The 56,196-nt window shown below is 73.1% G+C and carries 50 protein-coding genes (2 of these 50 cut by a window edge); 12 read left to right on the top strand and 38 right to left on the bottom strand.

Annotation, left to right across the window (positions count from 1 at the left end; all coding sequences use genetic code 11):
- From ACWXWW_RS05855 to ykgO, 9 genes are all read right to left on the bottom strand, one after another.
- Positions 1-545 carry the 5' portion of a DNA-3-methyladenine glycosylase gene (locus tag ACWXWW_RS05855; protein ID WP_455969283.1) on the bottom strand. Its footprint begins 127 nt before the window's first position, so 545 of the gene's 672 nt are visible here — the first part of the coding sequence; the start codon lies at positions 543-545; its stop codon lies off the left edge, out of view.
- Positions 542-2,125 carry a hypothetical protein gene (locus ACWXWW_RS05850; RefSeq protein WP_455969282.1) on the bottom strand — a complete coding sequence of 528 codons (1,584 nt, stop codon included), beginning with the start codon at positions 2,123-2,125 and terminating at the stop codon, positions 542-544. The genes ACWXWW_RS05855 and ACWXWW_RS05850 overlap by 4 nt, the downstream gene beginning before the upstream one ends.
- The gene (locus ACWXWW_RS05845; protein WP_455969281.1) at positions 2,115-3,059 is read right to left on the bottom strand and encodes a TIGR03943 family putative permease subunit; all 945 of its coding nucleotides are present in this window, start codon (positions 3,057-3,059) and stop codon (positions 2,115-2,117) included. Before ACWXWW_RS05845 ends, ACWXWW_RS05850 begins: the two co-directional genes overlap by 11 nt.
- A 7-nt stretch (positions 3,060-3,066) precedes the next feature.
- A complete protein-coding gene (locus tag ACWXWW_RS05840; RefSeq protein ID WP_455969280.1) occupies positions 3,067-4,095 on the bottom strand; it encodes a permease in 1,029 nt (342 codons plus the stop codon).
- Positions 4,092-4,496, bottom strand: a complete 405-nt coding sequence (locus tag ACWXWW_RS05835) for a Fur family transcriptional regulator (protein WP_271172639.1) — start codon at positions 4,494-4,496, stop codon at positions 4,092-4,094. The genes ACWXWW_RS05840 and ACWXWW_RS05835 overlap by 4 nt, the downstream gene beginning before the upstream one ends.
- 23 nt (positions 4,497-4,519) lie before the next feature.
- On the bottom strand, positions 4,520-5,428 hold the full coding sequence (locus tag ACWXWW_RS05830; RefSeq protein WP_455969279.1) for a metal ABC transporter permease: 909 nt from the start codon (positions 5,426-5,428) through the stop codon (positions 4,520-4,522).
- Entirely contained in the window at positions 5,425-6,255 is an 831-nt protein-coding gene (locus tag ACWXWW_RS05825) for a metal ABC transporter ATP-binding protein (RefSeq protein WP_271172637.1), read from the bottom strand. Before ACWXWW_RS05825 ends, ACWXWW_RS05830 begins: the two co-directional genes overlap by 4 nt.
- A gap of 65 nt (positions 6,256-6,320) precedes the next feature.
- Positions 6,321-7,343, bottom strand: coding sequence for a metal ABC transporter solute-binding protein, Zn/Mn family (locus ACWXWW_RS05820; RefSeq protein ID WP_455969278.1), 1,023 nt, complete (start codon positions 7,341-7,343; stop codon positions 6,321-6,323).
- A 41-nt stretch (positions 7,344-7,384) separates the two neighbouring features.
- Entirely contained in the window at positions 7,385-7,507 is a 123-nt protein-coding gene (gene ykgO, locus ACWXWW_RS05815) for a type B 50S ribosomal protein L36 (RefSeq protein WP_455969277.1), read from the bottom strand.
- Between the two features lie 76 nt (positions 7,508-7,583).
- On the opposite strand from ykgO, the gene ACWXWW_RS05810 reads away from it, so the two are divergent.
- Positions 7,584-8,603, top strand: a complete 1,020-nt coding sequence (locus tag ACWXWW_RS05810) for a GTP-binding protein (RefSeq protein WP_455969276.1) — start codon at positions 7,584-7,586, stop codon at positions 8,601-8,603.
- 98 nt (positions 8,604-8,701) lie between these two features.
- Here the strand turns inward: ACWXWW_RS05810 and ACWXWW_RS05805 are convergent, their stop codons facing one another.
- From ACWXWW_RS05805 to ACWXWW_RS05790, 4 genes are all read right to left on the bottom strand, one after another.
- Entirely contained in the window at positions 8,702-10,027 is a 1,326-nt protein-coding gene (locus ACWXWW_RS05805; RefSeq protein ID WP_324013171.1) for a dihydrolipoamide acetyltransferase family protein, read from the bottom strand.
- 12 nt (positions 10,028-10,039) lie between these two features.
- The gene (locus ACWXWW_RS05800; protein ID WP_271172633.1) at positions 10,040-11,020 is read right to left on the bottom strand and encodes an alpha-ketoacid dehydrogenase subunit beta; all 981 of its coding nucleotides are present in this window, start codon (positions 11,018-11,020) and stop codon (positions 10,040-10,042) included.
- Positions 11,017-12,156, bottom strand: a complete 1,140-nt coding sequence (locus tag ACWXWW_RS05795; RefSeq protein WP_282978471.1) for a thiamine pyrophosphate-dependent enzyme — start codon at positions 12,154-12,156, stop codon at positions 11,017-11,019. Before ACWXWW_RS05795 ends, ACWXWW_RS05800 begins: the two co-directional genes overlap by 4 nt.
- A gap of 115 nt (positions 12,157-12,271) precedes the next feature.
- Complete coding sequence (locus ACWXWW_RS05790) at positions 12,272-13,345, bottom strand: histidinol-phosphate transaminase (RefSeq protein ID WP_455969275.1); 1,074 nt, start codon at positions 13,343-13,345, stop codon at positions 12,272-12,274.
- Positions 13,346-13,411: 66 nt separating this feature from the next.
- On the opposite strand from ACWXWW_RS05790, the gene ACWXWW_RS05785 reads away from it, so the two are divergent.
- Positions 13,412-13,810 (top strand): phage holin family protein, encoded by a 399-nt coding sequence (locus ACWXWW_RS05785; RefSeq protein ID WP_271172630.1) that lies wholly within the window; start codon positions 13,412-13,414, stop codon positions 13,808-13,810.
- 6 nt (positions 13,811-13,816) lie between these two features.
- Here the strand turns inward: ACWXWW_RS05785 and ACWXWW_RS05780 are convergent, their stop codons facing one another.
- Both ACWXWW_RS05780 and ACWXWW_RS05775 read right to left on the bottom strand, forming a co-directional pair.
- On the bottom strand, positions 13,817-15,142 hold the full coding sequence (locus ACWXWW_RS05780) for a hypothetical protein (RefSeq protein WP_455969274.1): 1,326 nt from the start codon (positions 15,140-15,142) through the stop codon (positions 13,817-13,819).
- On the bottom strand, positions 15,139-15,399 hold the full coding sequence (locus tag ACWXWW_RS05775; protein WP_455969273.1) for a hypothetical protein: 261 nt from the start codon (positions 15,397-15,399) through the stop codon (positions 15,139-15,141). The genes ACWXWW_RS05780 and ACWXWW_RS05775 overlap by 4 nt, the downstream gene beginning before the upstream one ends.
- A gap of 207 nt (positions 15,400-15,606) precedes the next feature.
- On the opposite strand from ACWXWW_RS05775, the gene purB reads away from it, so the two are divergent.
- On the top strand, positions 15,607-16,989 hold the full coding sequence (purB, locus tag ACWXWW_RS05770; RefSeq protein WP_455969272.1) for an adenylosuccinate lyase: 1,383 nt from the start codon (positions 15,607-15,609) through the stop codon (positions 16,987-16,989).
- A gap of 51 nt (positions 16,990-17,040) precedes the next feature.
- Here purB and ACWXWW_RS05765 read toward each other — a convergent pair whose 3' ends face one another.
- A complete protein-coding gene (locus tag ACWXWW_RS05765) occupies positions 17,041-17,532 on the bottom strand; it encodes a MerR family transcriptional regulator (RefSeq protein ID WP_455969271.1) in 492 nt (163 codons plus the stop codon).
- A 62-nt stretch (positions 17,533-17,594) separates the two neighbouring features.
- Between ACWXWW_RS05765 and ACWXWW_RS05760 the strand changes: the two genes are divergently transcribed.
- Entirely contained in the window at positions 17,595-18,506 is a 912-nt protein-coding gene (locus ACWXWW_RS05760) for an NAD(P)/FAD-dependent oxidoreductase (RefSeq protein WP_455969270.1), read from the top strand.
- An 8-nt stretch (positions 18,507-18,514) separates the two neighbouring features.
- On the opposite strand, the gene ACWXWW_RS05755 is transcribed toward ACWXWW_RS05760, so the two are convergent.
- From ACWXWW_RS05755 to ACWXWW_RS05735, 5 genes are read right to left on the bottom strand one after another with little or no spacing between them, the layout of a single operon-like run.
- Complete coding sequence (locus ACWXWW_RS05755) at positions 18,515-19,372, bottom strand: carbohydrate kinase family protein (RefSeq protein ID WP_455969269.1); 858 nt, start codon at positions 19,370-19,372, stop codon at positions 18,515-18,517.
- A gap of 24 nt (positions 19,373-19,396) precedes the next feature.
- Entirely contained in the window at positions 19,397-20,158 is a 762-nt protein-coding gene (locus ACWXWW_RS05750) for an FHA domain-containing protein (RefSeq protein ID WP_271172683.1), read from the bottom strand.
- A gap of 7 nt (positions 20,159-20,165) precedes the next feature.
- Complete coding sequence (locus tag ACWXWW_RS05745; RefSeq protein ID WP_455969267.1) at positions 20,166-21,224, bottom strand: RDD family protein; 1,059 nt, start codon at positions 21,222-21,224, stop codon at positions 20,166-20,168.
- A gap of 1 nt (position 21,225) precedes the next feature.
- Entirely contained in the window at positions 21,226-21,816 is a 591-nt protein-coding gene (locus ACWXWW_RS05740) for a hypothetical protein (RefSeq protein ID WP_455969265.1), read from the bottom strand.
- A 2-nt stretch (positions 21,817-21,818) separates the two neighbouring features.
- On the bottom strand, positions 21,819-22,157 hold the full coding sequence (locus ACWXWW_RS05735; RefSeq protein WP_271172621.1) for a hypothetical protein: 339 nt from the start codon (positions 22,155-22,157) through the stop codon (positions 21,819-21,821).
- 216 nt (positions 22,158-22,373) lie between these two features.
- Here ACWXWW_RS05735 and ACWXWW_RS05730 point away from each other — a divergent pair, with 216 nt between their 5' ends.
- Positions 22,374-23,003, top strand: coding sequence for a TNT domain-containing protein (locus ACWXWW_RS05730; RefSeq protein ID WP_455969263.1), 630 nt, complete (start codon positions 22,374-22,376; stop codon positions 23,001-23,003).
- Between the two features lie 7 nt (positions 23,004-23,010).
- Here ACWXWW_RS05730 and ACWXWW_RS05725 read toward each other — a convergent pair whose 3' ends face one another.
- The 7 genes from ACWXWW_RS05725 to ACWXWW_RS05695 are packed head-to-tail and all read right to left on the bottom strand — an operon-like array spanning position 23,011 to position 30,880.
- Complete coding sequence (locus ACWXWW_RS05725) at positions 23,011-23,634, bottom strand: hypothetical protein (RefSeq protein WP_455969261.1); 624 nt, start codon at positions 23,632-23,634, stop codon at positions 23,011-23,013.
- Positions 23,631-23,921: a hypothetical protein gene (locus tag ACWXWW_RS05720; RefSeq protein WP_282978456.1), complete on the bottom strand. Its 291-nt coding sequence runs from the start codon at positions 23,919-23,921 to the stop codon at positions 23,631-23,633. The genes ACWXWW_RS05725 and ACWXWW_RS05720 overlap by 4 nt, the downstream gene beginning before the upstream one ends.
- The gene (locus ACWXWW_RS05715; protein ID WP_455969259.1) at positions 23,918-24,370 is read right to left on the bottom strand and encodes a hypothetical protein; all 453 of its coding nucleotides are present in this window, start codon (positions 24,368-24,370) and stop codon (positions 23,918-23,920) included. The genes ACWXWW_RS05720 and ACWXWW_RS05715 overlap by 4 nt, the downstream gene beginning before the upstream one ends.
- Positions 24,357-29,198 (bottom strand): DNA/RNA non-specific endonuclease, encoded by a 4,842-nt coding sequence (locus ACWXWW_RS05710; RefSeq protein WP_455969257.1) that lies wholly within the window; start codon positions 29,196-29,198, stop codon positions 24,357-24,359. Before ACWXWW_RS05710 ends, ACWXWW_RS05715 begins: the two co-directional genes overlap by 14 nt.
- Positions 29,199-29,203: 5 nt before the next feature.
- A complete protein-coding gene (locus tag ACWXWW_RS05705) occupies positions 29,204-29,512 on the bottom strand; it encodes a hypothetical protein (protein ID WP_455969255.1) in 309 nt (102 codons plus the stop codon).
- On the bottom strand, positions 29,509-30,531 hold the full coding sequence (locus ACWXWW_RS05700; protein ID WP_455969253.1) for a WXG100 family type VII secretion target: 1,023 nt from the start codon (positions 30,529-30,531) through the stop codon (positions 29,509-29,511). Before ACWXWW_RS05700 ends, ACWXWW_RS05705 begins: the two co-directional genes overlap by 4 nt.
- Before the next feature lie 55 nt (positions 30,532-30,586).
- Positions 30,587-30,880 carry a WXG100 family type VII secretion target gene (locus ACWXWW_RS05695; RefSeq protein WP_271172613.1) on the bottom strand — a complete coding sequence of 98 codons (294 nt, stop codon included), beginning with the start codon at positions 30,878-30,880 and terminating at the stop codon, positions 30,587-30,589.
- 416 nt (positions 30,881-31,296) lie between these two features.
- Here ACWXWW_RS05695 and ACWXWW_RS05690 point away from each other — a divergent pair, with 416 nt between their 5' ends.
- A complete protein-coding gene (locus ACWXWW_RS05690; protein WP_455969251.1) occupies positions 31,297-32,277 on the top strand; it encodes a hypothetical protein in 981 nt (326 codons plus the stop codon).
- A 268-nt stretch (positions 32,278-32,545) separates the two neighbouring features.
- On the opposite strand, the gene ACWXWW_RS05685 is transcribed toward ACWXWW_RS05690, so the two are convergent.
- From ACWXWW_RS05685 to ACWXWW_RS05675, 3 genes are read right to left on the bottom strand one after another with little or no spacing between them, the layout of a single operon-like run.
- Positions 32,546-33,154 carry a hypothetical protein gene (locus ACWXWW_RS05685; RefSeq protein WP_455969249.1) on the bottom strand — a complete coding sequence of 203 codons (609 nt, stop codon included), beginning with the start codon at positions 33,152-33,154 and terminating at the stop codon, positions 32,546-32,548.
- 9 nt (positions 33,155-33,163) lie between these two features.
- Entirely contained in the window at positions 33,164-37,468 is a 4,305-nt protein-coding gene (locus ACWXWW_RS05680; protein ID WP_455969247.1) for an FtsK/SpoIIIE domain-containing protein, read from the bottom strand.
- Between the two features lie 37 nt (positions 37,469-37,505).
- A complete protein-coding gene (locus ACWXWW_RS05675; RefSeq protein WP_271172609.1) occupies positions 37,506-38,675 on the bottom strand; it encodes an Ig-like domain-containing protein in 1,170 nt (389 codons plus the stop codon).
- A 135-nt stretch (positions 38,676-38,810) separates the two neighbouring features.
- On the opposite strand from ACWXWW_RS05675, the gene ACWXWW_RS05670 reads away from it, so the two are divergent.
- The 3 genes from ACWXWW_RS05670 (at position 38,811) to ACWXWW_RS05660 (ending at position 41,652) form a co-directional block, all read left to right on the top strand.
- Positions 38,811-39,359: a hypothetical protein gene (locus tag ACWXWW_RS05670; RefSeq protein ID WP_455969245.1), complete on the top strand. Its 549-nt coding sequence runs from the start codon at positions 38,811-38,813 to the stop codon at positions 39,357-39,359.
- Entirely contained in the window at positions 39,356-40,108 is a 753-nt protein-coding gene (locus ACWXWW_RS05665) for a hypothetical protein (RefSeq protein WP_455969244.1), read from the top strand. Before ACWXWW_RS05670 ends, ACWXWW_RS05665 begins: the two co-directional genes overlap by 4 nt.
- A 74-nt stretch (positions 40,109-40,182) precedes the next feature.
- Positions 40,183-41,652, top strand: a complete 1,470-nt coding sequence (locus ACWXWW_RS05660) for a DUF5129 domain-containing protein (protein ID WP_455969242.1) — start codon at positions 40,183-40,185, stop codon at positions 41,650-41,652.
- Positions 41,653-41,825: 173 nt separating this feature from the next.
- Here the strand turns inward: ACWXWW_RS05660 and ACWXWW_RS05655 are convergent, their stop codons facing one another.
- The 5 genes from ACWXWW_RS05655 to ACWXWW_RS05635 all read right to left on the bottom strand — a co-directional run bounded on the left by ACWXWW_RS05655 (position 41,826) and on the right by ACWXWW_RS05635 (position 48,181).
- Positions 41,826-42,125, bottom strand: a complete 300-nt coding sequence (locus ACWXWW_RS05655) for an amino acid transporter (protein WP_271172605.1) — start codon at positions 42,123-42,125, stop codon at positions 41,826-41,828.
- Positions 42,122-42,784, bottom strand: coding sequence for an acyl-CoA synthetase (locus ACWXWW_RS05650; protein ID WP_324013213.1), 663 nt, complete (start codon positions 42,782-42,784; stop codon positions 42,122-42,124). The genes ACWXWW_RS05655 and ACWXWW_RS05650 overlap by 4 nt, the downstream gene beginning before the upstream one ends.
- A 113-nt stretch (positions 42,785-42,897) precedes the next feature.
- Positions 42,898-45,261, bottom strand: coding sequence for a GNAT family N-acetyltransferase (locus ACWXWW_RS05645; RefSeq protein ID WP_455969240.1), 2,364 nt, complete (start codon positions 45,259-45,261; stop codon positions 42,898-42,900).
- Positions 45,258-46,607 carry a lysine N(6)-hydroxylase/L-ornithine N(5)-oxygenase family protein gene (locus tag ACWXWW_RS05640; RefSeq protein WP_455969238.1) on the bottom strand — a complete coding sequence of 450 codons (1,350 nt, stop codon included), beginning with the start codon at positions 46,605-46,607 and terminating at the stop codon, positions 45,258-45,260. Before ACWXWW_RS05640 ends, ACWXWW_RS05645 begins: the two co-directional genes overlap by 4 nt.
- The gene (locus ACWXWW_RS05635; RefSeq protein WP_455969237.1) at positions 46,604-48,181 is read right to left on the bottom strand and encodes a pyridoxal phosphate-dependent decarboxylase family protein; all 1,578 of its coding nucleotides are present in this window, start codon (positions 48,179-48,181) and stop codon (positions 46,604-46,606) included. The genes ACWXWW_RS05640 and ACWXWW_RS05635 overlap by 4 nt, the downstream gene beginning before the upstream one ends.
- Before the next feature lie 117 nt (positions 48,182-48,298).
- Here ACWXWW_RS05635 and purU point away from each other — a divergent pair, with 117 nt between their 5' ends.
- The 3 genes from purU to ACWXWW_RS05620 all read left to right on the top strand — a co-directional run bounded on the left by purU (position 48,299) and on the right by ACWXWW_RS05620 (position 51,772).
- Positions 48,299-49,174: a formyltetrahydrofolate deformylase gene (gene purU, locus ACWXWW_RS05630; RefSeq protein ID WP_271172600.1), complete on the top strand. Its 876-nt coding sequence runs from the start codon at positions 48,299-48,301 to the stop codon at positions 49,172-49,174.
- A gap of 146 nt (positions 49,175-49,320) precedes the next feature.
- Positions 49,321-49,974: a ThuA domain-containing protein gene (locus ACWXWW_RS05625; RefSeq protein ID WP_455969236.1), complete on the top strand. Its 654-nt coding sequence runs from the start codon at positions 49,321-49,323 to the stop codon at positions 49,972-49,974.
- 97 nt (positions 49,975-50,071) lie between these two features.
- Positions 50,072-51,772: a long-chain-fatty-acid--CoA ligase gene (locus ACWXWW_RS05620; protein WP_455969234.1), complete on the top strand. Its 1,701-nt coding sequence runs from the start codon at positions 50,072-50,074 to the stop codon at positions 51,770-51,772.
- A gap of 61 nt (positions 51,773-51,833) precedes the next feature.
- On the opposite strand, the gene ACWXWW_RS05615 is transcribed toward ACWXWW_RS05620, so the two are convergent.
- Both ACWXWW_RS05615 and ACWXWW_RS05610 read right to left on the bottom strand, forming a co-directional pair.
- Positions 51,834-53,795 carry a BCCT family transporter gene (locus ACWXWW_RS05615; protein ID WP_271172597.1) on the bottom strand — a complete coding sequence of 654 codons (1,962 nt, stop codon included), beginning with the start codon at positions 53,793-53,795 and terminating at the stop codon, positions 51,834-51,836.
- Between the two features lie 59 nt (positions 53,796-53,854).
- A protein-coding gene (locus ACWXWW_RS05610) for a hypothetical protein (RefSeq protein ID WP_455969232.1) crosses the window boundary here: on the bottom strand, positions 53,855-56,196 show its 3' portion. It continues 466 nt past the right edge of the window; only the last 2,342 of its 2,808 coding nucleotides appear in the window; its start codon lies off the right edge, out of view; its stop codon occupies positions 53,855-53,857.

Below are 56,196 nucleotides of genomic sequence, written 5' to 3'. Positions count from 1 at the left end.
ACGAACCCGATCGGATGGTCCCGCAGCTGCAGGCGGGCGGTCGCGCCGGCCTGCAGCTCGCCGGTCACGGCATCGATCCCGTCGTGCACGGGGTAGCGCAGCCCGACGGCGTCGCCCAGGCGACCGGGGCCGCGGGCGAGATCCCGATCCGTGCGCGCGACGCCGCGTTCCTCGCGCCGCCGGCGTGCGACATCCGCACCCCGCACGATCTCCCCCGCGCGCAGGAGGACTCCGCCCGCCTCTCCCTCGGGGCCGCAGACGACGTTGACGCACGAGTGGATGCCGTGACTGAGGTAGACGTAGAGATGGCCGGGCTCGCCCCACATCGTCGCATTGCGGGCGGTGCGCCCCATGCGGGCGTGCGAGCCGGCGTCATGGACGTCGCCCGTGCCGAGTCCGTGATACGCCTCGACCTCCGTCAGCCGCACGACGACCTCGTCACCGTCGATCGTCGTCGTGAGGAGCCCGTCGAGGAGCCGGGGCGCGACCTCGACGGGAAGACCGCGCAGCTCTTCCCGCGTCGCCGCGTGGAGACCGTCGGTCATCCGGTCACCGAGTCCCACGGGCCGACGTCGCACCAGCTGATGCCGAAGCCCGACAGGTTCGAGACCTCCTCGCCGGTCTCGATCTCGATGATGTGGGTCTCGAGCGTCGTCGGCAGCGGCTGCAGGGCGTCGTAGTCGTAGCGGTTCGTCGTGAGATCGGGAGCGACGAGAGCCGCCGCGTACCGGCCGCTCGGCGACACGCACGTCTGGAGCAGGCCATCCGCGCCCGTCACCTCGAGCAGCGTCCGCGACGCGCCCTCGTCGTCGACGTACGCGACCAGCTGGGCCTCGGGCGTTCCATCCGCCCCGAGCCGGACGAACTCCCGCACGGTCCCTCCGCCGGGCACGGGCAGCACGCGACCCGGCTGCCCGAGGTCGTCTGACGGCTCGACGAGGTCGGTCTCGTCGCCGGTGGTGAGGTCGAGCTGCACGCCGCCGGCGACATCCAGGCGCTCGATGAACGCCGTGTACGTGCCGCGCGTGACGGCGTCGATCGCGAACGCCGTGCCGAGAGCGGTCGGCGACGGATTCTCGGCGGCAGGGTCGTAGACGATGAGGTCGCCCGCGAAGTTGACGAACAGCAGCGCGGAGGAGTCGGGCACGAAGCGCCAGCTCGCGATGCTCGGCTCCTCGTCGCCGACGACCATCGGCTCGGGCTCCGCATTGGGCTCGCGGAGGTCTGCCGTGAAGAGCACGCTTGCCCGCCCCTCGGTCTCGCTCAGCTGCAGGTCGGTGTAGGTGTATCCGACGAGCTCGCCGCGGCTGGAGACCTGGAGGCCGGTGATCGTGCCCTCGCCCGGCAGCGGCATCCTCTCCGCGTCCGAGCCGTCGCGGTCGGCGACGTAGAGCGCCGAGGCGTCGTCCTCGCGCACCGAGACGACGAGGTGCTCGCCCGTGACCCGGAAGTCGTCGATCGACGCCGCGGTGTAGACGGGCACCGCCGCGTCGCCCGAGATGTCGCTGCGGAAGATCGTGTCGTCGCCGTCTGCGTCGCGCTGCAGGAGGAAGATCTCCGCGGGCGGCGTGGTGAAGGTCGTCTCGAGCGTCGCCGCCGGCCCGCCGCCCACGCTCTCCGCGCCGTCGATCGTGACCGTGTACTCGGTGTCGTCGTCGAGAGGCACGGTGAACCGCACGCCCACCATGCGCCCGGCCGCGTCGACCGTGAACGGGGTCTCAGGAGAGACGGTCACCTGGGACGCGTCGATGTCGGCGAGGGCCTGGTTCGCGGTGAGGACGACGCGGCTCCCCGAGGCCTGCGTGGCCGCCTCAGCGTCGACCTCGACCGTGCTCACGCGCGGCCCCTGCGTGAGACTCGCGGCTGCGCCGCCGCCGGCGAGCACCGCGAGCACGCCGAGCACCGCGAGCATCGCCCCGACGAAGCGGCGAGGCCGCGCGGATGGCGCGGGCTCAGCGGGGCGGGATGGTGCGGGCTGAGGTGGTTCGGGCTCGGATGGCTCGGCCTGGGGCGGCTCGGGGGCTCGCGCGGCCTCGGGGGCTCGCGCGGCCTCGGGGGCTCGCGCGGCCTCGGTCCGCTCGCGCAGCTCCCGGCGGCTGAGAGGACGCCCGCCGTCAGTACTCATACGGATCTTCCGGTGGGTCGACGGCCGTGATGGTCTCGGGCTCGATGGAGAGCGCGCCCGACGCGTCGGCGGCGATCGTGCCGGTGACCTCGATCCACTCGCCGACGGCGAGGCTGGCCGTGCCCTCGGGCACCGACACCGGAACGGAGGCGGGCTGCGCGTCGATCACGCAGTGCGTGATGACGAGGCGCCCGAGGCGGACGCCGTCGGGGCTCTCCTCGTCGGGCGTGACGAAGCCCGTGAGGGTCACCTCCTTGCCCGCATAGGCGTCGGGGTTCGTCGCCGTCGCGAAGACGGTCGACCACTCCCCGATGCCGAACCCGCTCGTGTCGCCGCTCGCGGCCAGGGTGACGGTGTCGGCTCCGGCGAAGAGCGGCGGCGTGCCCGTGTCGCGGTCCATCGCGAGCTCGACCGACAGCGACGCGGGCGGGAGGACGAGCGCCGCGACCGCGACGGCCGATGCCGCCACACCGCCGACCACGACCGCCGCCGCCCCTGCGACGCGCCGCGTCCCGGTGACTCGCCGCACCCCTGCGACCCCACGTACCCCTGCGCTGTGCCGCCCCTCTGCATGTCTCACTCCCGGCGGGTATGGCGGTCGGTTTCCCGCGGCGATCGAGACATGCTGATCGGGGTGGTGCCCGTCGGCCGGGCCGTGAACGCGGGCGTGGTGGGCGTGGGCGCCACCGTGATCGTGGGCGCCACTGGGGCCGTGGTCGTGGCCGTGGTCGGCCTCGGCGCCGAGCGGGAGCGCGAACGACCACACCGTGCCCGCGAGCGCGAGCACGGCCATCCCGACCGCGAACCAGGTCTGCGCGGGGTTGATGTAGAGCTGCAGCCGACCGGTGACGGCGAGCCCGACCGTCACGACGGCGAGCACGGCCGCGAGGCCCACGCCGAGCCAGCGTGCGCCCGCCTTCCGCACGGCGGCCATCCGATCGTCACGCAACGAGGTTCACCCCGATCCCGATGACGAAGGCCGACAGCAGCACGACCGCCACGATGCCCGCGAGGACGCGCGCCGTGAAGGTCGTGCGCATGAGCGCGAGCATCTTCACGTCGACGATCGGCCCGACGAGCAGGAAGGCGACGAGCGAGCCCGACGAGAACGTCGAGGCGAACGAGAGCGCGAAGAACGAGTCGACGTTCGAGCAGATCGCGACGGTCATCGCGAGGAGGATCATCGCCACGATCGACAGCACGGGGTTCGAGCCGATCGCGATGAGCACGCTGCGCGGGATGAGCACCTGCACGGCTCCCGCGATCGCCGACCCGATGACGAGGGCCGGCATGACGGCGCGCAGCTCGACGACGAACTGGGCGAGGCTGCGCCGCGCGCGGTCGCCCTGCTCGCCCGCGACGACCTCGCACGTGTCGCGGAAGCGCTCGGTGAGGATGCGCTGCGGGTCGGGATGGCGGCTGTACAGCCATCCGATGAGGTTCGCGATGAGGAAGCCGCCGACGAGCCTCGCCACGAGGATGCCGCCGTCCCAGCCGAACGCCTGATGCGTCGTCAGGATCACGATCGGGTTGACGATCGGCGCCGCCACGAGGAAGGTCAGGGCGTCGGCCGGGGTGAGCCCGCGCATGAGGAGCCCTCGCGCGAACGGCACATTCCCGCATTCGCATACCGGGATGAGCATGCCGAGGAGCGACAGCACCGCCCGCCGCGCCCAGCCCTGCCGCGGGAGCGCGCGCTCGATCACGTGCGCAGGCACCCACACCTGCACGACGATCGACAGGAGCACGCCGAGCACGACGAACGGGAGCGACTCGATGAGCACGCTCAGCGAGAGCGTGAGGCCGTCCTGCGCGCGCGTGGGCAGCGGCTGTGGGAAGAGCGCGGGCGCGAGCGCGTCGATGAGGAACAGCGCCGCGACGACCGCGAGCCCGGCTCCCAGCCCGATCGCGAGACGGCTCCGGGATGTCGGCGGCTGCGCGGGGCGCTCGCTCGTCGTGACGGACGTCACGCCGAGGCGGCGTCCTTCTCGGCCGCGCACTCGGCGCAGATCCCGAAGATGTCGATCATGTGCTCGGCCTCGCGGAAGCCGTGCTTCGCGGCGGTCTCCTGTGCCCACCGCTCGACCGGCGGGGCCTCGATCTCGACGGCCTTTCCGCAGCGGCGGCAGATCAGGTGGTGATGATGCCCCTGCGAGCATGCGCGGTAGAGCGCCTCGCCGTCCGGGCTCTGCAGCGTGTCGGCCTCGCCCGTGGCCGTCAGCCCGGCGAGCGCGCGGTACACCGTCGCGAGCCCGATGCCCGTGTTCTCGTCGCGCAGGGCCGCGTGCAGCGCCTGCGCGCTGACGAATCCCTCGGCGTCGCTGAGGGCGTCGCGCACGCGCTCGCGCTGCCACGTGTTCCGCTGGGCCATACGAGAGATTCTAGGCCGGGCGCCTATGCGATGCTCGGGGCGGCGCTGGGCGCCGACTGAGCATCGCCGGTGCGCAGGGCCCGATCACGACGCCACGAGATGAGGCGGCACACGCCCCAGATCGCGAAGGAGATCGTCGTGATGTAGGGGCTCACCGGCAGGGTTCCCGCGATCGCGAGGAGGATGCCGCCGACCGCCGAGACGAATCCGAACAGCGCCGACAGGAGCGGCACGGCGAGCGGACCGTGGCTCACCCGCATCGCCGCCGCCGCGGGCGTCACGAGCAGGGCCATGACGAGCAGGGCGCCGATGATGTGCACGGCGACCGCGACGATGAGGCCCAGCAGCAGCATGAACAGGATGCTCACGCGCCGGGTCGGCACGCCGCGCGCCTCGGCGGACTGCGGATCGAGGGAGTCGAAGCGCAGCGGATTCCAGATGAGCAGCAGGCCCGCGAAGACGATCGCACTGATGAGGATGAGCCAGCCGAGGTCGGGGCTCGAGACCGAGACGATCTGGCCCGTGAGCAGGCTGAAGCGATTCGCGCTGCGGCCCTCGTAGAGCGACAGGAAGAGGATGCCGATGCCGAGCCCGAAGGGCATGAGCACTCCGACGACGGAGTTGCGGTCGCGTGCCTTCGCACCGAGGGCGCCGATGATGAGCGCGGCCGCCACGGCGCCGAGCAGCGACCCCATCACGACGCTGCCGCCGAAGAGGAGCGCGGCGGCGGCGCCCGCGAACGACAGTTCGCTCACGCCGTGCACGGCGAACGCCATGTCGCGCTGCATGATGAAGACGCCGATCAGCCCGCCCACGATGCCGAGGGCCGCCGCGGCGATGATCGAGTTCGACACGAGCTGCAGCAGGGCGCCGTAGTCGTCGAACGAGAAGACGTCGCTCCACTCGACGCCGGGCAGGATGCGCGGGCTCATGCGTGCGCCTCCGCGTCATGGTGGGCGTGGTCGTGGTGCTCGTGCGGATGGTGCGGCTCGGCGTCCGGGATCCCCACGACCACGAGGCGGCCGCCCGCGCGCAGCACCTGCACGGGAGCGCCGTAGAGGTCGCTCAGCACCTCGGTGCGGAGCACCTCGTCGGGAGCGCCGAACGTGAAGCGGCCGCCCGCGATGTAGAGGATGCGGTCGACCGAGTCGAGGATCGGGTTCACGTCGTGCGTCACGAACAGCACCGCGGCGCCGTGCTCGGCGCGCTCGCGGTCGATGATCGCCGTCACGGCGCGCTGGTTCGCGAGGTCGAGGCTCGAGAGCGGCTCGTCGCACAGGAGCAGACCCGGCGCGTCGGCGAGCGCCTGCCCCACCCGCAGCCTCTGCTGCTCGCCGCCCGAGAGCGACCCGACCGGATCATCCGCATACCGCGTCGCGCCGACCGCCTCGAGCAGCGCATCCACGCGCGCGCGATCGCCGCGCCGCGGGATCGGCAGGCCGAACCGTGAGCCGCTGACGCCGAGCGCGACGAGGTCGCGGGCGCGCAGGCTCGTTCCCGGGGTGAACGGCCGCTGCTGCGGGATGTACCCGATGCGGCGGTTGCCCTTGCGGACGGGCTTGCCCTCGACGCGGATCGAGCCGGCGCTGAGCTGCCGGAGACCGAGGATCGCGCGCAGCAGCGTGGTCTTGCCGGACCCGCTCGGCCCGAGCACGGCGACGAACTCGCCGGGACGGATGGCGAGGTCGAGCCCCGACCACAGCTCGCGTCCGCGCAGGCGCAGAGCGGCTCCGGAGATCTCGAGGACGGGTTCGGGCATGACCGTCAGCCTAGTCCCGGATTGATAATCGTTCTCCGTGAGAGCGGGAACTCCCCCGCCGCGCATCAGCCCTCGAGAGCGTCGCCCAGGGCGGCGATGTTGTCGGCCATCCACTCGACGTACGTCTGCCCCTCCGGGAGCGTCTCGGCGTACTCGACCACCGGGACCCCTGCGGCCTCGGCCGTCTCGATGATCCGCGACGTCTCCGCACCGCCGGTCTGCGCGTTCGCGACGACCACGTCGACCTCGCCGCCCTCGATCGCCTCAGTCGCGGCGAGGAGTGTCGCGGGCGCGACATCCTGCCCCTCCTCGACCGCCTCCGCGAAGCCGTCGGTCGTGACGTCCTCGAGACCGGCCGCCTCGGCGAGGTAGCCGCCGATGGGCTCGGTGAAGAAGACGTGCGAGCCCGCATACGCGGTGGAGATCTCATCCAGCGACGCCTCGAGCCCCTCGATGTCGGCGACGAGCGCCTCCTCGGCCGCAGCGATGTCGGATGCGGCGTCGGGGAGGAGCTCCTCGAGCTCGCCCGCGAGATCCTCGACGACGTGCGCGATCGTGTGCGGGTCGTACCAGACGTGCTCGTTGAAGCCCTCGATGTGGTCGTGGCCCTCGTGAGAGGCGCCCTCCTCCTCCTCCTCCTCCTCGGCGTGGTCGTGCTCCTCCTCCGCCTCCGCGGAGTGGTCGTGGCCGTCGCCCTCCTCATGCCCCTCGTTGCCGGGGTAGGCGTGCGAGAACTCGACGGCGGTGAGCACGTGCTCGGTCCCCGCGGCCTCGACGAGCTCCTCCATGAAGTGGTCGTAACCGCCGCCGTTGAGGATGGCGACGTCGGCGCCGTCGACCGCGAGCTGATCGCGCGCAGTGGCCTCGTACGAGTGCGGGTCCTGCGTGGGCGAGTCGATGATCGCCGTCACCTCGGCGGCGTCGCCCACGAGCTGCTCGGCGAGCGAGGCGTAGACGCTCGTCGAGGCGACGATCCGGAAGGCGTCGCCGCCGTCGCCCGTCTCACCGCTCGACGCCGTCGCGCAGCCGGCGAGGGCGAGCGCGGGCAGGGCGATGACGGTGGGCAGGGCGAGGCGGCGATCGATCATGACTCCAGACTAAACGAAATGAGAATCGTTCTCGAATCGAGTCAGCCCTGTCGGCCCTTGAAGCGAGGGTTGAGCTTGTTGATGACGTAGACGCGGTCCCGACGGCGCACGACCTGCGCCCCAGGCTGATTCTTGAGCGACTTGAGGGATGCGCGGACCTTCATGGCGACCTCCGTTAGTGAGAATGGTTCTCATTAAGATAGCGTGTGCAGACCGCCTGTCCAACGGAAGGACCACCTCATGCCGCAGATCGACGTCGTCGCCGTGGTCGGCACGTGCCCGCCCGAGCGCCTCCGATACGCGGTCGAGACGGCCGAGCACACGGCGCGCACGGTCATCCCCGCTTCGCGTCTCGCCGTCTCGCTCGACCCCGTCGACGAGGCGATCGCCCTCGCGCCGTGGGTGGAGACGCGTGCGGGCGCCGTGATCGAATTCCCCACGGGCACGCCGACGACCGAGATCATCGGCGAGTTCGCGCATCCGTCGTCGCCGGCCCGCCTCGTCGGCGTCACATGCGTGGTCGATGCGCCCCACCTGCTCGACGACCTCGGGCGCGACGACTACCTGGCCTATCGGGCGCCCGACGGGGGCAGGACGCTGCGGGCCGCCGCGCTCGCGGCCGTGACGCAGATCGAGTACGCGTCGACCGTCGTCCTCGTGGGCTGGGAGCGCCTCTCGACGCCCGACCTGTCGCTCGCGCTCGCGATCGTGAGCGCACTGAGCCCTCGCTGCCGCCTGCGCCTCCATCCGGCGCCGTCGTCCGCGCCCGAACTCCGCACCGAGTACGCCGCTGTACAGGAGCGCCCGGGGTGGATCGCCGTGCTCAACGACGACCATGCACCGCACATGACCGACGCGCGCGTGAGCGCGCTGCGCTACGAGGCGCTGCGCCCGTTCCACCCCGTTCGTCTCGCGGCCCTGCTCGACGGCCCCGTCGAAGCGGGCGTCTTCAGGACGGTGCTCCGCTCGGCCGGCTTCTGCCGCCTCGCGACGCGGCCGCACGTCACGGCGCACTGGGAGCACGTCGGGCGGATGCTGTCGTTCCAGCCCCTCGCGACCGACGACGACCTGGGCGTCGACGACGAGCTGCTCGCCGCCGGGCAGGACCTCGCGTTCATCGGCCTCGACCTCGATCGCGCCGGCCTCGTCGCCGCCCTCGACGCGGCGTGCCTCACGGACGACGAGTTCGCCGCCGGCCCCGAGGCGTGGGCTGACCTGCCCGACCCGTTCCCCGCGTGGGAGGGTGCCGGCGCGGACTGACCCCGCCGCGCCGGCCCCCACACCCCTGTTCAGGTCGCACTTCGCGGCCCCAAACCGGGGAATACGGCCGCCAACTGCGACCTGGACATGCACTGCCGTCAGTCGAGCAGGAGCGCCGGCTCCTCGAGCACCGACGCGATGTCGGCGATGAACCGGCTGATCTTGTCGCCGTCGATGATGCGGTGGTCGAACGACCCCGACACGGTCGTCACCCAGCGCGGGCGCACCTCGCCGTCGACGACCCACGGCTTCTGGCGGATGGCCCCCATCGCGATGATGCCGGCTTCGCCCGGGTTGATGATCGGCGTGCCGGCGTCCATCCCGAACACCCCGATGTTCGTGATCGTGATCGTGCCGTCGCGCTGGTCCTCGGGCGTCGTCTTGCCCTCGCGCGCCGTGACGGTGAGCCGCTCGAGCGCCTTCGCGAGGTCGCGCATCGACATGCTCTGCGCGTCCTTGATGTTCGGCACGAGGAGGCCGCGCGGGGTCGCGGCGGCGATGCCGAGGTTGACGTAGTGGCGCACGTGGATCTTCGCGCCGTCCTCCTCCTCGACCCACGCCGCGTTGATCATGGGCGTGCGGCGCACCGCCCAGATGACGGCGCGCGCCATGATGAGCAGCGGGGAGACCTTGACGTCGGCGAAGTCGGGCGACGCCTTCAGCCGCTTGACGTACTCCATCGTCCGGCTCGCGTCGACGTCGGTCCACACCGACACGTGCGGCGCCGAGTACGCGGATCCGACCATGGCGTTCGCGGTCGCCTTGCGGACGCCCTTGACCGGGATCGACTCGACGCGGGAGGGATCGGATGTCCAGGGCTGGGCCTCGGGGGCCGCGGGCTCGGCCACGGGGATCTTCTCCTCGCGGACCGGCGACCACTCGGGCGTGGAGATGTTGCGGAACACCGACGCCTGCTCGGCGTGACGCACGACGTCGTCGCGCGTCACCTCGCCGGACGGGCCCGTGGCGCGCACCTCCGACAGGTCGACGCCGAGGTCGCGTGCGAGCTTGCGCACGGGCGGCTTCGCGAGCACGCCGGCGGGCTTCGCGGGCGGCGTCTCGGGGCGCTTGCGGCGTCGGCGCGTCGACGCCTCGCCCCCCGATCCGTACCCGACGAGGACCGAGCCGCCGCCCTCCTTCGCGGCAGCGCCATCCGCCGCTCCTCGGGGCTCCTCGGGGGCCGCGTCGTCGGCCTCCGCGATCGTGATGATGGCGGTTCCGACGTCGACCGTCTCGCCCTCCGACACGAGGAGCTCGCCGACGACCCCCGCGTAGGGAGAGGGCAGCTCGACGACCGACTTCGCCGTCTCGATGTCGGCGACGACGTCGTTGACCTGGAGCGCGTCGCCGGGCTTGACGCGCCACGCGACGAGCTCGGCCTCGGTCAGGCCCTCGCCGACGTCGGGGAGGTGGAAGGTCTGCATCCGTCGATCCTCTCAGTACGCGAGCGCGCGGTCCACGGCTTCGAGCACGCGGTCGGCGTCGGGCAGGAAGGCGCCCTCGAGCTTGGCGGGCGGGAAGGGGACGTCGAATCCCGAGACGCGCAGCACGGGCGCCTCGAGCGAGTAGAAGGCGCGCTCCGCGACGGTCGCCGCGATCTCGCTGCCCAGGCTCGTGAACTGCGGCGCCTCCTGCGCGTAGACCATGCGGCCGGTCGCGCTCACGGAGTCGATGATCGGCCCGTAGTCGACGGGCGAGAGCGAGCGCAGGTCGACGACCTCGCAGCTCGTGCCCTCCGCCTCGGCGAGCGCGGCGGCCTGCAGGAGCGTCGTGACCATCGCGCCGTGGCCGACCAGCGTCACGTCGGTGCCGCGCCGCACGATCCGGCTCGCGTGCAGGGGCGCGGGCCGCTCGCTGCGGTCGACCTCGCCCTTGGGCCAATAGCGGCTCTTCGGCTCCATGAAGATCACGGGGTCGTTCGAGCGGATGGCGTCCTGGATCATCCAGTAGGCGTCGTTCGGCGTCGAGGGGCTCACGACCCGCAGACCCGGGGTATGCGTGAAGTACGCCTCGGGGCTCTCCTGGTGGTGCTCGATCGCGCCGATGTGACCGCCGTACGGGATGCGGATGACGACGGGCAGCGACAGGGCGCCCTCGTGCCGGTTCGTGAGCTTCGCGAGCTGCGTCGTGATCTGGTCGAACGCGGGGAACACGAAGCCGTCGAACTGGATCTCGACGACGGGGCGGAAGCCGTTCATCGCGAGGCCGATCGCGGTGCCGACGATGCCCGACTCGGCGAGCGGGGTGTCGAGGACGCGCTGCTCGCCGAACTCCGCGAGCAGGCCCTCGGTGATGCGGAACACGCCGCCGAGGCGGCCGATGTCCTCGCCCATCATGAGCACGCGCGGGTCGTCGGCCATCGCCTGGCGCAGGCCGGCGTTGAGGGCTTTCGCGAAGGTCAGGGTCTCGAGGGTCATGCGCGTCCCTCCTCGAACGAGGCCTCGTAGTCGGCGAGCCAGCGGCTCTGCTCGTCCATGAGGGGGTGCGGATCGGCGTAGACGTGCGCGAACATGTCCGCGGGCACGGGCGCCGGCAGCTCGACCGTGCGCTTGCGCACGTCGGCAGCGAGGTCGGCGCCCTCGGCATCGACCTCGGCGAAGAAGGCCTCGGATGCCCCGCGCGCGAGGAGGTACGCGCGCATGCGGGCGATCGGGTCGCGCTGCGCCCAGGCGGCCTCCTCGTCCTCCGTGCGGTACTTCGTGGGGTCGTCGCTCGTCGTGTGCGCGCCGCGGCGGTAGGTGACCGCCTCGATCGCACGCGGTCCGGGCGTCGAGCGCGCCTCGTCGAGCGCCACGCGCGTCGCGGCGTAGCTCGCGAGCACGTCGTTGCCGTCGATCCGGACCGAGCCGATGCCGTAGCCGGCCGCGCGCGCGGCGAACGGCGCGCTGGCCTGGGTCGCGACCGGAACCGAGATCGCCCACTGGTTGTTCTGCAGGAAGAAGACGGTCGGGCTCTTGTACGAGGCGGCGAACACCATCGCCTCGTGCACGTCGCCCTCGCTCGATGCGCCGTCGCCGTAGTAGACGATCACGGCCTCGTCCTTCTCGGGGTCGCCCGATCCGGTCTTGCCGTCGAAGTTCAGGCCCATCCCGAAGCCGGTCGCGTGCAGCGTCTGCGAGCCGAGCACGAGCGTGTAGATGTGCGTGTTGCCGTTGCGCTCCTCCCACGGGTTCCACCCGCCGTGCGTGAGGCCGCGCATGAGCTTGATGATGTCGATCGGGTCGACGCCGCGGATGCGCGCGACGACGTGCTCGCGATACGACGGGAAGACGTGGTCATGGGGGCGCGTCGCGCGCGCGGACCCGACCTGTGCGGCCTCCTGCCCGAACGACGGCGGCCACAGGGCGAGCTGCCCCTGCCGCTGCAGGAGCGTCGCCTGCTGGTCGAATGCGCGGATGACGGCCATGTCGCGGTAGAACTGCTCGAGATCGGCGTCGCCGAGCGCTTCGATCACGGGCAGGTACCGCTCCGCCGCGGGGGACGGCGCGAAGGTCCCGTCCGGGGCCAGGACGCGAACCGTCTCCGGGTCGGTCAGGAAGTCTGACGAAGTCACTTCTCCACGCTAATCGCCCTGCGGCGCTCGGGCGGGGGAACACGGCGGACAACGGATCGCCGATTTCGTGGTCCGCACCCCACAGTCGTATGCGCCGCGGCGGATGCGCGGAGGATCAGAGACCCGGCGCGACGGCCGCGGCGACCTCGAGGATGCGCTCGACGGCCTCGGGCTCGCCGACCGAGATCCGGATGCCCTCGGGGAACGGCCGCACGATGATGCCGGCCTCCTCGAACGCGTCTGCGATCGCCTGATCCGCTCCGTCCAGCCACACGAAGTTCCCCTCGGCGGCCGGCACGCGCCATCCGAGCTCGCGCAGTCGCGCGGCGAGATCGTCGCGCCGGGCGACGATCTCGGCGACGCGCGCCTCGAGCTCGTCGGCCGCGTCGAGGCTCGCGAGCGCCGCCTCCTCGGCGTGCGCGGTCACCGACAGCGGGATGGCCGTGCTGCGGGCCGCGTCGAGCACGCGCGGGTGCCCGATCGCGTAGCCGACGCGGAGCGCCGCGAGCCCGTAGGCCTTCGAGAAGGTGCGCAGGACGACGACGTTCGGGTGCGCCTCGAAGACGCGCTCGGCGAGCCCGTCGACGCGTGCCGCGTCGGTCACGAACTCGGCGTAGGCCTCGTCGAGGAGCACGAGGACGTCGGCGGGGACCCGCGCGATGAACGCCGCGAACTCGGCCGCCGTGATGATCGGCCCGGTGGGGTTGTTCGGCGTGCAGAGCAGGATGACGCGCGTGCGATCGGTGACGGCGGCCGCCATCGCGTCGAGATCGTGGCGCCCGTCGGGCAGCAGCGGCACCTGCACGCCCGTCGCGCCCGCGACGAGGACGAGGCTCGGGTACGCCTCGAACGATCGCCACGCGTAGACGACCTCGTCGCCCGCCCCCGCGGCGGCCTGGATGAATGCGGCGAGCAGCGACACGCTGCCCGCCCCGACGATGACGCCGTCGGCCGTGACGCCGCAGCGCTCGGCCAGCTTCTCGCGCAGGCGGGCTGCCGTGGCGTCGGGGTAGCGGTTCAGCGCCGACGCCCCGCGGACGGCCTCGACGACGCTCGGAAGCGGGTCGAACGGGTTCTCGTTGCTCGAGACCTTGAACCCGCCGACGCCCGCGGCCTTGCCCTGGCGATACGGCGGGAGGGCCGCGATCTCGGGACGGATGCGCGGGAGGACGGGCTCTGGCGTGGTCACGGGTCGATTCTAGGGACCGCCGCGGATGGCCAGCGCGGATGCAGACGGCGGTGGAAGACTGCGGGCATGCGCTTCGTCATCCGCGTCGTCGTCAACGCGTTCGCGATCTGGATCGTGAGCCTCATCCCGTTCCTGCATGTCACCGTGACGCCGTTCGCGCCGGGCGGCGACCTGCAGCTCGTGCTCACGCTGCTCGCGATCGCGGCGGTGTTCGCGATCGTGAACACGATCGTGGGCACGGCGATCAAGATCGTCGCCTTCCCGCTGTTCATCCTGACGCTGGGCCTCATCTCCCTCCTGCTCAACGGCGTGCTGCTGTGGGTCACGGCCTGGGTGATGTCGTCGTGGGGATGGGGCCTCGGCCTCGACGGGTTCTGGCCCGCCGTGCTCGCCGGCATCCTCATCAGCATCATCAACTGGCTGTTCGGCGTCATCCTGCGCCCGCAGCAGAAGCGCGCCCGCTGACGCGGATCAGAACGCACCGCCTCCCTCCCGCGCCGACCGCTCGGGCGACTTCTCGGGCCGGAAGTCGAACACCTCGACGGTCGGCGCCTCCTGCAGGTGCGCGAGGCGCTCGCCGAGCGCGGCGACCCTCGGATCCCCCGAGGCGTCGAACGAGCGCATCGTCTCGATGTACGCCTCGAGCCGATGCGCGGGGATCGCGACGTCGAACGGCGTGCTCGCCGGGTCGAGCGTGCGCTCGATGAGCACGCTTCGGTCGGAGCCGGGCGCATGCGGCGCCCCGCCGCCCACGAGCAGCGGGAACGGGTCGTCGTCGTGGCGCACCGTGACCACGACCGTGTCGGAGCGGGTGTCGAGCTCCATGGGCGCGCCGAGGGTCACGAGCGTCTGCACGTCGTAGCGTCCCTCGGCCGCCAGCCAGCCCGCGATCATGCCGCCCTGCGAGAACCCGGCCGCGTGCAGCACGTCGCCCGGCTGCGCCCCCGCCTCCTCGAGGGCGCGCTCGACGGCCGCGTACGCCTGCGACCGCTCGCCGCTGTAGAGCCGCACGTTCGAGTCCCAGTCGAGCACCGTGCCGCTCTCGCCCTGCGTGCCCGCGACGTACACCGCGAACTCGCGTCGGCCATCCGCGAGCGTGTACCGCTCGACGCGGATCGTCGCGTCATCGCCGTCGGGCACGCGAGACGCGAGATCGCCGAACGACAGCGGCGCGCGCCCCGGCTCCCCGCGTGCCCCCGGCCGCATCACCGGCTCGGGGGCGCGCCCGCGCAGGGAGGTGCCGTCGGGGATCCGCCCCGTGCGCGCGCGGCGCAGCCCCTGGATGATGAACGGCACGGGCGCGAACATGAGCGGAGCAGAGAGGCCGAACATCCCGAGCAGCCAGCCAGGGCCCCGGTCGATCTGCCGCAGGAACTCGCCGCCGTGCTCGGCGCGCCACGCGCTCAGCAGGCGCTCCGCCTCCTCACCCGCACCGGGGCTCCGCTGCTCGAGCTGCTCCTGGCGCATCCGCAGGAGCTCGGCGAGCGGGCCTCGCGCGTCTGCGTCCTCCTGCTCCATGAGCGCGCGCGCCTGCAGCTCGACCATCTCGTAGGTGTCGGCGGCGAAGCGCATCGCCCGCGCGATGTCTCCGGCGGATGCCGCGTCTGCCGCGACGGTCGAGGCGCACGCGTGCAGCCCCTCGACCGCCGCGAGCACGTCGCCGAGCAGGTGCGCGACGCCGCCGATCTCGCGCGCGAGGTCGCCCAGCCGAGCGGCGTCGCCATCCAGCTGCGCCGCGAGGGTCCTCAGCTCCGAGGGATCGACGGCCACGGCGCCGCCCGAGCCGACGTCGATCATGCCGCGGGGAAGAGCACCGTCGCCGCGGCGGACGGCAGCGCCCGCGCCTCGGCCTCGCACCGGAACGCCGCGCTGTGCAGGGCGGTGAGGAGGTCCCTGGCGGACGCGCGGAACCGGTCGGCCGCCTCCGACCGCCACGTCGTGAGCAGCGACACGCCCCCGACCGACGCCGCCACCTCGCGCAGCTCGCCGGCGATCTCGTCCATCCTGCGCTGGGCGATCTCGATCATCGCGGCCAGCTCGTCTTGCGTCATCATGCGTCCAGGATCGTGCGGACGGCGGCCCGGGAAGACGACGGAGCGGGCGCGTGGATGGCCCGCGCGCGTGTCGCCCGCCTGTGCACGCGGTGAGGGGCCGCGATGCCGCGCTGAGTATGATCGGGAGGGCCAGCCACGCCGCTGTCCCGCCGCTCCCTTCCGCCATCCGCACGCGAGCGCGCGCCAGCCCGTCACCGGAGGCTCATCGTGACCGCATTCCCCACCCAGCCCCTGAGCCCGCTCGACGGCCGCTACCAGGGTGTCGTCTCGCCGCTCGGCGACTATCTGTCGGAGGCGGGTCTCAACCGCGCCCGCGTCGAGGTCGAGGTCGAGTGGATCATCGCCCTCACCGACAACGCCCTCTTCGGCACCGCGCCCCTGTCGGGCGAGGACAAGGACCGGCTGCGGGCCCTCTACCTCACCTTCGGCCAGGCCGAGATCGACTGGCTCGCCGAGCGCGAGGCCGTCACGCGCCACGACGTCAAGGCCGTCGAGTACCTCGTGCGCGACCGCCTGTCCGAGCTCGGCCTCGACGCGATCGCCGAGCTCACGCACTTCGGCTGCACGAGCGAGGACATCAACTCCCTCTCGTACGCCCTCACGGTGAAGCGCGCCGTCGTCGGCGTCTGGCTGCCGGCCCTGCGCGCGGTCGTCGAGCGCCTGCGCGCGCTCGCCCACGAGCACGCCGACGCGCCCATGCTCTCGCGCACGCACGGACAGCCCGCGACGCCGACCACCATGGGCAAGGAGCTGGGCGTCTTCGTGTGGCGCCTCGAGCGGGTCATCCGGCAGATCGAGGGCACCGAGTACCTCGGCAAGTTCTCGGGGGCGACCGGCACGTGGTCGGCCCACCTCGCGGCCGACCCGCAGGTGGCCTGGCCGAACCTCGCGCGCGACTTCGTCGAGTCGCTCGGCCTCACGTTCAACCCGGTCACGACGCAGATCGAGTCGCACGACTGGCAGGTCGAGCTGTACGACCGCGCGAAGCACGCCGGCGGCATCCTGCACAACCTCGCGAGCGACATCTGGACGTACATCTCGCTCGGCTACTTCGCGCAGATCCCCGTCGCGGGCGCGACCGGATCGTCGACCATGCCGCACAAGATCAACCCGATCCGCTTCGAGAACGCCGAGGCGAACCTCGAGATCGCGGGCGGCATCTTCACGACGCTCGCGCAGACGCTCGTCACGTCGCGCCTCCAGCGCGACCTCACCGACTCCACGACGCAGCGCAACATCGGCGTCGCGTTCGGGCACTCGCTGCTCGCGCTCGACAACCTGCGCCGGGGTCTCGGCGAGATCTCGCTCTCGCGCGACGTGCTCCTCGCCGACCTCGACGTCAACTGGGAGGTTCTCGGCGAGGCCATCCAGACCGTCGTGCGCGCCGAGGTCGTCGCGGGCCGCTCGCAGATCAACGACCCCTACGCGCTCCTCAAGGAGCTCACGCGCGGTCGCCGCGTCGGCGCGGCCGAGCTGGCCGAGTTCGTGAAGGGCCTCGACATCGGCGACGAGGCGAAGCAGCGCCTGCTCGCGCTCACGCCCGCGACCTACTCGGGCCTGGCCGAGCAGCTCACGCGCACCTACCTCTGAGCCGGGTCCGGCCATCCGTCGTCGGCGGATGGCCGCAGCGCCCGCGCGGGATCAGGACGATCGCGCCGCGACAGGACCGATCGGCCCCCGCCGTCCTGCGCTCGGCGGATTCTCCTGCGCTCGCACGTCGGGGAACCCCATGCCGCGACGCGTGCCCGCGACGATGTCGGCCACGTTCGCTCGGAAGTTCGGGCAGGTCGAGATGTCGTGCGCGCGGCACTCGAGCGCGTGCAGCGCCATCGCGCGCGCCCGCTCGAGCGCGGCCATGCTCTCGTCGATCTCGGCGAGGTGGCGCTCGAGGATCTCATGCCGTCCGGCCGCGCCCGTGTCGACGAGCGCGCGGATCTGATCGAGGCTCATCCCGGCGGCCTTGCTCGCGATGATGACCGCGACGCGATACGCGTCGGCCTCGCCGTAGCGGCGCCGCCCCGCGCTGTCGCGCTCGGGCGCGAGGAGCCCGCGATCCTCCCAGTGGCGCAGCACGTGCGTCGCCAGCCCGAATCGCTCCGCCAGCTCGCCGACCGTCCACGCACTTGACTTCATGTCGACATGAAGTCACACACTGGCCTCCTCCCGCAACCCGCACCATCCGGAAGGAGCCGCACATGCACGACGTCGCGATCATCGGAGGAGGCCCGGCCGGCCTCCAGGCCGCCCTCACACTGGGCCGGATGCACCGCTCGGCCGCGCTCATCGACTCGGGCGTCTACCGCAACGCCCCCACGAGCGCGATGCACAACATCGTCACGCACGACGGGCGCCCGCCCGCCGCGTTCCGGGCCGCGGCACGCGAGGAGATCGCCTCCTACCCGACGATCACGTCGGACGAGGGGAAGGTCGTGTCGATCACGGGCGACCTCGGAGCGTTCGCCCTCGAGTTCGAGAACGGCGATCGCGTCGATGCGGCCCGCGTGATCCTCGCGACGGGCGTGGCCGACGCCCTGCCGGACATCCCGGGGCTCGCCGATGCGTTCGGCGACGCCGTCGCGCACTGCCCGTTCTGCCATGGGCACGAGTTCTCGGGCGGACGCGTCGGCATCATCGGGGCCGGCGAGCACACGCCGCGCCTCGTCGCCATGCTCGCTCCGATCGCCGCCGAGACGGTCGTCCTGCCCGGTGACGAGCCCGTCGCCCCGGAGGTGGCCGGCGTGCTCGCGCGGCTGGGCGCTGCCATCCGCTCGGGCCGGATCGCCGAGATCGCGCAGGAGGGCGACGGCGTCGCCGCGCGGCTCTCGGATGGCTCGAGCGAGCGCTTCGCGGGGATGTTCACGTCGACCGCGTGGCGGCAGGCCGCGCCGTTCGCCGCGGACCTCGGGCTCGCCATGAGCGACGGCGGAGCGATCGTCGTCGACGGCTTCGGCCGCACGAGCCGCGCGGGCGTGTACGCCGCGGGCGACATCGCGCAGCCGCCCGGCCTGCCGATGCCGCTGCACGCGGTCGCGGCCGCTGTCGCGTCGGGGCAGCTCGCCGGTGCCGCGTGCGTGCAGGATCTCGTGGCGGAGGCGCTGGGGATGTAGCGGCGGGCTCAGTCGCCGACGGCGCTCTCGAGCGCGGGGTGCAGGTGCCGCGATCCGATCGCGATGCGGGCCTGCTCGGCGGCGGCGCGCAGGGCCTCGTCGACCGCCGCCCCGCGCGCCGTCGCCGCGAGGAAGCCCGCCATGAAGGCGTCGCCCGCGCCGTTCGTGTCGACCACGGCCGCGGGTGCAGCCGCAACCCCGAACCGCTCGCCTGACGCCGACAGGGCCACCGCGCCCTCCGCTCCGCGCGTGCAGACGGCCAGGCGCGGGCCGCGGTCGAGGCACGACCGCATGAGCGCCCAGGGGTCGTCGGTGCGGTCGTCGTTCATGAAGACGACGTCGGCCGCGCGGACGAACGGCTCGTGAAAGGCCGACGAGCCGTCGTAGTCGTGCAGGTCGATCCACAGCGGGGTCGCGAGCGACCGCTCGACGAGCAGCATCCCGAGCTCGCTGAGGTCGACGACGGCGATGTCGGCCTCCGCCACGGCGAGCGCGGCCGCGTCGACATCCGCCGACAGCGGCGTGGTGGGCGTCGAGACGTACAGCGACACGCGCGCGCCGGCGTCGGTCATGAGGTTGACGTGGCGCTCGGTGCGCTCCGACGCGACCCGGTCGACCGTGACCCCTGCCGCCTCGAGCGCCGCGAGTAGACGCGCCCCGTCGGCGTCGTCGCCGACCGGCGTCCGCAGGCGCACGTCGACGCCCAGGTCGGCGAGGTGCAGCGCCTTGCCGGCCGATGTGCCGCCCGCCGTGTGCCAGGCGCGCTCGGCGAACTGCATGTGCGGAACGGGCTCGGGGAGCCGGTCGAGCACGATGAGGTGGTTCCAGGCGGAGGGGCCGCACACGACGACGCGAGGAGAGGGCATGCCCCCATCCAACCGGATGGCGGGTCAGTCCTCCTCGGTCGAGTTCCGCAGCGCCTCGTCGTCGAGGAGCGGCAGGTCGGCGCGCGTCACGAGCTGCGACGACACCGCGTACTCGACGAGCCGCGCGCGGCGGTTCGTCGCGAGCTTGCCGGGCCCTCCGCGCAGGCCCTGCACGCCCATCCGGTCGAGCTTGTCGCAGACGTTGTCGAGCTTGCGGTTGAACTTGCTCATCGTCCACCCGAGCCGCGCGGCCGCGGCGCTCGACGACGGCAGCTCGCTCACGCTCACGCCCTCGCGACGCAGCATGGGCTCGGCGAGCGCGACGATGAGCACGCGCTGGAGGGGCGTGAAGCTCACCGGCATCACGGTCGTCTCGCCGCTCATCGACGTCTGCACCTGACTCGAGACGGCGTAGTGCGCCTCTTCCGTGTGCAGCCCGATCTCGTACGTCGTGGGGCCGGCGGTGAAGACGATCACGCTCTGCGCGAAGACGACGGGCATGCGGGCGCCGGGCGAGAGCCACGACTGCACCGCTCCGCCCGCGCTCGAGACGGTCGCCGCGAGGCGCGACCCGACGTTCGCGAGCCACCAGAGGCCGTCGTTGAACGACAGCTCGAGGAAGTGCCGGTGGAGGTACTGGTTGTCGTCGACCTCGAGGTCGCCCTCGCGCCCGATCGAGAAGCGCGCTCTCGGGCTCACCGTGAACCACTCGCCGGCGAACTCGACGCGGAGCGGGCGCTCGGCCCCCGGGACGGTGTCGGTGGGAGCGCTGTCGGGAGCGCTCATGAGGTTGTCAGACATGGAGGACCTCCATCGTGCGATCGCCGAAGCGGATGCGGTCGCCTGGGCGGATCGGAACAGGGACACCGACGGCGACAGGGTACTCGACGCCGGTTCGGATGACGCGCGTGCCGTTGCCGGAACCGCGATCGAGGACCGCCATCCCTTCGGCCCGCACGTCGAGGGCGAAATGGGTCTTGGACACCGAGCGGGCGTCGTCGCGGACGGGCAGCGCGTAGGCGACGCGCTCGTCGGGCTCGGGTGCGGGCATCCGTCCGACGAGGCAGAGCCCCGAGACGAGGTACTCCTCGCCCGTGTCGAGGCGCACGCGCGCCTGTGCCGATGCGGATGGCGCGGGCTCGGCCGGCGCGGACGGCACGGGCTCGGCCGGCGCGGACGGCACGGGCTCGGCGGACGGCACGGGCTCGGCGGATGGCGCCGACGCGGTGGATGGCGTCGGCGTCGGCGCTGGCGCGGCGGATGGCGCGGGCGCCACGTCGACGCGCGCCCTGGCCCGGCCGCGCGCGGCCTCGAACGCGATCGGGTCGGTCGGGTCGACCGCGCGCAGGTCGATGAGCCACGCGCGCGCCGCATGATCGTGCCAGCCGCGGCGGCGTCCCTCGCGATCCCACAGTGGCGAGAGCAGCACGACGGCGGTTCCCACCACGGGCACGACGCCCGCGGCGACGGGGATGCCGGCCTTGAGGACCGCGCGCCAGAATCCGATCGGACGGAGCGTGTCGGCGCGGACGGTGCGCAGCTGCAGCAGCTGCTTGCCGAACGTCTGACCGCGCGAACCGTGCGAGGCGAGCTGCACGAGCCCGTAGACGACGAGGAGGAGCGCACCCGTTGCCGCGATGAGGATCCAGAGGAGCTCGCCGGAGAGGATGGCCCGGGGAGCGAGCGCGACCGGCGCCGCGAACACGGCGGCCGGGAGGGCGTCGATCGCCGCCGCGCCGATGCGGCGCCCGAGCGGCGCGGCCCGGAGGCCGAGCTGAGCGGCGCGGTCGACGCTCACTGGGGTCGGCTCCGGCGCCGCCTCCCGTGCGTCGATGATCGCCCAGCCGCTCATGTCACCCCGCGGGGGTCATCAGCGCCCGGGCGGGCGCGCCTTCGAACTCGAACGATGCGTGGCGCCCGTCGGCCGCCTCGAGCCACACGAAGACGCGGCCGCCCTCGCGATCCTCGACGGTCTGCAGGATGGCCTTTCCCGCGCCGGCGCCGCCGGCCGCGTCGGGGAACGACGCGAGGCCGCCGGACTGGATCTGCGCGAGCCAGCGGTCGTATGCGCCGACGTCCCCGAACCGGGCGGTCCGGCCCGTGCGGATGCGGTGACCCGACGCGCGCTCGACCCAGTTGCGTGCGCGGAAGATCGCGGCATGGGCGAAGAGGAGGCCGAAGAGCCACAGGAACACGAGGGCGATCACGACCCCCACGAACCCCATCCCCGCGCCGCGGAACGGGCGCACGGGGTCGTACCCGGCCTGCGCCATCCCGCTGAAGTGCGCCCAGAACGCGGGCAGGCTCGCCGTGCCGACGATCGCGGCCAGCAGCAGCACGCCCGCGGCGATGCCGTACCCGATGAGCTTCTGTCGCGAGCGCTCCTGCGCGAACCGATCGGGCTGCGCGCGGAGGAGCCCGCGCTCGATCTCCTGCAGGGCCATCCTCACCACCCCGGGAATCCCGCGCAGCCGAGCGCGAGACGGTAGAAGCCCGTGGACTGGTCGGTGAAGAGCCGGTAGGACTCCGCGGCGTCGCCGCGCTCGAGCGCCTCGACCATGCCGCGCACGGTCGAACGGGCGGTCGGGAGCCAGTCGGCGAAGGCTCCGGGCTCGATGCCCGAGCTGTCGTCCTCGAGGATGGCCTGCACCTCGCGCGCCGCGACGAGCGCCTCCGCGATGCCCGTCGGACTCACCGCAGCGCCGATGCTCACGGCGGTCAGCTGGGTCACCGGCTCGCGCAGCCGCTCGCAGCGCTGCGCGAGGGTGTCCGCGGTCGTCGACACAGTCCTGCTCCGCTCCGTGGGTCCTGCCTCGCCGTCGCGCGGGCGCGACGGCATTCGCGATCCTCCATGCTAGAGGCGCGGGCCATCCGCTCCCCGTCCGCGGCATGGGGAGTTCAGCCCATGCGCATCCGCGGCACCCGGGACGGGCGCGCCAGCGGGTCGTCCTGCCCATGCCGGAGACCCGCGCCCGGCGGGCGCGCTGGCTAGGCTCGAGGCATGTTCGACACGCTGCGGCAGGAACTCGCGCGCCGATCCGCGCACCCTCGGGCGGTGATCCTGCCCGGAGACGACGGCCCCGCGCTGGAGGGTGCGCTGCGCCTCTCCCCCGACGCCGACGGATGGCTGCTGGAGACCGTCGACTACGGGCGCGCCTTCGCGCTCGGGTCGGCGCCGGACGACGGCGCCGCGGCCACGCTCCTGCTCGCGTACCTGGACCGCCCGATCCCGGAGGAGACGACGCTGCCGGAGGCGGAGGTCGAGCGCGCCCTGCAGGATGCGACGGCGCACTTCGCCGATCTGCAGGACCGCGCGGCGAGCGGCTCGCTCCTCATCGAGCTGCCGTCGGGCGTCGCGCTGGACCGGATCGGCGCTCTCGACGGCACGATGCTCTTCCCCTACGGGACGGCCTACGAAGCACGCTCTCTCCCGCCGGTCGGCGTGCTGCCCGAGGGCTCGGAACGGCATGCGTTCCTCACCCGGTCGAACGTGCTCGTGCGCGTCGAGATCGCCCAGCCCTGGTTCGGCCAGCGCGGCGGAGGCCTCCGCTGCACGCTCGCTCAGGACTTCGTCGGCATCCGCGATCTCGTCGTCAGCGGAGCGCTCGAGCGGATCCGCGTCGACGGCTGAGGGCCGTTCAGTCGCCCAGGAGACCGAGCGAGGACTCGACAGCGCGCACCACGACGGACGCGTCGGACGATCGCGCGAGCTCTCGCGCGGAGCCCCGCTCGACGCGAGAGGCGACGAGCACGCCGTCTTCCTCCGCGATGAGCCATTCCAACTCCATGTCGCCCACCGCGAGCAGCACCCCTGCTCGGCGCGGGAGGACGTCGAGTCCCGCGCGCGCGGCCAGATCCTCGGCCAGACCCGGGATCGCCGACCGCGGGAGGTCGCCCTCGTCGGCCGGCGCGCCGAACCGCTCGATCGGCGTCCGCTCTCCCCGTGCGAAGTCCTCGTAGTCCTCTCGGCGCACGCTCTCCGCGTCCGCATGCCACACGGAGCCGTCGGGCGCGACGTACACGACGGCGTGCCCCGCTGCCCACACGGCCGCGAGCTCGTCCGGACCCGCTGTCACCGCGTAGCGGAGGCTCTCCCGGTCGAGATGCTCCCCGCGCTGCGCCGCGAGCCGGCCGAGGAGCTCTCTCGCCCAGGACGCATGCCGGATCGCACGCGCGCCCCAGATGTCGAGCTCGGCCTCGTCGACGAGGGGCGCGTCCGGGCCGTGGGGCGGAGGCGCCGAGAAGCTCGTGCGCATCGTCACCGGCGGCCGTCGCGCGGCCGGAACTGCTCCGGCGGCGTGCGCCGCCCCGACCGGAAGACCTCGATCGCCTCGTGCGGGGGCGCCCCCGACCCCGCGAACAGGACGGATTCATCGGCGGCGACGTAGATCCGCCCTCCGCCCCGCACGGCGTGCGAGACGACGACCGCATCGTCGTCCGGCAGCAGCTCGACGCCGAGCGGAGCGTCCTCCGACACCATCCGCCGCCAGTACGCCACACCGACGTCGATGAGGCGCTGCTGCGCCGGAGAGGGCGATGCGCCGCTCACGACGAGGCCTCCTCGAGCTTGCGCTTCAGCCAGTCCGGCTGGTTCTCCGGATCGCGCGGGAACCGCTCCTGGTCCTGCACCCATGCACTCGCCGCCGGGGCGACGTGGAAGGCCGGCTCGCCGTCGTAGTCGTATCGGGCTTCGACCGACCCGCTCCGGGACACCTCGAGCTCGAGCGAGAACCAGGTCCCCTCGCCCGGCCGGTACATCGCCGTGCGGAGTCGCCTCCGTGGCAGCGCGACCGACGGAGCGTCGAGGAAGGGCTCCTCGCGTCCCTCCCGCACGAGGGAGATCGCCACATCCGCGACGCCGGCGACGGTCGCGGCGCGGTAGCGGATGGCCTCCCAGTCGTCGGGTGCGGCGCTCGCCAGGGTCCTCGCGATCTCCTCTCGGAGCCGCGCTTCGACGAGGAAGGGGGGTTCGACCGCCGCGTCTTCAGATGTCGTCATTGAAGAACTCCCTCATCTTCACCTGTCCGTTCTCCGTCCAGCGGACTTGGATGACATCCGGCGTCTTGGCGTTCCCATCGTAGATCGGCGAGATACGCACCTCGATCGGCGTCTGCGGGTGGGCGCGGCGGAGGTCGGCCCAGTGCTGCTCGAGCGCGTAGAAGCTGTCCGCTCCGCTGTTCTGGTTGACGTCGCGCAGCATCGCGACGAGATTGACGCTCTCGCCGCCGCCGCCGAACTGATTGCCGAACAGGTGCCCGCCGTCGTAGTCGGCACCGCCCTGCCGACCGACACGGCTCTGCACGCTCTCCGAACGACGCGCGTCGTCGAAGTCGAGGCTGTCGGTGTGCGCTTCGATCGTCCGGCCCCGATGGTCCGTCTCGAACGTGTGGGTGCTGTTGCCGTTCTCCGTGGTCACGACGTAGGTCGTGCTCGGCTGCGGATTGTGGAGGTCCGGATTCAGTCCGTCCGAGCTGTACGAGGTCTCCACGCGGGTCACCGTGCCGGAAGCGTCGGTGTAGAAGGTCCCCCGGCCCTTCACCTCGTAGACGGCGTTCGGCTCCAGCCCCCTCTGCTTCGCGAACGGGGTCTTCGGACGATCCCAGTCGACCGTGTAGGTGTGCCGACCCGCGGCGTCCTGTCCCGTGTGCACGGGCTGCATCCGCCGCCCGCCCGTCCGGTCCCCGCCCGAGCCATCGCCACCGGCGGCGGCGTCCGCGTCGGCGTCGGCGTCGGCGTCCGCGCCGTCGTCCCCGTCGACGACGTCGGACGGGTCGATCGACGCGTCCCAGTTCGTCGCGTCGGGCTCGTCCGGCGGCCACGGCGACCGCGTGCCGTCCTGACCGTCGACGACCCAGACCTGCTCGCCGTCGAACACCGCGTTGAACCAGTGCCCGTCGAGGTCGTCGCCGCGATCGACGCCGACGACGCAGTGGGAGCCCGGTCCCTGAGCACGCAGCGTGGCCTCGATCTGATCCGGCGTCATCGGGGTCTGCGGCAGCCCCGTGCGCGCCTCCATCTCGTCGATGTCGAGCGTGCCGGTGTCGGCATCCCGGATCGGCTGGCCGCCCAGGAAGTCGTGCATGTTCGCCGCGACGTTCCCGCAGTTCTCGGCGTACCCGTTCGAGAGGTCGTACGGGTCGTAGCCCGTGTTCGACTGCCCCAGCGCCTCGTCGATCTTGTCGCGGATCTGCTCGGGGCTGTCCTCGGGCGAGGGCGACCGCGGGTCGCGCTCGCCCTCCTGGGCCGCGGACTGGTCGTCGGAATCCCCACTCGGCTCGTCCGCGTCCGCACCGCCATCCGAGGCGTCCGCAGCGCCATCCGAGGCGTCCGCGTCGTGTCCGGTCGCGGCGCCGTTCCGCGTGCTCGATCCGTCGGACGCGTCCGGGGCATCGGGATCGCGGAGGTGGCCGCCGCGCTCGAGAGCCTCCTGCGACATCGGCCGGCCGCTGCCGTCGAGGATGCGCACCTGCAGGCCGCCGCCCGGCTGCCCGAAGGCCGGCGCGATCCGGGAGACCTCGATCCGCCCGCCCGGGGGGAGGCTCACGAGATCGCGGATCGTGTAGTCCGCGCGGAGGTTGCCCGGCGGCAGGGCGCGCGCCTCGAACGGCGTCCCGGGAAGCGAGAAGTAGTCGCCCTGGGGACCGCCCATGCGATCGAGCTGCCCGCCGTAGTTCTGGTGGAACACGTCGAGGTCGGTGATGTGCCGATACGACCCCGGGTCGCCGCCGTCGTTGCCGGGATACACCGGCCGGTTGTTCGCGTCGGTGTACCGCGACTCCCAGGCCGCCTGTGAGAGCGGGTTGCCGGCGTCGTCGCGCCCGTACGGGGCAGCGGGGTCGGTGACGAGGTGCTGGACGTCCGGGCGGACCGCGCCCGGGTGGGTGTACCGCGGATCGAGCTGCCCGCTGTTGCCCGGCCCGCGCGGGTCGCCGTAGGCCGGATCGATCGGGTTCGACCCGACGGGGCTCTGCGCGCGATCCCACCCGTTCCCGAACTGATCCGGCGAGCTCATCGGGTCGCTGGACGACGAGTCGCTGGACGACGAAGAGCCGTTGCCGACACCCGCGCCGTGACCGCCGGCGACGCTGCCGGTTCCGGCTCCCGCCCCCCGGAACGGCATCGCGCGCGGGGCGGCCAGAACGCCCGCCGCCGCGGCAGCGGAAGCCGCTCCGGCCGCGGCAGCCTCCTCGGCATCCTGCTGCTCCGCGTCCTGCTGGTCCGCGTCCTGCTGGTCCCTCTCGCCGTCGCGGGACTCCTCGGTGTCACCGGAGTCGTCGGTGTGGGACGACTCATCGGCGTCGGACGACGCGTCGGCGTCAGACTCGGCCGAGGTCGCGGCCTCGGTTCCGGCGCCGTCGCCCGCGCTCTGCCCGGCATCCGCATCGGCCGGCGCCGCCTCGGTCTCGCGCGTCGATGCACGACCGGCCGCCGCGGCAGCGGGCGTCTGGTCGCTGTCCGCAGCGGCGTCCGTGCTCGAGTCGGGCGACTCGGTGCTCGTCGAGCTCTCCTGCGGCGAGGCCGCGTCTGCGTTCGAGGCGGAGTCCGTCGAGCTCTCGGGCGATGCGTCCGAGTCGCCGGCCACAGGGTGTTCCGCCGAGCCGTCCGACGGAGAATCCGTCTGCGTGCCCGACTCCGGCGACGCGCCCTCCGGCGAGGTGGCCTCTGGGGAGGTGGCCTCGGGTGCTGTGCCGTCCGGGGTCGTGGTCTCCGGTGTGGTGCCCTCGGGAGTCGTGCTGTCCGGCGTCGCGCCATCCGGGGTGGTGCTGTCCGGCGTGGTGCTCTCCGGGGTCGTGCCATCCGGCGTGGTGCCCTCGGGAGTCGTGCCATCCGGGGTGGTGCCGTCGGGCGTGGTGCTGTCCGGCGTCGCGCTCTCCGGGGTCGCGCCATCCGGCGTCGCGCCCTCGGGAGTCGTGCCATCCGGCGTCGCGCCCTCCGGGGTCGTGCCATCCGGCGTCGCGCTCTCCGGGGTCGCGCCATCCGGCGTCGCGCTCTCGGGAGTCGTGCCGTCGGGCGACGTGGTCTCCGGGGTGCTCTGCGTCGCGTCGGGCGTCGTGCCATCCGTGCCGCTGTCGCCCGCACCGTTCTCCGGGGCAGAGCCGTTCTCCGGGGTCTCGGCCGAGGGGCCGTCGCCCGGGAGCTCGGCCGGCGCGTCGGGGCTCGCATCGGTGGGCACGTCGACGTGACCGCCGTCGCCTCCCGCGCCGCCGCCATCCGCTCCGCCGCCCGGGGTCGGGCCGTCGTAGTCCGACGTGCCCGCTCCGCCGCCGCCGGTGGTCGTCGATCCGCCGCTGCCCACGCCGCCGGGGGTCGGACCGTCGTAGTCGGTGCGGCCCGTCCCGCCGCCGCCGTTCGACGATCCGCCGCCGACGCTTCCGCCCGTGGCCGGGCTGTCGGGCAGGTTCGTCGTCGTGCCCGCGTTCTGGCTCGGCGAGGCGTTGCCGCTCGTGTCGCCGGCCGGGTTCGGCGTCACCGTGCGCCCGTTGTTGAGCCCGAGGGCGTTCCGGCCCGCGTTCACGGCGCTCGTGCCGCCGCGCATGCCGGTGGACATGACGCCGCCGATGATCATGCCGCCCACCGCCGCGCTCAGCGGGTTGAACTCGGTGCCGTTCATCGCGGCATCCACCGCGCCGCTCGCGAGGCCGTCGAGTGCACCGCCCGCCGTCTCGCCGCTGACCTGGCGGAGCCCGCTCCGGAAGCCGGGGCCGCCCGATCCGCCGAGCCCGCGCGAGACCGGGGAGGCGACCGCGCCGCCCGCGAACGCCGAGATGAAGGCGGTGCCGACATCCTGCTGCTGGTAGGACGGGTCGTTCTCGTCGTGCGCGGCGTTCATGATCGCCGTCGAGACGGAGCTCGAGATCGCCGACTGGAGGCCCTCACGGCCCGCGGCGAGCGCGGCGCGTGCCGTCACCCCGCGCGCCCCGCGCATCGCGCGGAGGGCGTTCTTCAGCTTGTCGATGAGGTTCTTGATCTTGATGGCCCAGCGCACGACGGTCGCGGCGGCCTTGGCGGAGCCCGCGATCGCGCCGAGCCCGAAGGTGAGGGCGCCGAGGATGCCCGTGATCGCGAGATCCACGGCGAGCTCGAGCGCCATCTGCTGCAGGAAGTCCTTCAGCTGCTCGCGCATGATCTTGAGCTGCTCGACGAAGTCGTCGATGCGCGTCGCGAGGCTCTCGGCGTTGCCGGCGATCGCGGTCGTGGAGGCGCGGAGGCCGTCATGCGACGTCTGGACCATCGCCTGCTGCGGCAGGCTCATGCCGCCGATCCACGAGAGCGCGCCGTCGGCGGTCGTGCCGCAGGTGCGCACCGTCGTCGCGAGGGTGATCCACGCGGTCGATCCGCGCGCGAGCTTGTCCTCGTCGCCCGTGGGGATCACGACGCCGACCTGCTGGAGGCCCCACTCGATGATCTCCTGGAACTCGCCGAGCACGCCGGGGAGACCCGGGCCGAGCGCCGAGGGGGCGTCGATGCCCTTCTCATCCTTGACCTCGGTCGCCGTCGCCTTCTCGATCGTCGGAGTCTGACCCGCACCGGGAGACTGCGCGGCGCGGTACATCCGCGCGGTGTTCTCGAGCGCGGCGGCCATGATCCAGTAGCCGTTCGCGATGCTCTGGACCGACTGGAGCACGGCCGTGGCCGTCGCGTCGTAGCCGTCGTCGCCGCCGCCCGCGAAGTCCTCGGCGGCGTTGTCGTCGCCGGCCATGCCCGCGACGCCGCTCAGCGACCCCTTCGCCACCGAGACGGCCGACTCGAGCTGCTGCGCGGCGTTCCGATACGTGGCGGCGTCGGCCTCGATCGTGGCCGCGGTGATCTTCACTTCTTTCGACATCGTGCCTATCCCAGAGCCGCCGCGAGGGTCGACCAGTAGTCCTCCATGGCGTCGACCGAGGTCTCGTACGCGACCTGAGCGGCGTGCGCCTGCTTCTGCAGGCCCTCCGCGCTCAGGCGCATGGCCTCGGCGCCGAGCGCCCAGGAGTTGAACGCGCCGAGGAACGCCTGCATGGCGGGCCCCTGCCACTCGTTCGGGAGCATGTACGCGAACCCGGACGCCCCGCTCCGGAGTGCGTCGCAGTAGCCCACGAGCTCGGTCATCGCCTGCTCGAGCGCCTTGAGCTCGGCGGGATCGGCCTGCTGATCGGTCATCGCTCCCCCTGCGTGTCATCGAACGAGAGCTCGACGTCGGCCTGCAGCGACTCCGCCTGCAGCGACGGGCTCTCGAAGCTCACGGCGCCCATCTCGGCCCGGAGCGACTCGGCCTGCAGCGACGGGGCCTCGACCCGCTGCTCGCCGACGAAGGCCTCGAAGGACGGCGCATCGAGCGATGGCACCTCGGCGTGCTGCTCCGGCGCGGGCCGCTCGAACTCGGCGGGGACCGCGTCGCCGTGGATCGACGAGTCCGCAGCCGGCGGCAGATCGGCGGGAGCCGGCTGCCCCTGGGCGTCGAGCCCGGCGGCGCCTTCGCGCGCGTCCGCACCGCCATCCGCTGGCGCGCTGCCATCCGCTGCCGCGCCGCCGTCCGAGCCGGCGTCGACGTCGTCCTCGGGCTTCTGCACGACGCCGTCCTCGGTCTCGACGAAGCCCGACTCGAGCTCGCTGTCGTCGCCGTGCAGCTCCTCGACCGACTCGTCCGACAGGAACGGCGTCGTGCCGATCGAGTCGTCGTCGCCGTCGCCGTCGGTGTCGCCCGAGCCGCCGCCCGTGTAGCGGCCCTTCGAACCGCCGAGAGCGCCTCCCCCGAAGCGCTCGACCTCGTCGTCGCCCGCGTAGTCGCGGCCGAAGAACTCGGCCATGTCCTCGGCGCGGGCCTCGCCTCGGGCGACGCCCTCCTCGAACTGCACGGCGTGCTTGCGCAGGCCCTGCACGCTCGGCACCGTCTGCGCCATCCCCTGGCGGAGCCCGCTCTCGGTCGAGTCGTAGCTCACGCCGGCGGAGATGAGGCCGTTCTGCAGCCCGGTCAGCGACAGGCGCACCTGCTCGGAGAGGGCGACGAACCGCGACCAGTTCTGCCGGAACGACTCGGCATCGTCGCCCTTCCAGTTCTGAAGCGCGTTCTGGACCTGCGAGTCGACCGACGAGATATTGCCGTCGAACGTCGCGATCACCGAGCCGAGAAGGCCCGCGACCTCGGCGAGCGACTCGGCCCGCACCCTGAACTGCACCATGGAAGCCCCCTACGCAGGTGCGGTCGTCGGCGCGGACGCCGACGACCGCGACGGATCAGCCGTTGAACGTCGCGGCGATCGCCGACTCGCTGTCCTCGTACGAGAGCGCGGCCTGGTTGAGGAGGTCGCTGATCCCCTGCAGCGACTCCTTGAGCTGGATGCCCGCCTGGTCCCACTGCGAGTAGAGCTCGTTGAAGCTCTGCGACGCCTGGCCGTTCCAGTCGCCCGCGATGAGGCCCTCGACGAGGGACTTGAGGTTCGACAGCTGCGACTCGATCGACTGCGATCCGCTCGAGAGCTGTCCCGCGACGCTGGCGAGCGACTCGGATGTGACCTTGATCTCTGCCATTTCTTCCTCCGTGGTGTGACCGCGCTGCGCGGTGAAGTCGTGCCCCCTGACCCCAGATGATCGGGGTCGCCTCCACGCTAGCCGCGGGCCCGAAATCCGTCTGTGGGGAGGAGTGCCCAGGCGCAGCCGACGGGAACGCGGCAGGGATGTCGCCGGCGGCGACGCCGAGGGCGTCTCCCGGACGCGCGTCGACGCCGTCTGCACAGCGCCGCCGTCGACGCGCCGGCACCCGCCCGGATAGGCCGGGACCCGCCCCCGCGACGAGCGCCACCACCGCCCAGGTCGCAGTTTGCGGCCCCAAATCGACGATGGGGGCCGCGAACTGCGACCGGAACGCGCGTAAACCGCGAGCCAGAGCTCGCGGTGGCTGTGGAGAGCGCGGACGCGCCTCGACGCGCTGGTGCGACGGTGAGGAGATGGGCCGGCACCGGATGAACCTCCCGCAGGATCTCGGCGACACCTTCGCCGTGCGCGACGCACGCGCGCTGGGCGTCGGGGAGAAGCGCCTGCGCGCGGCCGATCTCGGGCGCCCGTTTCGCGGCATCCGCACGGTCGACCTGGCTCCGCTCGAGGTCGAGGACCCTTACGAACGGCAGCGGCAGCAGCGGCTCCGACTCGCCAGGGCGTACGCGCATCGCCTGCATCCGGGCCACTTCTTCTGCCGCGAGACGGCAGCGTCGGTCTGGGGCGCGCCGCTGCCCCTCGTGTTCACGCCGGGCGGAGCTGTCGCGGACGAGACGCACCTCGGCGTCCACGTGGGTGTGATCGGACCGACGGCGCTTCCTCGCGCTCGAGGCGTCATCCGGCACCGCGCGCAGGCGAAGATGACGTCGCTCCGCGAGCACGCCGGCCTGCTCGTGACCTCGCCGGCGACGACCTGGGCCGGCCTCGGAACGCTTCCGCTGCCGGATCTCATCGCCCTCGGCGACTTCTTCTGCCGAGTCTGGCGCGAAGGCGTCGGCCGGCCGACGCCCGGACGGCCTCCGCTCGCCACCGTCGCGCAGCTCGAGGCCGCGCTCGCGACCGGCCGGTGGCAGGGAATCGTCAGGCTGCGCGAGGCGGTCGGATGGATCCGTCCCGATGCCTGGTCGCCCAAGGAATCGCGCGTCCGGTTCGAGCTCGTCTGCGGCGGACTGCCGGAGCCGGAGCTCAACGGCGACGTGTTCGACGATTCCGGACGATTCCTCGCCTGCGTCGACATGCTCTACCGCCGCGAGCGCGTGGCGATCGAGTACCTCGGGATGCTGCACGGCGCCTCGTGGGCCCGCGACGTGGAGCGCATCGCGTCACTGCGCGCAGCGGGATGGACGGTCGTCGAGGTCACCGCACCGCTGCTGGCGAATCCGCGCGAGCTCGTCCGACGCGTGCGTCACGCGCTCAGCGGCCGTCGCGCCTGATCCCGGTCGCACTTCCCGGCCCCAAACCGCCGAATACAGCCGCAAAGTGCGACCCCGGCAGCTGCGCCACCACCCTGGTCGCACTTCCCGGCCCTGAACCGCCGAATACGGCCGCGAACTGCGACCCCGACAGCCGCACCGCCACTCGGGTCGCACTTCCCGGCCCCAAACCGCCGAATACGGCCGCAAACTGCGACCCCGGCAGCCGCACTGCCGCACAGCCGCACCCCCGCCACCGGCAGCCGCCACCACCGGCGCCGTCACCGGCTCAGGCCGGCGACAGCGCGATGTCGACGTCGCCGACGCGGAGGGCGTCGCCCGGGCGCACCTCGACCCGCTCCTCGCCCACGGGGAGCGGGATGGTCCGGTCGCCGCGGCGCAGCGATGAGCCGTTACCGGAACCGGCGTCGCCCGCCCGCAGGACGCCCCGCTCGAGTTCGAGGTACAGGTGCACGCGCGACATCGACCGGGTCGTGTCGGCGACCTCCACGGCCTGCGCGCCGAGGGTCGCCGCGGTCTGCTCGGGTCGTCGCCCGATGACCGCGCTGCCCGAGACGATGACGTCCTCCCCCGTCGAGAAGACGAGTCGGACCCGCTCGCCCCACGCCTCGCGCGCCCGGGCCGCGGCACGGGTCGCGGGCGGTGCGATGTCGGGCGGCGTCCACGCGGGGGCGGATGGCGCGGTGCCGGGGCTCGAACCCGCAGCCGGCTCCGCGGGCGGCACCGGTGCCGGCGCCGCCGAGCGCTCCGTCGGCTCCCACCCGTCGTCGGCGGCGCGGTCGGCGCGCGTGGTGAGGACGAGCTGCCCGCAGGCGAGGCAGTACATGCTGCTGGGTTCGAGTGTCGCAGCGCAGTACGCGCAGCGTGCCGATGCCATGTCAGCTCCTCACTGGCGGATGTCGGGAACGCGGACGGGCAGCCAGCCGCGGGGTGTGGAGAGCACCCCGCCGCCGATCGGCACCTGCCCGAGCATGAACTTCGGGATGGCCGCGCCCGCGGCCTGGGTGCCGTAGAGCGCGGCCTCCGGGCGGAGCACGATCGCGCGCCGCGAGCGCTTGGCCTCGACGAACGGACCGCCGAAGAGGGTCGACGTCGACTCGGCGTCGACGGCCACGATGAAGACGGCACGGTGCCGCACGCCCGTGAGGGCGTGGTCGAGCGGGGCGTTCTTGAGCTGCTCGACGTCGTCGACCACGAACGTCACGACCCCGGGGAAGGGCGCGAGCACCTCGTCGAGCTCGAGCGGGGTGAGTGCCGTGTTCTCGATGACCGGCACACCCGTGTCGCGCGCGAGCTCGCTGAGCGGCGAGGGCCGGGGGGCGACGACGACCGCGTGGTCGCCGCGCTCGGCGAGCTGGCGCAGGATGACGGCGAGCGTCGACGAGCGCCCCGAGCGCCGCGTGCCCGAGACGACGAAGCCGCCGTCGCCCGGCCACGTGAGCGTGCAGCGCGCGAGTCGGTCGCCGCCGACGGCGACGACGATGCCGTCGGGGTCGTCGCCCTCCGCCACGGGCAGGTCGCGCACGGCCGACAGCGCGATGTACTTCGGCAGCGGGTCGACGCGGAACGGCTCGGGACCGGTCGCTCCCCCGCGCTCGTCGAACGCGTCGCGCACGCGCTCGACGACGCGCCGCAGCGCGGTCGTCTGGGCCTCGCCGCTCGTGTCGCGCCCGAGCACGGCCAGCTGCGCCTCCGCCGCCTCGGCGCCGAAGAGCACGCGTCCCTGCGGGAGATCGGTCGGGACATCCTTCGCGTGGATGCCCGCCGCGCGATAGTCCGCGATGTCGCGCACCGGCAGCACGTACTGCGTGTCGACGAAGTTCGTCACTTTGTCGCCGAAGACGCCGCGGTCGCCCGTCATCACGACGCGCACGCCCACGGCGGGGCCCTCTCGCAGGAGTCGGATGAACTGCTCGCGGAAGGCGAGGAGCTGGTCGGGCCCCATCGACGAGAGCAGGCGCTCCCAGCCGTCGACCGCGACGATCGCGAAGGGCAGCGCGGCGTCCGGCGCGTTCCGCCGCTGCTCGGAGATGTGCCCGACGCCCGCGCTGGAGAGCACCGTCTGGCGGCGCTGGAGGTCCTCGAGGAGGCGCTGCATGAGGCGCGGCAGCCGGTCGCTGTCGAGCTGGGTGACGACCGCGCCGCAGTGCGGGGCGTCCGCGAGCGGCAGGAGGGCGCCGTTGCCGAAGTCGGCGATGTAGAGGTGCACGTCGCCCGGGTCGACCCGCTCGACCACCTGCGCGAGCACCGTGCGCAGCGCCGTCGTGCGCCCCGACAGTGCCCCGCCCGCGAAGAGCAGGTGCGAGCCGGTCGCGATGTCCCACGTGAGCGTGCGCTGCGCCTGCGCCTTCGGCACGTCCTCCAGGCCGAGGACGATCTCGGTCTCCCGCAGCGCCTCCCCCTCGAACCGCTCGATCGGCAGCGTCACCGGCAGCGGGACGAGCCACGGGCTCGGGTTCTTCGCGATGCCGAGCTGGTCGGATGCGGCCGTGATGAGGTTCACGAGCGCGCGCAGATCCGTGTCGTCGTGGTCGTGGTTCTCGGCGTGCGCGGCAGCGGGCGGGTACTTCACGGGGAAGCCGAGCGCATCCCACGTGATCGGCGCCTTGGGCGGCAGCACCTTCGTCGTGCGCACAGCGCCGGGGCGGATGCCTGCGACGCGCGCCGTCTGGAAGCCCATCGGCGCCGCCGACGGCCCCAGGCGCACGAAGCCGCGCCCGGGGGTCGACGGGCTGATGAGTGCGGCCTCGCCCGAGCCGAGCACGTCGGACGAGTCGTTGCGATCGGTCACGCGCAGGGCGACGCGGAGGTTGATGTTCGACTGCATCTCGGGCGTGACGACGCCGGATGGCCGCTGGGTCGCCAGCACGAGGTTGACGCCGAGCGAGCGGCCGACGCGGGCGATCCGCACGAGGCCGTCGATGAACTCCGGGAGCTCGGTGCGCAGCTCGGCGAACTCGTCGATCACGAGCATGAGGCGCGCGAGGCCGCGCCGGGCTGCCGTCTCGGCATCCTTCGCCCACGCGGCGTCCACGTCCTTCGCGCCCATCTCGCGGAGCACCTGCTCGCGCCGCTTGAGCTCGGCGTCGAGCGACGCGAGCGCGCGCTCGGTCTCGCGCGCGTCGAGGTTCGTGACCATGCCGACGGTGTGCGGCAGGCGCTCGCAGTCGGCGAACGCCGACCCGCCCTTGTAGTCGATGAGCACGAAGTTGAGCGCGTCCGGCCGGTTGGCCATCGCGAGGCCCACGACGAGCGCCTGCAGGAACTCCGACTTGCCCGATCCGGTCGTTCCCGCCACGAGGGCGTGCGGGCCGTCGCGCGAGATGTCGAGCGCGAACTCCCCGTCGGCGTTCGCGCCCACCACGACGTAGGTGTTGCGCGGCTGCGCGTTCCAGCGGCGCACGAGCGGCGACGGATCCTCGAGGTCGATCCCGAGGAGGTCGACCATCCGCACGCTCGTCGGCAGCATCGCCTCGTCGCCCACCCCCGAGACGTGCTCGAGCGAGCACAGCGCCCTGGCCATCCGCTCGCACTGCGGCACCGAGACGCCGTCGAGCAGCACCGTCGGGAAGTAGCCGCCCGGCCGCTCGAGCGACGCCATCGACGGATCAGACGGGTCGACGACCACGACGCTCGTCGCCTCCTCGGGCAGGCGCGATCGGTCGCTGTCGAGCGCGAGGACGTGGATGCCGTGCTGCGCTCCGTGCTCGAGCAGCGGCACCATGCCGGGCAGCATGCGGAAGCGGCGCGCCCCGTCGACGACCACGAGCACGTCGGTGGGCGCCTCGTAGCCGCGCTGGCCGGCCATCCGCATGCGCACGTCGAGGGCGACGGCGATCTCCCGCAGCCGCTCGCGGCGTGTGTCGTCGTCGTTGCCGATGAGGGCGGGCACGTGCTCGGCGGTGTGCGCGTGCGGGAGCCAGCTCGTCCACCCCCACTCGGCCTCCGCGCCGTCGTCGCACAGCACGATGACCTCGGCGTCGCGGGGGCTGCGCAGCGCCGCGAACGACAGCACCATCGAGCGGGCGAGCGACCGCACAGCGTCGGCCGGCCCCGCCACGCCCACGACGCCTGCGCGGCAGTCGACGGCCACGGGCGCGGGCCCGACGCCGACGCGCTGCTCGGCGCCGCGGTCGCGGCCGCCGCCCTCGAAGCGCACGTCGAGGTCGATCTCGGTCACGCCCACGCGCAGCGCCATGGCGTCGTCGTCGGCCTTGCGCCGCTCCCATAGACGCGAGAGCGGGCGCAGGACGATGTCGCGCACGACCACGGGGTCGGGCAGCCGGTACCAGGCGGCCAGGCGCTGGCGCTTGACGAGATCGCGGATGCGCTCGCCCGCGACGCGGACCTCGTCGATCCACTGCTGCTCGGTCTTCAGCCCCTTCTTCTGGGCGAGCTTGCGCTGCGTGAGGAACGAGCCGATCACCATGATCGGGCTCGCCGCGGCCATGAGCAGCATGACGGGCCGCTGGAAGAGGATGGCCATGGTCACGCCGAGCACGACGGGGATGACGGCCGACAGCCACGGCAGAGGCGACTGATCGGGATCGTCCGGCTTGTCGCCCGGGAGCTGGATGGACGGCTGCACCGCGCGCGCGGGGACGCGCGACGGGCGGTTGAATCCTCGGCCCCCGATCGTGTCGGTGAGGTCGGCGTCGGCGTGCGGCGCCATGCCGACGCGGAGCACGAGGCTGCCGATCTGGACGAGGTCGGCCGGCACGATGCGCTCGGGCGCGGTGATCGCGACGTCGTTGACGAGCGTCTTCGCCCCGGCCGCGGGGGTGATCGTCGCGAGGAGGGGGTCGGATGGCCCGCCGAGGGCGATCTGGATCGTCAGGTGGGCGGGTGCGAGCGCCGGGTCGGCGACGCGCACGTCGTCGCCCTCGCCCGAGCCGACGGTGAGCGCCTGCCCGCGCTCGACGGGGACGGTCTGGCCCGCGAACGGACCGCCGACGATCTCCAGGCGCACGGTGCGCGGGTCGGGCTCGGGCGCGGCCCGGTCGGGGATGACCGCGCCGGAGAGCAGACCGGCCCCGGCGAGCGGCGTCGCCGGGTCTGCGCCGCCCGCGAGCAGCTGCGGGCTCACGCCGAGCGACTCGGCCACCTCGCCGACGGTCGTCGCCTCGTCGACGTCGAGCAGCCAGGAATCGGCCTGCGCGGGCGTCGTCTGCAGGGTCAGGCGCACGCTCATCGGCTCGCGTCCTCTCGGTCGTTCGGGGTCTTCGGGGTCATCGGGCGCCCACCCGATCGAGCAGCGCGCCGAGCGGTCGGAAGACGCCCGCGGAGCGCTCCGATTCCACGGGCGTCGCCGGCGCGAGACGCAGGGGCACGCGCAGGCCGACGAGCTCGACGTCCTCGTCCTCTGCCGGCGGCTCCTCGCCACGCGCCTCCGCGGCCTCGACCTCCTTGTCGCGCTGCGCCTGCTGCGCGGCCTCGAGCTCGGCGCGCGGCACCCGCTCGGCGGGCTCGACCGGCTGGGCGGACACGAGGCCCTCCGTGGGCAGGTCGCCGTCGGGGAGCGAGAGCGTCACGGAGCCGGTCGCCTGCGCGCCGCCCTGCGCGATGTGGAAGCTGAACTGATCGGCGCGCGCGCCGTCGCGGGGCAGATAGCGCGCGATGCCGTCGGCGCCGCACACCACCGTCCCGTGCACCGCGTCGCCGCACGAGACGAGAGACAGACGCGCACCCGGGTCGGTCGCCACGAGCCCCGCGAGATCGAACTCGGAGACCTCCCCGGGCGTGAGCGGCGCATGCACGGACTGCGCCACGGGCGGCCGCTCGGCGCGGTACACCGGCACCGTGATGGTCGCGGGCTCCGACCAGGTGCCGTACTGGTCGGCCATCCGCACCGTGACCTCGAGCGGGCCGTCGAACGAGGCCTTCGGGCGGATCACGAGGTGCGTCTCCGTGGCCGTGACCTCGGCGACATCGGACGGCGAGACGGAGAAGACCTCCAGGCGACCGCCTCCCCCGCAGACGAGGCACGTCGCCCCCAGGTCGCTCACGGGGAGGAGCAGGGTGCCGCCGGCCGCGACCGGATGCGGGTAGGCGGCCGACGGGACCGACGGCGCCTCGGGCGCCTCGAGAGACACGACGTACTCCATAGTCGTCGTCGTGCGCCCGTTCGTCATGGGCACCGGCACGATGTCGCTGCCGTAGTCGGGGTCGTACTCCTCCGCGCGCAGGAGGAACCCGTCGGCGGCGCACGCGACGACGAGGTCGGACGCGGCCAGCACGGGCGCGCAGTCCGTCACGGTCCAGCCCTCCGGCGTGTTCACCGCCTTCTCGTCGAGATACGGGATGGCGATCGCGTTCGGCCCGCTGTAGGCGGCGGCCGGAGCGACGAGGCTCGCGGCAGAGGCCGCGGCGAGGGCGAGGACGGCGAGGCTGCGGCGCATGCGTCGCTCCTCTCCGTTGCCTCGCCGCGCGCGGACGCGGCGGCTTCCCATGCTAGGTCGGGCTGCCCGGTGCCGTTGGGGGCAGTACTCCCCACCTCCGCCCATCCGGACGTGCGCGAGAATCGACGGGATCCCATGAACGCGCCATCCGCAGCCCCGCCGCCCGCGATCGGAACCGACGCCGGGCAGACGCGCCTGCGCGCCGACGGCCCGAAGCCGCCACTCGGACGCGGCGGCTGGCCGCTCCCCGAGCTGACCGCGCGCCAGCAGCGCCCCAAGCGGTGGTGGCGGCACCCCGCGTTCCTCGTCTCGGCCATCCTCACGATCCTCGCGATGCTCGGGATGGCCGCGTGGATGGTCGTCAGCGCGATGATCTCGAGCGACGTCGTCGTCTCGGACATCGCGCTCACCGTGCAGGACGGCAACGCCCACCTCGACTGGGAGGGCCCCGACGCGGCGTACTCGGTCTACGCCGTGCACGGCGACGGCACGGCGACCGACCTCAGCCAGTTCGTGATCGAGAGCACCGAGGTCTGGCTGCCGCAGTCGACGGGCGCGTTCGAGAGCGACACGTGCTTCGTCGTGCGCGCAGCGGCCTTCGCCGACCAGCCCGTCGCGCTCGACGCGGCGGCCCTCGCCCGCGAGGGCGCGCAGAGCGTGTGCGTGGCGCAGGCGAAGCGATGAGACGGCGCGCCGCCGCCCTCGTGCTCACGGCGACTGCGCTCGCGCTCGCCGGCTGCTCGGGCGCCGCGGGCGTCGAGGCGGAGCCGCTCGAGGGCGTGGACCTCGGCGCCTACGACCCCGCGCACCCGGGGAACGGACTCTGGCTCATCCCGGGAGAGCAGGCGATCGCGGAGATCGCGGAGGCGGTGCGCGCCGCGGGCGACGTGCGCTACGAGGGGTCGTACACCGAACTCGTCGTGCACGACGATCCCGAGACGCCGCCCTCGCCCGGGCGCACGGTGTCGGTGACGTTCGCGGGCGACCCCGAGTCGTACGAGGCGAGTCTCGCGGCCGGCGACCTCGCGCTCGACGTCGTCGTCGCCGAGGGCGCCGCGTACGTCCGCGGCAACGACGCGTTCGCGCAGCGAAGCGGGCTCGCGGCGGCGCGGGACGGCTTCGTGTGCCTCGCCTCCGCGAGCGCGCTCGACGACTGGCAGCCGCTGCTGGATCCGTCGCTGCTCGTCGAGCAGCTCCTGCGCAGCGCCGAGGAGGTCGCCGTCATGCCGCCCGCGGCCGACGCCGAGACGGCCGAGCTCGTGATGGGCGGCAGCGAGAGCCCGACCGGGCACCTGACCGTCGCCGCCGTCGGAGCACCGCTGCCGCACGAGTTCCTCGCGGGAGATGGCTCCGGCGACGGCCGCTTCTCGTTCGCGGGATGGGGCGAGGACGTCGCGGTGACGGCCCCGGAGGATCTCGCGCAGGGGTGCTGACCTCCGTCGTGCGGCGGATCCGCGCGGCCGGGGTGCGCGCCTAGGGTGGTCACGACGACGACCGGGGAGGTCCCATGTCCCGATGGATGCGCGCGGCGGTCGCGACCGCCAGCCTCGCCCTGACCGCGCTCGGCGGCGCGACCGCCGCGCAGGCCGTCTCCCTCGACGACGGCGACCTCGTCGTCGAGGACACCGCCGGTCGCCTCTACCTGCCGCAGCTCGAGGACGCGCTCGACGAGATCGACTTCTACGCGCCCACCACCGTCGCGATCTACACCTACGAGGGCGAGGCCTCCGATGAGATGAACGAGCGCGTCCTCGCGTACGCGCGCGAGAGCCATCCCGAGTGGATCACCGACGACGGCCAGAAGTGGGCCGACGGGCTGTTCCTCCTCGCCCTCGACCCCGAGGGCCGACAGGTCGGGACGTACTTCGGCGAGGACCGCGCCGTGTCGCTCGACGACCAGGCGGCCATCCAGGACGCGACGAAGGACGCGTTCCGCGCGGGCGACTGGACGGGCGGGGTGATCGACGGCGTCGAGGCCGCCGCAGGGATCATCGAGCGCCCGTGGTACGCCTCGCCCGCCGTCATCGTCACAGGCTGGGTGGGCGGGGGCGCGGCTGTGGGCGCGTGGCTCATCGCCCTCGGCGTCCGCGCGAGCCGCCGTGAGAAGGTCGCGACGGCGCTCACGCGCGGCGGCGAGCATCTCACCCGCGTGACGATGGACCTCGAGACGACCGAGCTCGCGGCGCGCACGCTGCCGTCGGACTCGCCGTACGCGCAGCGGCTCGACCAGCGCTTCCACGACTTCTCGGCCCGCTACCACCGTGCCCTCGAGGAGCAGCGACGCATCGAGGCGCTCACGAAGAAGGAGCGCTCGCGCGCCGAAGCCGTGGAGGCCGCGCGCCGGTTCGCCGACGAGACGGCCGAGATGGACTTCGTCGACGACGCGATCGTGCACGCCGCGGCGCTCCTCACGAAGTCGCACACGTGGGAGCGCGCGTGGGCGGCGCAGGTCGATCCGGTGCGCGAGGACCTCGCGGGGATCACGGCGCTCGTGGAGGACCCCGCGGCGGCGGAGCTCGCGACCGCGCACGCGCTCACGGCCTTCCGGGCGGAGGCCGAGGCCGAGCTCGAGCGGCTCGGCGCCGGACTGCGCGCGGGCTCCCTCGGGCCAGGCGATGCGCTCGCGGCGCTGGAGGCGCTGCGCGCGCGGCTCTCGGACCTGCTCGCCGACCACTCGCGCGCCCTCATCGCGGCGTTCGCGCAGGCCGACTCCGAGCGCGAGGCGATGGAGGCCGAGCTCGAGCGCGAGCGCCAGACGAACCGCGCCCGCACGGGCTCGATCCTCGACACGGTGTCGACGCCGGGGCAGTACTGGAGCCCCGTGGCCTTCAGCGCCGGCTACTCGGCCGGCGTCACGCAGGTCGAGAGCGACCGCAGCGCCGCGTCGTCGTCCTCGTTCTCGAGCGGCGGCAGCGCGACCGGGTACGGCTCGAGCGGCGGGAGCTTCTCAGGCTCCGGCAGCTCGTCCCGGTTCTGAGCACGCGGACCGCGCGCCAGAGCAGGAGAATCCGCCCACAGCAGGATGGATTCGGCGACGACGTCCTGCTGCCGCGCGATTCTCCTGCGCTCGGCGGTGGCGCAGGGCGCGGCGGTGGCGCGGGGCGCGGAGGCGGCGGGGCGTGGCAGGGCGGTGGCGCAGGGCGCGGGGGGCTACTTCGCCTCCGGCTCGTCCTCGTCGGGGAGGAGCACGGGGCGGTCGATCGTCTTCGTCACGTCGGCCGGGTCGACCACGAGGAGCAGCATCGCGACGACGAGCAGCACGACGATGAAGACGATGCCCGCGATGATCGAGGCGACCGTCCACGCCTGGGAGATGACCTCGATGGGCTGCTGCGTGAACGCCCCCATCGACATGGCGCCCACGAGCAGCGCGAACACGGCCGACCCGAAGGCGATCGCGAGCAGCTGGACAGGGCGCATGAGCGCGCGTCGGGTGGGCTTGTCGGTCACGGACGGTCCTCCGAGGTGCGGGGGTCGCCCCCGCTGATGGGTGCTGCGGTCTCCGCCGACGCGGCGGACGGCGACGCGGGCGAGAACCCGGCGATCGCGAGGAACACCGCGACGATCGCCGCGTAGCCGCCGAAGAGGCCGACCGCGATGATCTCGCCGGTGAGGGTGAAGGTGCGTCCGGCGTCCTCGATGAAGTAGTCGAGCGCGTATCCCGAGGGCACGAGCAGCGTCGCCGCGCCGATGACGAGGGTCAGCACGCCGATCGTGAGGGTGTCGCGCGCGACGATCCTCTCGCCACGGCGGCGCTGGGCGACGCCGAGGCCCGTCTCGAGCGCTCCTGCGACGAGCGCCCACACGGGGATGACGACGAAGTAGAGAGCCGGGCCGCGCAGGCTCGTGATGCCCGCGGCCATGCCGGCGAAGAGGTGCGCGAAGGCCAGCAGGGCAGGCAGGACGCGCTGCCCCGCGGGCGTGACCATCCAGGTGCCGAGCCCCAGCACGACGGCGGTCGCGATCGCCCACCCGCTGAAGACCGAGAGCCCGACCGCGGCCGAGTGATCGGGCGAGAAGGTCACCATGAGGGCCGCCAGCGCCGCGATGAGCGCGCGCAGCAGCTGGACGTGGCGCGTGCTCGGGGCGAACGGCTGACGTGCGGGCATGGTGATGGGACCTCGTGCGTGCGAAGGGACACGTCCAGTCTAGGGAACCCGCCCCTGGGAACGGCCCGTCACGCGAGGGAGGGGCTCGGGCGCTCCCCTCCCTCGCGCGGCGCTCAGACGCGCGCCACCGGGTTCGGCATCTCGCCGGCGTACAGCAGCGACTCCGCCTGGTTGGCGAGGTCGACCATCTGGAGCGTGTTGCGCAGCTGGAGGCGGTTGAGGCACGAGTGCGCGAAGGACCCGGCCCTCAGGTCGACGTCGCCCGCGAGCCCGCGCGCGAGGTCGGGGTGGTCGCCCTCGTAGCGGTCGAGGCACTCGGCCACGAGCCGCCAGAACGCGGCGGCGGGCAGCACGCCGTCGACGTCGAGGATGGCCGACAGGTGCCGCAGGACGCCGTCGAACACGTCGGTGAAGATCGCGAGGGCCTTCTCGCTCCCCGGCGCCTCGGCGCGGATGCGCTCGACCTCCGGCGGCAGGCCGCGCGGACCGAGCACGGCGACCTCCTCGCCGATGTCCTTCATGAACGCGCGCGCGACGGTGTGCTCGCGCAGCACGAGGATGAGGTTCTCGCCGTGCGGCATGAACGCGAGATCGTGGCCGAGCACGCCGTGCACGAGCGGCCGCAGGTACGCGTGGAGGTAGGCCCGCAGCCACTCCTCGGGCGATCGACCCGACGCCCGAATGAGGGTCGTCGCGTCGGCGGAGCCCTCGTGATCGCGGTGGAGCAGGGCGGCCATCGTGACGAGCCGCTCCCCCGGGCCGATGAGCGGCACGGGGCTCTCGCGCCACAGCGCCGCGAGCATCTTCCGGTGGGGGTTCGGGGTCGGCGTGCGGTGGTAGACGTCGCCCGTGTACCCGATCGCCGCACGCTCGCGCAGCACGGCGAAGCCGGCCTCCGCGAAGGTCGCGTCCGACGCGACGGTGTCGGCGACCCAGTCGTTGATCGCGGGGGTGTCGCGCATGTACGCGGGCGAGAGCCCGCGCAGGAAGCCCATGTTCTGGATGGCCAGGGCCACCTTCACATAGGGAGCGCCGGGTCGCGTGAGGTTGAGGAACGTCCGGATGGACTGCTGCGCCTGGTACTCGTCGGCGCTCCGCCCGAGGAGGACGAGGTGACCGCGCGCGACGTCCGCGGCGAAGGTGACCGGGAGACGGTGCTCCGCCTGCCAGGGGTGGAGCGGGAGGAGGTGGAAGCCCGCGGGGTCGTGCCCCGCGTCGGCGAGGCGCGCCGCGAAGGCGCGCCGCTCGTCGGCCGTGAGCGCCTGCTCGAGGTGCGTCACCTCGTCGAGACCGCGCCCGAGCGACAGGTGCGTGTGCTCGCGGGCAGCCGCGACCCACACGAGGCGCGTGCGGCGGCCGTTCTCGGGCGCGAACGCGCTCCAGTCCGCGTGGGAGAACCCGATGCGCCCGTTGTTGGCGAGGAAGCCCGGATGCCCCTCCGTCATCGCCGCCTCCGTCTCGGGGAAGCTCGCCTCGAGCAGGCCCTCGGCGGTCGGCGACGCGCCGTCCAGAGCGCGCTGGCGCTTGCCGGCCGCGCTCGCGAGCGTCGACGAGAGCTCCTCGAGGTACACCGACACGAGCTGATCGGGGATGCCCAGGCGCGGCTGGAGCTCGAGGATCAGCTCGAGCACGTCGAGCTCGAGCTCGGCGCCGTCGCGCTCGCGCCGCACGCTCGCGGGGTCGATCGCCCAGTGCTCGAGGGGGAGCAGGCGGGCGCGGAAGGTGTAGCGCACGTCGCCCTCGGCCACCTCCCACCGCCCGTCGGCGAGCGGCGTCGGCGCGATGAGCCGCTCGTGGGAGAGCTCCGAGAGCGCCTTCACGACGAGGTGCCGATGCGCGTGCGCAGCCAGGTCGGCGGTGAGGTGCGGCAGCGGCGAGCGCTCCCCCGCCCATCCGGCGCCCAGCGGACTCGCCGCGAAGTCGTCGCGCGTGCAGACGCTGAGCGCGGCGCGCTTGACCCGCCCCTCCGCGAGGAGGTCGACCTCCCCGAGCACCCGGAAGCCGGCGGCGGCGTTCTTCGCGAGGATCGGCTCGTTGCGCACGTCGGGCTCGACGACGACCCGGCTCCGGCCGAGTCCGCCCTCCTGCGCCGTGCCGAGGCAGAAGCGCATCACCCCGCGCATGACCGCCGACGTGAAGCCCGTCGTCGGGTCGCCCGCAGGCGGCGCGATGAGGAGATGCATGCCGATGTCGCCGTGCTCGGCGCGGAACACGTCCGGCGGGAGCAGCGTGTCGGGCTCGTAGGTCTCGACGTAGAACGCCGCCTCCCCGTCGACGCGCCCGAGCCATCCCCCGTGCCTCGCGTCATCCGCGATCGTCTCGAGGTACGCGCGGACCTGCGCGACGTCGAGGTCCGCCATCTCCCAGAAGCGCGAGCGCGGATGCGCGAGCCACCGCTGCAGGCGCGCTGCGTCGCGCGCGGGGTCGATCGGCTCGATCTCGACGGCGAGCCGGGCGGAGACGGCCGTCGCGCTCATCGCGCCGCCTCCTCGAGCACGCGCGCCGCGCCATCCGTCGCCGCGCCGTCACCGGGGACGCCGAAGGTCTGGAACGCGATCCTCCGCTCGATCGGGTACGGCTCACGGCCCGTGATGGCCGCGAGCACGACCGACGCCCGCCAGGGCCCGAAGCCGAGGTCGGGCGCCGTCACGCCGTGCGTGTGCTCCTCGCCGCCGACGACATGGATGCGCTCGGCGTCGTCGACGGCGTACGTCCGCGCGACGTCCAGGCGGCCGCGGCGGTCCCTGCGCACGCGATGCGCGACCGGGTCGAGGAAGTCGGGGACCTCGGCGCGGTAGCCGGTCGCGGCGACCACGGCCCTCGTGCGGTGCTCGTGCATCCGATCGAGCTGCGCGTGGCGCAGGGTGAGCACGTGCTCGCCCGTCTCGGCGTCATGGCGCGCGTCGACGACCTCGGTGTCGGTGAGCAGCGTGGACGGCACCGTGCCGTCCGCGCTCGACAGCCGGTAGAGGGTGTCGTAGATCTCGTCGACCAGCTCCGCGCTGATGCCCTTGTAGAGCCCGCGCTGCTCGCGGCCGAGCCGCTCGCGCAGCTCCTCGGGAAGGGAGCGGTAGTGGTCGGTGTACTCGGGCGACGTCATCTCGAGCGTGAGCTTGGTGTACTCCATCGGGAAGAACCGCGGCGAGCGCGTGACCCAGTCCACCCGCCCCTCGCGCGCCTCGAGCAGGTCGCGGTAGACCTCGGCGGCGGACTGCCCGCTGCCGACCACCGTCACCGCGCCGCTCGCGAGGAGCGCTGCGCGGTTCGGGAGGTACTCGGCGGAGTGGACGACCGGGCCTGCGCCCGCGCCGGACAGCCCCTGGAGAGCCGGCGGCAGCGCGGGCCGCGTGCCGACGGCCAGGACGACGTGCCGCGCGAGATGCTCCTCGATGCCGCGCACCCCGCCATCCGGCCCGCGCACCTCGGCGCGGACGCGGAGCAGGTCTCCGGCCTCCTCCACGGCGACGACACGGCGGCGCCAGCGCAGCGTCGGCAGCTGCGCCGCGACCCAGCGGCAGTAGGCGTCGTACTCCGAGCGCAGCGGATAGAAGGACTCGCGGATGTAGAACGGGTAGAGCCGCCCCGTCGCCTTCAGGAACGCGAGGAACGAGTAGGGCGAGGTCGGATCGGCCATCGTCACGAGGTCGGCGAGGAACGGCACCTGGATGGTCGCGCCGTCGATCATCATGCCCGGATGCCACCGGAAGCCGTCGGCCTGGTCGAGGAAGACGGCATCGACGTCGGGCAGCGGCTGCGCGAGGGCGGCGAGCCCGAGTCCGAACGGGCCGATGCCGATCCCGACGAGATCGCGGACCGCGCTCATCGGGCGTCCTCCTCGGCGGTCAGGCGCGGGAGGCGCGGATGGACGTCGCGGCACGGCGGATCGTCGCGCGTCGCGAGGGCGTCGCCCGCGAGGAGCCCGTGCGCCGTCGCGCGCACGAGGTCGAGCACGGCTTCGATGTCCGCCAGAGTGGCGTCGGGATTCAGCAGCGTCAGCTTGAGACACGGGACGCCGTCGATGACCGTCCGGGCGACCATGGCGCGGCCCGACTGGAAGAGCACGCGGCGCACGAGCGGGACGAGCCGGTCCGCGGTCGCGTCGTCGACGCCATCCGGCTGGTAGCGGAACAGCACCGTGCTGAGATCGGTCGTGCCGACCGGGCGCAGCTCGGGGTCGGCGTCGAGGCGCTCGCGCACACGGCGGGCCAGCGCGCAGACGTCGTCGAACATCCGCCCCACCCGGTCGGGGCCCAGCGCGCGCAGGGTCGTCCACAGCTTGAGCGCGTCGAAGCGCCGCGTGGTCTGCAGCGAGCGGTCGACCTGGTTCGGGTCGGCGTCGTCGGCCCGCGCCTCCTCGGCGGGGTTCAGGTAGTCGGCGTGCCATGCGGCGGCGAGGAGGTCGGTCGCCTCGCGCACGATGAGCGCGCTCGAGGACACGGGCTGGAAGAACGTCTTGTGGAAGTCGACCGTGACCGAGCTCGCACGCTCGATCCCGTCCAGCAGCCCGCGCCGTGTGGGCGACACGAGCAGGCCCCCGCCGTATGCCGCGTCGACGTGCAGCCACACGCCGTATGCGTCACAGAGACCGGCCGCCGGACGGATGGGGTCGACGATGCCGCGGTCGGTCGTGCCCGCGGTGACGACGACGGCCATGACGACCCCGCCCGCGCCCGTCGTCTCCGCGAGCGCCCGCGCGAGCGCCGCGGGATCCATCCGCCCGTCCGCGTCGACCCCGACCGGCACGACCGCGTCGGCCGAGAGCCCGAGAAGGTGCGCGGACCGGGCGACGGAGAAGTGACTCGCGGCGGTCGTGAGCACGCGCAGCCGCGCCATCGCGCGTCCGCGGTCGTCGACCCCGCGCAGCGCCTTCTCCCGCGCGAGGAAGAGCGCCTGCAGGTTCGACTGCGTGCCGCCCGAGGTGAAGATCCCGTCGCCGTCGGCGAACCCGATCCGCTCCGCCGTCCAGGCGACGAGGCGCCGCTCCATGAGCGTCGCGACGAGCGACTGGTCGTACGTGTCGACCGAGGTGTTGATCGCCGCGAGCATCGCCTCGGCGGCGACGGCCGGGAGCACGACCGGGCAGTTGAGGTGCGCGGCGTAGGCCGGGTGGTGAAACCAGACCGCGTGCTGCGCGTAGAGCTCGTCGGCCTCGCGGAGGGCCGCCGCGCTGCCGATGCCGTCGTCGTCGAGCGCGACGGCATCGACGAGCGCCTCGAGCTCCCGCCGCTCGGCGCCCGAGGACGGGGCGGTCGTCGTCCGGAACCGCGCCGCGACGGCGTCGACGACGCCGTGCACGAGCCGCGCGTACTCGTCCGCGGTCCGATCCGTCAGCAGCGCGGTCGCACCGGCTGTCTCCCCCGCGGCGCTCCCGCTCGTCTCCGGCAGAACTCGTGCCATTCGCGTGATCCTCCATGCCTGTCTTGTACTTAGGGTTGGCTAACCTAAGGCACGGTAGCGGATCCGGCGAGCCGCCGCTGCACGGATGCCCGGAGAGGCGCTGAGAGAATGGAGGGCATGACGCCCCAGAGGGAAGAACTGATCGACCACGCCTGCCTCATCGTCGACGGCCCAGACCAGTCGGGAGTAGTGGCCGCGATCGCCGCGCTCATCGCGCGCAACCAGGGCAACATCGTGTCGCTCGATCAGCACTCGACCGACCCCGAGGGCGGGAAGTTCTTCCAGCGCGTCGTGTTCCACCGCCCCAACTTCCCGGTCGCGAAGGACGAGATCGAGGCCGATCTCACCGCGACGCTCGCACCGCTCGGCATGAACTGGACGCTCAACGATCTGTCGATCCCGAAGCGGATGGCCATCCTCGCCTCGAAGGACGACCACTGCCTGCTCGACCTGCTGTGGCGCCATCGTCGCGGCGAGCTGCCGGTGAGCATCCCGATGGTCATCGCGAACCACACGACGACCGCCGAGGACGTCCGCTCGTTCGGCGTGCCGTTCTTCCACGTGCCGTCGCAGGCGGGGCCGGACAAGTCGCAGTCCGAGGCCGAGATCGTCCGGCTGCTGAAGGGCAACGTCGACTTCGTCGTGCTCGCCCGGTACATGCAGATCCTGTCGAGCGACTTCCTCGAGCAGGTCGGCGTGCCGGTGATCAACATCCACCACTCGTTCCTGCCGGCCTTCATCGGGGCGAACCCGTACCGCAAGGCGAAGGAGCGCGGCGTCAAGCTCATCGGCGCGACGAGCCACTACGTCACGGAGGACCTCGACGAGGGTCCGATCATCGAGCAGGACGTCGTGCGGGTCACGCACGCCGATTCGGCCGACGATCTCCGCCGCCGCGGAGCCGACGTCGAGCGCGCGGTCCTCTCGCGCGCCGTGCTCTGGCACGCCCAGGACCGGGTCATCCGCCACGGCAACCACACCATCGTGTTCTGACCCTCTGACCCCGGGCCTTCTGACCCTCTGCATGTCTCACTCGCCGCGGGAATCCCGCCGCCATTCCCGCGGCGAGTGAGACACGGTGAGCTCTCTGCTCCAACGTGGGCGGGCCGATAGCATCGGGCTGGACACGAAGGAGACCCATGCGCGCGCTCATCGCCACCGGAACGGGCCGCTACGCCGACCCCTGGCATCCGTACACGAAGACCAGCCCGCTCATCGCGGATGTCCTGCGCGAGGCGGGCTTCGACGTCGAGATCGACGAGGACGTCGACGGCGCGATGACCCGGCTCGAGGGCGTCGACCTGCTCGTCGTGAACGCGGGCGACCCGTGGCGATCCGAGACGACCGAGCCGCTCCCCGGGGCCTCCGTCGACGGCCTGCATGCCGCGCTCGAGCGCGGGATCGGCGTCATCGCCGTGCACGCGGCGCTCTCCTCGCTGCGCGACTACCCCGACTGGCCGGGCGCGATCGGCGGGATGTGGGTGCCGGGCATCTCGTGGCATCCGCCCCTCGACCGCGTGCGCATCGCGGGCGACGCGCTGCCCGACGGCACGCGGATCGACGACTTCGACGTCGAGGACGAGCGCTACACACGTCTGCAGGCCTTCGGCGAGCGGATGGTCGTGGCGCGGCACGAGACGGAGGGCGAGAGCCAGCCGACCGCGTGGGTGCGCGCGCACGGCGCGTCGCGGGTCGCCGTCGACGCTCTCGGCCACGACGAGCGGTCGTGGGCATCGGATGGCCACCGCGCGCTCTTCGCGCAGCTCGCGCGCTGGGTGACATCCCGCGGCTGACGCGACTCGCCCGCGTGTCAAGACCCGGCCGCCTGTCAAGACCCTGCCGCCTGTCAAGACCCGGGTGGCGCAGAGGGGCCGCGGCTAGCGTGGGGTCATGACGTCTCCGTACGACTCCCGGCCCTGGCTGTCCGCGTATCCGCCGGAGGTGCCGCACGAGATCGGCGAGGTCACCCAGACCCTCGTCGACATGATGGACGCGAGCGTCGCCGCCTTCGGACGCCGGACCGCGCTCGAGTTCTTCGGCGCCGAGACGAGCTACCGCGAGCTCGGCGAGCAGATCGAGCGCGCGGCCGAGGGCCTGCGCCGTCTCGGCGTGCGACGCGGAGACCGCGTCGCGATCGTCCTGCCGAACTGCCCGCAGCACGTGGTCGCGTTCTACGCGCTGCTGCGTCTGGGAGCCATCGTCGTCGAGCACAACCCGCTGTACACCGCGCGCGAGCTGCGTCATCAGTTCGAGGACCACGGCGCGCGCTTCGCGATCGTGTGGGACAGGGTGCACGACACCGTCGCGGGGTTCCCCGACGACGTGCGCGTCGAGGGCATCGTGAGCGTCGACCTGACGCGCGCGCTCCCGTTCGCGATGCGGCTGGGCCTCCGCCTTCCCCTCCCGTCGGCACGCGCCGCCCGCGCGAAGCTCACGCACCGGCCATCCGCCCGCCGGGTGACGACCTGGGAGTCGATCGTCGGCGCGCGCCGCCTGTCGCGGCGGACGCCCCGCCCCGCGCTCGACGACATCGCGCTCCTGCAGTACACGAGCGGCACGACCGGCTCGCCCAAGGGCGCCATGCTCACGCACCGGAACCTCCGCGCGAACGCGATGCAGGGCGAGGCGTGGGTGCCAGGGCTCCGACCGGGTGCGGAGACGTTCTACGGGGCCCTCCCCCTGTTCCACGCGTACGGCATGACGCTCTGCCTGACCTTCGCGATGAGCATCGGCGCGCGCCTCGTGCTCTTCCCGACGTTCGACGTCGACCTCGTCACGAAGGCCGCGCGCACGAGTCCGCCCACGTTCCTGCCCGCGGTGCCGCCCATCTACGACCGTCTCGCCCGGGCGGCCGCGCAGGGCGCGATCGACCTCCGCTCGATCCGCTTCGCCATCTCGGGCGCGATGAGCCTGCCGACCGCGACCGTCCGCCGCTGGGAGGAGATCAGCGGCGGCGTGCTCGTCGAGGGCTACGGCATGACCGAGTCCTCCCCCGTCGCGCTCGGCAACCCGATGGGGCCCACGCGCCGCCCCGGGACGGTCGGCGTCCCGTTCCCGAGCACCGACATCCGCGTCGTCGACCCCGACGACCCGACGAAGGATCTGGCTCCGGGCGAGGCGGGCGAGCTGCTCCTGCGCGGGCCGCAGGTGTTCTCGGGCTACTGGCAGCGCCCCGCCGAGACGCGCGCGGCGCTGCTCGAGGGCGGCTGGCTGCGCACGGGCGACATCGCGACCGTCTCGCCTGACGGGTTCGTCACGATCGTCGACCGGCTCAAGGAGCTCATCATCACGGGCGGGTTCAACGTCTCGCCGAGCGAGGTCGAGGAGACGCTCCTGTCGCATCCCGACGTCGTCGACGCGGCGGTCGTGTCGCTCCCGCGCGGGCAGGGCGGGGAGTCCGTGGGCGCATCGGTCGTGCTGCGCGAGGGCGCGGCCGCGGAGCCCGAGGCGCTGCGCGACTTCTGCCGCACGCACCTCGCCGCCTACAAGGTGCCGCGGCGCATCGACGTCGTCGACGAGCTGCCGCGCTCGCTCGTCGGCAAGGTCCTGCGACGCGAGGTGCGCGAGCGGATGGTCGGAGCGCGCCCGTAGCGCACCTCCGGAACGCGACAGGGGCCCGGCCGAAGCCGAGCCCCTGTCGCGTTCGGGGTCATCAGACCCCCGCCCTGCGCTCCTCGTCGTCGCGCTCCTCGTCGCGCTCGTCCTCGGGAAGGCGGTCGCCGCCCGGCGCGGCCGAGCCCCCGAGATCGGGCTCGCTCTCGCCGGAGACGATCGGCATCGCCTCGGTCTTGGCGTAGAGCTCCGTGAACTCCTCGTCCACGACCGGCTCGACCCACGCGAGGTCGTCGCTCGAGTGGTCGTACGGAGCGGGGACGAGCGCGAAGTCGTCGCCGTACTCCTCGAGACCCGTGCGCACGCTGTGACGGACGGCGCGCTCGGCGTACTCGTCGCGGAGGATGAGCGGGTCGCGGTGCAGGTCCTTCATGAACGCCACCATCATGAGCGCCATGATGACGGCGAACGGCAGCGCGGCGATGATCGTCACGTTCTGGAGCGCGGTCAGGCCGCTCCCCTCCTCGCCCGACACGAGGAGAATGGCCGCGATGACGCCGACGAGGGCGCCCCAGACGATCGTCACCCAGCGCGTCGGCTCGGGGTTGCCGCGCTGCGACAGCGTCCCCATCACGAGGGAGGCGGAATCGGCGCCGGTCACGAAGAAGATCGCGACGAGCACCGCGAGGATGACCGTCGTCACGCCCGCGAGAGGGAGGTTGCCGAGCACGCCGAAGAGCACGCTCTCGGGCGGCGAGACCTCGAGCCCGGCGCCATTCATCTGCTGGTCGATCGCGGTCGTCCCGAAGATCGCGAACCAGATGAACGAGATGACCGACGGCACCACGACGACGACCGACACGAACTGGCGCAGCGTGCGGCCGCGCGAGATCTTCGCGATGAACATGCCCACGAAGGGCGACCACGAGATCCACCAGGCCCAGTAGAAGATCGTCCAGCCCGAGAGGAACGCCTGCACCTCGGGCCCCTGCGAGCCCGAGCGCGCGGCCATCGTCGTGAAGTCGGTGAGGAACTGCGCGGCGACCGACGGGATGATGTTGATGATGAGCATCGTCGGGCCGACGAAGAAGACGAAGAACGCCAGGAGCAGCGCGACGACGGCGTTGATGTTCGAGAGCGCGCGGATGCCGCGCGAGACACCCGACACCGCCGACGCGATGAAGGCCGCCGTGAGCACCGCGATCACGCCGATGAGGAGGCCGTTGCCGACCTCGCCGATGCCCGAGATGAGCTCGACGCCGTGGCCGATCTGCAGCGCGCCGAGGCCCAGCGACGCGGCCGTGCCGAACAGCGTGACGATGATCGCGAAGACGTCGATCGTGCGTCCGACCGGACCCGTCGTCCGCCGCTCGCCGAGGAGCGGCGCGAAGATCGACGAGATGAGGGGCGTGCGCCCGCGGCGATACGCGCCGTACGCGATCGCGCCGCCGACGAGCGCGTAGAACGACCAGGCCTGCGGGCCCCAGTGGTAGAGCACCTGGGTCAGGGCGGTGTGCATCGCCTCGACGGTGCCCGCCTCCGCCGTGTTCGGAGGAGGCGACTCGAAGAAGGTCAGCGGCTCGGCTGCGCCCCAGAAGACGAGGCCGATGCCCATCCCGGCGGCGAAGAGCATCGAGATCCAGGAGAACACCGAGAACTCGGGCTCCTCGTCATCGCGCCCCAGCCGGATGCGGCCGAACCGGCTGAAGCCGATGTACAGCATGAAGGCCAGGACCACCGTCGCGATGACGGTGAAGAACACCCCGACGTACTCGATGACCCACGACAGCACGCTCGAGGCGGTGCCCGCGAGGTTGTCTCCTGCCGCAACGCCCCAGACGATGAACGCGATCGTGACGACGATCGCCGCACCGAAGACGACCCGGTCCGTCCGGAAATCACGGCCGGTCTGCTCGACCCCGATGCCGGGGATGAGCGCCGGGTGGACTCCCTGCGGTGCCGGGTCGGCGATGTCACGGACGATTCTCTTCGCCGCGTCGGCGGGCCCCGATGGCTTCAGGGGCGCGCTCTGCTCACGGCGGCTCTTCTCAGTTCCGCTCATTCGCTCCATCCTGCCACGCAGGCCTTGAGCGGTACCTGGGCACCCGTGCGCGACGGCCCCTACGCGACGCTCGCGCGCACCTGCGCCGCCTCGGCGCCGCGGCCCAGCCCATCGAGCAGGTCGGCGAGCTCGAGGCTGATCCCCGTGTGCGCTGCCGTGCCGACGGACACCCGGTCGCGGGCGCTCGCCATCACCGCGACGGCCTCGTCCGCGCGGTCGGCCGCCGCCAGACCGCGCGCGGCGTACACCTCGCCGCCCGCTGCCGTCATGACGTCGCCCTCGCGCGCGAGCACGTCGGCCGAGGCGAGGAGGACGCGCACGCCCTCGTCGAGGCGGCCGGCGTCGACGAGGAAGCGCCCCTTCGTGTCCTGCACGTTCGCGGCGTACCAGACCGCGTCCTCGGCCTCCGCCTGCGCGGTCGCCGCGTCGAGGTCCGCGAATCCCGCCTCGTCGCCGCCCATCAGCCGCGCGCGGCCCATCCCGTGCAGGAGCGCGGGCATCCCCCGGAAGCCCTCGACGCGCCGCCCGTGCTCGAGCGCGCGCTCGAACACGTCGCGCGCGTCGGGGTCGCCGAAGCGGAGCAGCAGCTCGCCGAGCGCGGAGCCCGCCTCGGCGGCCAGCCCGAAGGCCTCCGTCCCTTCCGCGAGGTCGATCGCCTCGCTCCACGCGCGGTACGCCATCCCCGGCTCGTCGTTCGCGAGGGCGGCGTGCCCGAGATGGAGACCGGTCTCGGCCACCGCCTCGGGAGCCGCGCCCGTCGCCTTCTCCTCGAGGTAGACCGTCTCGAGGTTCTCCAGGCCGGCGGCCGCCTGACCCGCCTCGAGCTGGATGCGCGCGAGGTTGAACCGCAGGCCGACCGTGGGCAGCTCAGCCCGCTCGGCGTGGCGCAGGGCGAACTCGATGCGCGCCGCGGCCTCGTCAGGCCTTCCGAGGTCGCTGAGGATCATGGCGGTGAGCTGTGCCGACGACGCGATGAGGCCCGCGACGTCGATCGCGACGGACTCCGCGAGAAGCCGCTCCGCGAAGCCGAGCGCCTCGTCGAAGCGCCCCTGACCGCCGAGCACCTGGGCGCGCAGGCGCAGCTCGGAGAACAGCGGCCACCCGGCGTTCGCGCGGTCGTCGATGCGCGACGCGGCAAGCGCGTCGGCCTCGTCCGCTCGTCCGAGCGGGATGAGCGCCTGGAGCCGCTCGCTCTCGAGCGCGTGGCGCAGCAGGAGCGGGTCGTCGGCGGGGAGAAGCACCTCCGCCTCGTCGAGAGCGGCGAGCGCGGCCTCGGGCTGCTCGGCGCGCAGGCGGGCGGCGCCGATCGTGATCAGCAGGTCGGCGACGACGGTCGACGGCAGGTGCGCGGCGCGTGCGCGCTCGATCTCCGCCTCGAGCGTCGGGATGTCGTCGGGGGTGCACCGGCCGAGCAGGAGCAGGCCGAGACGCTCCTCGAGGTCCGCGTGCTCGGCGAGACCGTGGGCGCGCAGGGCCGCGGTCCGCAGGGCCAGAGTGGCCCGGGCGGCCTCGTCGTCGCCGCTCTCGAGCTGCGCGTAGAGGAGCACGCGATGCAGCTCGGCATCGTGGTCGCCCTCTCCGAGCGCGAGGCCTGCGGCGACGGCCGCCCGCACGCCATCGAGGTCGGCCGCGAAGCGGCGCCGACGGGCGCGCGTCAGCCATCCGGCCGCGTCAGCGGGCTCGGCGTCGTCGACGACGGGCGGCGCGTAGCTCTCGCCGCCGAACGGCGCCTCCCAGCGCTGCGCGCTCAGGGCCCGCTTGCCGGCCAGCGTGCGGGCGAACCAGTCGTTCCCGTTGCGCGCGTCGAAGCGCGCCGCGATCGTCTCGGCGGCCGACCACGCGGCATCCCGCAGCTCGCCCGCGGTCCGCGGCCCGTCCGCGGCGCCCAGGAGCGGCTCGAGCGTCGGATGGTCGGAGCCGCGCACCCGGGTCGCTCCCTCGCCGGCCTCGACGACCGCGTCGAGGAGGACGCCGACGGCGGCGAGTCCCGAGAAGTGGTTCGCCTCGTGGAAGGGGTCGTGCGCGAGCCCGTCGATGTGCCGCTCGAGCAGCTGGAGCCCGCGCGCGAGGTTGCCGGTCACCGCGCAGAAGACGAGGTGGTTGGCGATGATGGGGAAGCCGTCCGGGTTGGTCCGGGCCGCGCGGTAGCTGCGGGCGTGGGCGGCGAGCGCCTCCTCGACGCGCCCCGCCCTCAGGAGCGGGAGCAGCGCCTCCGACTCGGCGAACTCGGGCTCCTCCCCGCACGAGAGGCCCTGCTCGAGGATCTCCTCCCACAGCCGGATGGCCTCGGCATCGTCTCCCCGCAGCTGGGCGAAGGTCGCGTCGCTCGAGCGCACGCACGCCTCGCAGTGCGAGTAGTCGTCTCGCTCGAGTCCGTCGCGCTCGATGAGGAAGCGCGCGG

Source organism: Microbacterium sp. KNMS, from assembly GCF_053851835.1.
This window is presented reverse-complemented; position numbering and strand designations above follow the sequence as displayed.

Coding starts and splice junctions, on each gene's coding strand:
- ACWXWW_RS05850 (WP_455969282.1), bottom strand. CDS start 2,125: ATGAGTACTGACGGCGGGCGTCCTCTCAGCCGCCGGGAGCTGCGCGAG.
- ACWXWW_RS05845 (WP_455969281.1), bottom strand. CDS start 3,059: ATGGCCGCCGTGCGGAAGGCGGGCGCACGCTGGCTCGGCGTGGGCCTC.
- ACWXWW_RS05835 (WP_271172639.1), bottom strand. CDS start 4,496: ATGGCCCAGCGGAACACGTGGCAGCGCGAGCGCGTGCGCGACGCCCTC.
- ACWXWW_RS05830 (WP_455969279.1), bottom strand. CDS start 5,428: ATGAGCCCGCGCATCCTGCCCGGCGTCGAGTGGAGCGACGTCTTCTCG.
- ACWXWW_RS05825 (WP_271172637.1), bottom strand. CDS start 6,255: ATGCCCGAACCCGTCCTCGAGATCTCCGGAGCCGCTCTGCGCCTGCGC.
- ACWXWW_RS05820 (WP_455969278.1), bottom strand. CDS start 7,343: ATGATCGATCGCCGCCTCGCCCTGCCCACCGTCATCGCCCTGCCCGCG.
- ykgO (WP_455969277.1), bottom strand. CDS start 7,507: ATGAAGGTCCGCGCATCCCTCAAGTCGCTCAAGAATCAGCCTGGGGCG.
- ACWXWW_RS05810 (WP_455969276.1), top strand. CDS start 7,584: ATGCCGCAGATCGACGTCGTCGCCGTGGTCGGCACGTGCCCGCCCGAG.
- ACWXWW_RS05805 (WP_324013171.1), bottom strand. CDS start 10,027: ATGCAGACCTTCCACCTCCCCGACGTCGGCGAGGGCCTGACCGAGGCC.
- ACWXWW_RS05800 (WP_271172633.1), bottom strand. CDS start 11,020: ATGACCCTCGAGACCCTGACCTTCGCGAAAGCCCTCAACGCCGGCCTG.
- ACWXWW_RS05785 (WP_271172630.1), top strand. CDS start 13,412: ATGCGCTTCGTCATCCGCGTCGTCGTCAACGCGTTCGCGATCTGGATC.
- ACWXWW_RS05780 (WP_455969274.1), bottom strand. CDS start 15,142: ATGATCGACGTCGGCTCGGGCGGCGCCGTGGCCGTCGATCCCTCGGAG.
- ACWXWW_RS05775 (WP_455969273.1), bottom strand. CDS start 15,399: ATGATGACGCAAGACGAGCTGGCCGCGATGATCGAGATCGCCCAGCGC.
- ACWXWW_RS05765 (WP_455969271.1), bottom strand. CDS start 17,532: ATGAAGTCAAGTGCGTGGACGGTCGGCGAGCTGGCGGAGCGATTCGGG.
- ACWXWW_RS05760 (WP_455969270.1), top strand. CDS start 17,595: ATGCACGACGTCGCGATCATCGGAGGAGGCCCGGCCGGCCTCCAGGCC.
- ACWXWW_RS05755 (WP_455969269.1), bottom strand. CDS start 19,372: ATGCCCTCTCCTCGCGTCGTCGTGTGCGGCCCCTCCGCCTGGAACCAC.
- ACWXWW_RS05750 (WP_271172683.1), bottom strand. CDS start 20,158: ATGAGCGCTCCCGACAGCGCTCCCACCGACACCGTCCCGGGGGCCGAG.
- ACWXWW_RS05745 (WP_455969267.1), bottom strand. CDS start 21,224: ATGAGCGGCTGGGCGATCATCGACGCACGGGAGGCGGCGCCGGAGCCG.
- ACWXWW_RS05740 (WP_455969265.1), bottom strand. CDS start 21,816: ATGGCCCTGCAGGAGATCGAGCGCGGGCTCCTCCGCGCGCAGCCCGAT.
- ACWXWW_RS05730 (WP_455969263.1), top strand. CDS start 22,374: ATGTTCGACACGCTGCGGCAGGAACTCGCGCGCCGATCCGCGCACCCT.
- ACWXWW_RS05715 (WP_455969259.1), bottom strand. CDS start 24,370: ATGACGACATCTGAAGACGCGGCGGTCGAACCCCCCTTCCTCGTCGAA.
- ACWXWW_RS05710 (WP_455969257.1), bottom strand. CDS start 29,198: ATGTCGAAAGAAGTGAAGATCACCGCGGCCACGATCGAGGCCGACGCC.
- ACWXWW_RS05705 (WP_455969255.1), bottom strand. CDS start 29,512: ATGACCGATCAGCAGGCCGATCCCGCCGAGCTCAAGGCGCTCGAGCAG.
- ACWXWW_RS05700 (WP_455969253.1), bottom strand. CDS start 30,531: ATGGTGCAGTTCAGGGTGCGGGCCGAGTCGCTCGCCGAGGTCGCGGGC.
- ACWXWW_RS05695 (WP_271172613.1), bottom strand. CDS start 30,880: ATGGCAGAGATCAAGGTCACATCCGAGTCGCTCGCCAGCGTCGCGGGA.
- ACWXWW_RS05690 (WP_455969251.1), top strand. CDS start 31,297: ATGGGCCGGCACCGGATGAACCTCCCGCAGGATCTCGGCGACACCTTC.
- ACWXWW_RS05685 (WP_455969249.1), bottom strand. CDS start 33,154: ATGGCATCGGCACGCTGCGCGTACTGCGCTGCGACACTCGAACCCAGC.
- ACWXWW_RS05680 (WP_455969247.1), bottom strand. CDS start 37,468: ATGAGCGTGCGCCTGACCCTGCAGACGACGCCCGCGCAGGCCGATTCC.
- ACWXWW_RS05675 (WP_271172609.1), bottom strand. CDS start 38,675: ATGCGCCGCAGCCTCGCCGTCCTCGCCCTCGCCGCGGCCTCTGCCGCG.
- ACWXWW_RS05670 (WP_455969245.1), top strand. CDS start 38,811: ATGAACGCGCCATCCGCAGCCCCGCCGCCCGCGATCGGAACCGACGCC.
- ACWXWW_RS05665 (WP_455969244.1), top strand. CDS start 39,356: ATGAGACGGCGCGCCGCCGCCCTCGTGCTCACGGCGACTGCGCTCGCG.
- ACWXWW_RS05660 (WP_455969242.1), top strand. CDS start 40,183: ATGTCCCGATGGATGCGCGCGGCGGTCGCGACCGCCAGCCTCGCCCTG.
- ACWXWW_RS05650 (WP_324013213.1), bottom strand. CDS start 42,784: ATGCCCGCACGTCAGCCGTTCGCCCCGAGCACGCGCCACGTCCAGCTG.
- ACWXWW_RS05645 (WP_455969240.1), bottom strand. CDS start 45,261: ATGAGCGCGACGGCCGTCTCCGCCCGGCTCGCCGTCGAGATCGAGCCG.
- ACWXWW_RS05640 (WP_455969238.1), bottom strand. CDS start 46,607: ATGAGCGCGGTCCGCGATCTCGTCGGGATCGGCATCGGCCCGTTCGGA.
- ACWXWW_RS05635 (WP_455969237.1), bottom strand. CDS start 48,181: ATGGCACGAGTTCTGCCGGAGACGAGCGGGAGCGCCGCGGGGGAGACA.
- purU (WP_271172600.1), top strand. CDS start 48,299: ATGACGCCCCAGAGGGAAGAACTGATCGACCACGCCTGCCTCATCGTC.
- ACWXWW_RS05625 (WP_455969236.1), top strand. CDS start 49,321: ATGCGCGCGCTCATCGCCACCGGAACGGGCCGCTACGCCGACCCCTGG.
- ACWXWW_RS05620 (WP_455969234.1), top strand. CDS start 50,072: ATGACGTCTCCGTACGACTCCCGGCCCTGGCTGTCCGCGTATCCGCCG.
- ACWXWW_RS05615 (WP_271172597.1), bottom strand. CDS start 53,795: ATGAGCGGAACTGAGAAGAGCCGCCGTGAGCAGAGCGCGCCCCTGAAG.